Below are 55,214 nucleotides of genomic sequence, written 5' to 3' on the forward strand. Positions count from 1 at the left end.
ACTCTCCCGACGGGCGCACCCTGCGGGGGCCACAGCTCTCGCTCGCCTCGATCCGGGCCAGCCTGGCGGCGTCGTGGTCACACCCCGGGACGCGGCTGGGGTTCTGGATGCACTTCACGACCCAGTTCAGCGCGACCGCGCTCTCCTTGCTGTGGGGCTACCCGTTCCTGGTGCGCGGGGAGGGAAGGTCGCCGAACGAGGCTGGGTTGCTGCTCTCGCTGATGATCGTGGCAGTCATGGCCAGCGGTCCGGTGCTGGGCTGGCTGATCGGGCGCCACCCCTGGCACCGCTCCAGCCTGGTGATCGGCATCGTCTGGTCGATCGTCGCGGTCTGGACGGCCGTGCTCCTGTGGCCGGGTCCGGCGCCGCTGTGGCTGCTGGTGGGTCTCGTGCTCGTGGCGGGGGTCGGTGGCCCGGCCTCGATGATCGGCTTCGACCTGGGCCGCACCTCCAACCCGGTCGAGCGGCTGGCGAGCGCCAGCGGGATCATCAACCAGGCCGGCTTCACCGCGTCCCTGGTCCTCGTGGTCGCCATCGGCGTGATCCTCGACTGGCAGACGCCGGGCGACAGCACGGCCTACACGCCGGAGGCCTTCCGCTGGGCGATGAGCGCGCAGTACGTCCTGTGGGGCCTCGGCCTCGCCCAGATCTGGCGCTACCGGCGCCGGGCGCGGACGGTGATCGACCGGGCCGAGCTCGAGGCTCGCACGTTCTCCTGACGGACGCCGTCAGCGGGGCACGACCGAGAACAAGAACTCCCGCTTCACCATGACCCAGGCGAGCGCGATCTCGGTCAGGTGCACGAGCACGCCCTGCCATGGGCTCGTAGGGTCGAGGCCGGGGACGTTGTCGACCGCGATGACGAAGAACACGTGCATGACGAAGACGTAGAGCGACGCCTGGCCGAGTGGCACCAGCACCCGGCCCACGGCAGCGTTGACGGGCCGCCAGAAGGCCGACAGGAACGCGAACATCACTACGACGACCAGTGCCAGGTCCAACAGCCGGCCGGCCTGGAGGAAGACGCGCACGTAGTAGTCGTCGTAGAGCCTGGCGAAGAGGTCGGTCGGCCACGGGCCGTGCGGGACGTGACCGGCGTACGCCGCCCACAACCAGACGAGCAACAGGGAGTAGCCCACGACAACGGCAGAGACGCCGAGCTTGCCAGGACGGGTCGTCAGTGCCCGGACCACCTGGGCCCGGTGATAGCCGAGCACCATGCCGGTGACGAACACGACCTGCCAGATGAGCAGCGGGAAGACGTCGTCGAACTGCGAGGGCAGGACGTGCCCGTCGACCGCGGTGCCGTAGGCGTAGAGGCCCCAGGAGATCGCCAGCACCACCCACCAGAGCCGACGGCGCAGCAGGAGGAGAAGACCCGGCGCCAGGGCGATGAGTACCACGAACAGCCCCAGGACGTTGAGCACCCAAGGCCCCATCCGCAAGGTAAGCAGCTCGCGGACGGCGTACCACGGCGGCGGGTAGTCGAGGAGCCGCGGTGCGTTGTAGTAGAGGTCGTAGACGTGGCCGGCGGCGTCGGCTCCGTCGGCCCCGGTGCCGCGGTCGGTGAACGTCGTGACGACGCTCGCGGGGGATCCCGGAAGCAGGTCGAGGAGCCAGACCAGCAGCACCACGACGAGCGCGGTGACGTAGAGCTTGCGGGCCCGCTGCCAGCGCAGGACCGAGGCGGCCCAGTCACCGACCCGCTCCGCCTGGCTGCGATGGACCATGCCGAGCACCACACCCGACAGCGCGACGAAGGCTTCTGCGCCGCTGATTGCGCCGAAGGCGTTGAGCGCGAACCACGACAGCGCCCCGGCGACCTCGGTGTGGGTGACGATCACCGTGCAGATCAGGAAGCCACGGAAGAGGTCGACCCGCAAGTCGCGGGAGCTGCCAGGCAGGTCCCGGTACCCCCAGTCGGGGCGTAGCCGGGACACCAGCCCGCTGAGCAGGAAGAGCAGCGCGAGTGCGCCGACGCCGCCGGCGATCCAGCTCATGGAGTCCGACAGCTCGGCTCGCGTCGGCATGCGCCCCTGCGCGGTGGCCTCGTTGGCCGTCTCCTGGTCGAGTACGTCGGTCACGGGACCGAGGTCGAGGCCCGCGGCCGCGAGGTCGCGACGCAAGGCCGTCACCAGCTGCTCGGTGCGCGTCGCGCCCCAGGCGACCTCGAGGTCGTCCGCCTCAGCCTCGGGGCGGCTCGTCTCGAGCCAGCTGATGCCGGCGACGAGCGGGTACTCGTCGACCGCGGCGAAGACCTGCTCCCACCACTCCACCTTGATGTCGCGCTCGGAGTCTCCGCCCGCGTCGGGCGTCCACAGAGCGGCGGTCTCCATCAGCATGGGGCGGCCGTCGGCCTCGGCGAACCGCTCGTAGAAGGGGGTACGACGGCGCTCGTCGCCGTAGCCCCACGTCTCGTCGAGGCGCGACTGGAGCTCGTCGCTGCGTGGCGTGGTGTTGATGCTGAAGGCAGTCGGCTCCTGCTCCTCGTCGGGCCCCACCCCGTCGTCGGTGTCGAAGCTGGGCGCGTCGTACTCCGCGCCGAAGTGGTAGAGCGTGAGCCCCACCCAGTCGACCGACTCGTCGCCCGGGAAGTAGGGGCCGTAGGGGTCGTCGGTGATATCGACGTCGTCGTCGTCGTCGGTGTCGAGCGCGGCGGACTCCCGATCGGAGCGAAGGTCGACGGCGCCGTAGGCGCGACCGAACGGGTAGCCGGCGCCGTAGACCGGCGACCACACCATCGCGGCGTGCTCGGTGGCGTCGTGGACGGCGGCTGCGACGGTCCGGAACGCCTCGACGTAGGCGAGCGGCTGCTGGCCCCAGGAGACCCACGAGCCGTTCATCTCCGGCGCGAAGCGGACCAGGAAGTAGCTGCCGAGCTCGCCGTGGAGGTCAGCAAGGAGCTCGCCGAGCTCCTCGGCGTCCTCCGTGGTCAGGTCGCCGAGCGACTCCCGGGGCTCCAGCGTCAGGACCGCGACCGCCCCCTGGGTGGCGCTCTGCTGCGCGAACTGCTCCAGGTAGGTGGTGTCGTCGTCGGTGAGGGGGTAGCTCACGTGCTGGGAGTAGAGCGAGGGCGTCTCGCCCAGGCGACCGGCGTAGTCGGCGGGCAGGTCGTCCTCCCAGTCCAGCGCCGGCCCGAACCAGGGACTGCCGGGTACGGGCAGGTCGGGGACGGGGTCGTCGGTCTGCGCGGCGGCTCCCGGCGCGGCCACGCCGAAGCCTGCGAGGACGGCGAGGGTGACCAGCAGACCGACGGTCAGTCGGAGGACACGCGCAGGCACAGGAGGTCCCACAGGTTGCGGTCCTCGACCCGCTCGTAGGACAGCTCGTCCAATGCCGCGGTGGCCAGGGCCAGCCCTCGGCCCGACTCGGCGAGCTCGTCGGGCATGGCGACCCCGCTGAGGTCCAGTGCGGTCGGCAGCCCGTTGTCGGCGAGGTGCGCCATCAGGGCCTCGTCGGTGACACCCAGCACGATCTCGAACCGTCGCCCCTCATGACCGGGGACGTCGACGTTGTCGGCGGCGTACGCGTGCTCGACCACGTTGCCCAGGATCTCGATGACCGACATCTCGAACCGGACCCGGTCGCGGTCGGAGATCCCGGAGGCCGTGCCCCACAGGTGCTCGAGCATGACGTGCACGAGGTCCATGATCTCGGGCGTGGCGGGTGCGGAGAGCTCGAGACGGCTTTCGAGGGCGGTGACAGAACGCGCAGCAATGGGCTCAGTCATCGAAAGCGGCCTCGACCGACTCGCGGGCACGGAGTACGCGGTCGAGGTTGGTGAGCTCGAAGACCGTCATGACGGCGGGGGAGACCCGGGCGATCCGGAGGTCACCGCCGGCCTGCCGCGCGGACTTGAGCCCACCGACCAGGGCGCCCAGACCGGAGGAGTCCAGGAAGCTGGTCTCCCCGAGGTCGACCACGATTCGGGTGGTGCCGTTGGCGACCAGCTCGGAAAGGATCTCCTTGAGCCGTCGGGCCGAGACCATGTTCAGCCGCCCTTCTGGGGTGACGACCCCGATCCCGTCGTCGCGGGTGTCGACTCCGAACTCGATCATGGTGCTCCTTGCGTTGGGGGGCTGGGACTGGTGACGGCAACGTCGGGCTGGAAGCCCTGGTAACGCGCTGCCTTGATGATGACGGAGAAGATCAGCAGGTCGAAGGCGACCCAGACCATGTTGAAGAGGCTCCCGGGGATGTTGGCCTGACCAGCAACCATGCGGACGATTCCGACGACGACGGCCAGGGCGAGTACCCCCATCGCCACGAGCTGCGGGCGGATCAGGTGCCAGGCGGGTCCCGTCGGCTCGCGCTTCGTCTTCGGGGTGACCGCGAAGTCGAGGCTTCGCCCCAGGAACACGTTGCCGAAGGCAGTGGTGAACGACTTGATCCAGACCGGGAACAGCGCGAGGGAGTACTGCTGGCCACGCCAGGTCTTCCGGCCGTCCGCGACCACGAAGAACAGCAGCTGGTTGACGATCAGGAAGGGGATCAGCCGGATGAAGAAGTCGGTGCTCAAGGCGTCCACGGGCAGGATGCCGAGCGTCAGGTAGATCACCGGGGCGGCGATGTAGACGAGCGCGGCGAAGCCCGACAGGTAGCTCCACATCGTGGAGAAGTACATCAGCCGCTGGGCGACGGAGAGACCCTTCTGGACCAGCGGGTTCTCCTTGAACATCACCTGCACCGTGCCCTGGGCCCAGCGCAGGCGCTGCGTCAGCATCGTCTGAAGGTCCTCCGGTGCCAGACCCAGGGCCAGGACCTCGTCGTGGTACGCCGTCTTCCACCCGAGGGCGTGGATCCGCATGCAGGTCGCCATGTCCTCGGTGACCGAGATCGTGGCCATGGGCATCACCGCCTGAGCCTCGCCGCCGCGGTCGACGTCGATTGCGTTGACCAGTGCCTGGACAGTCTCGACAGCGCCCAGGGGCGACCAGTCGCGGTGGGCCATCTGCTCCAGCACGCCGTCGTCGATGGTCCCGAGGGCCAGGTCCGGGTCGTCCGAGATCCCCTCGAGCTCGGCGATGATCGCAAGGTCCGCCTGGAGGGCGTGCAGGTCGGAGGCGACCAGCTCCCGGCGGATGGCGCCGACCCGGGCCTGGAAGCGGTAGGTGACGTCGAAGAGCGCCACGCCTCGCGCCAGCTCGCGGCGGGCCCGGCCGATCTCGTGCAGGATGTTGTCGAGGGCGACGCGTACCTCGGGCTGGTCGGAGCCCAGGCGGCGCTTGGCCGAGCGCAGCACAGTGCGAGCAGTGCGTAGCGCCCGGTGGACGCCGATCTCGATCTCGCCGACGTAACGCGACACCCCGAGCTGCATGAGCGCCTCGCGGCGGATCACCGCGTTGGAGCCACAGAAGAAGGCGGAGTTCCAGCCGTCCTTGCCTTGCTGGATCGGTCCGTAGAACAGCGGAGCCTGGCTGCCGAGAGGATCGTCCTCCGGGACGTTGGTGAAGTACTGCGGGGTCTGGACCAGCGCCATCGACTCGTCGGAGAAGAACCCCAAGGTGTGGTCGAGCATCTCCGGCTTGGGGATCATGTCGGCGTCGAGGATGAGCAGGAACTCGCCCTCGGTCGACAGCAGGGCGTTGTTGAGGTTGCCGGCCTTGGCGTGGCGCGGCATTCCCGCCCAGTCGGCCGACCGGGTGATCCACCCGAGGCCCTCCGCCTCGGCTGCGGCCCGCATCTCGGGGCGGTTGCCGTCGTCGAGGATCCAGGTCTCGTGGGGGTAGGCAATCGCCTTGGCGGCCCGCGCCGTGGTCATGACGAGCTCGATGGGCTCGTTGTAGGTGGCGATGAAGACGTCCACGGTCAGGCCGGGCTCGGGGGGCGGCGGGGTGCCGCGCTCCTTCAGCCGCCACATGCCGAGCCCGAACAGCAGCGAGTCGATCAGGCTGTAGGTCTCGGCCAGGATGAGCGGAACGGCGATCCACCAGGCGTCCCAGTTCACCGAGACCAGCCAGCGCCACACGACGTAGTTGAGACCGAGGACCGAGGTGAGGACGACGATGACGCGAATCAGCAGGAGACGCCTCGTCACGGGACGCCCTCATGACGCCGGAACACCGCGACCGCGGTGACGTCGTCGAGCGGGGTGCGCTCCCGGGTCAGCCTGGCCACCGAGGCCAGCAGCGCGTCCGCGTCGGCGGCCTCGCGCATCAGCTCGCCGATCGGGACCCACCACTCCATCGGGTCGTCGATCAGGTCGAGCAGCCCGTCGCTGAACACCAGCATCCGGGCGCCGGGCTCGAGGGTCAGCTCGTGCTCGGACCAGTGGTCCTCGGGCAGGATGCCGAACGGGCGGTCGTCGCTGTCGAGACGGATCGTCTCGCCCTCCGGTGTCACCACCAGGCAGAGGCCGGAACCCGCGTCGACGTACCGGGTGTAGCCGTCGTCCAGGTCGATCGCGGTCTGGAAGAGCGTCACGAAGGACTCTGCGCGCTCGAGGTCGGCGAGCAGGCTGCGCGCGACCTGGGTGGCGGTCACGCCGAGGTCGACGCCGGCGGTGACGGCCGAGTTGGTGCCGCGGATGGCGGCGCGGGCGCCGGCGCCCACCAGGGCCGCCCCCGTGCCCTTGCCCATCACGTCGCCGAGAGCGAGGTGCACGACGCCGTTGAGGACGCCGTAGTCGTAGAAGTCGCCGCCCACCGCCAGGGCCGGCAGGCACAGCCCGTTGACGTCCCACTCGCCCACGCGGATGGGCTTGGACGGCAGCAGCGAGGCCTGCACCCGGCCGGCCTGCGACATCTCGGTCGAGGAGACGAGCTCCTGCTCGGCCCAGGCCGCCATGTCCCGGAAGGCGTCGAGCAGCTCGCCCTCGAGCGTGCGCGGCTTGGAGTCGTAGAGGCAGAACACCCCTACGACGTTGCCGATCGCGTCACGCAGCGGGTGCCCGGCATAGAACCGGACAGCACCGTCGCGTACCAGTTGCAGGTGCTTGAACCGCTCGTCCGCGGCAGTGTCCTCGACGACGAGCAGCCTCCCGAGATCGGTGGCCTGGTCACAGAAGCTCTCACTGCGAGGCACCTCGTCCACGTCGAAGCCCTGGGAGCTCGGGAACCACGCGCGCTCGCCGTCGAGGACCGTGATGGACGTCCTGGACACGTCGAACAAGAGGCGCGCCAGCCTGGTGATCCGTTCGTAGCGCTCGTCCTTGCCGGGCCCCAGGATCTGCAGGCTCTCCACCGCCCGCTGCCGGCGCTCCTCCACGTCGGGATCACGAAGGCTCTCGACGTGGGACGTCATGCCACACCCTTTCGCTGGTCCTGCTGTGAGTGGTGTCGTACGTCAGCGCCCCCACGCTGCGGCCACAATATGCGCATCAGGCGCTACGTAGACACAGGTACCCGAACGGGGTCGCCCGACCGGCTCGCCGGGCGTTCGCTAGGTTGGGCATCGGACTCGGGGCTGGAGGTTGGGACATGGAAGCCACGCATCGCGTGCTGGTCGTCGATGACGACGCCGACATCCGCGACCTGCTCGTGTTCGTACTCGAGCAGGCCGGGCTCGAGGTCTCCTGGGCGGAGACCGGCGAGGACGCCCTGGCGAAGGTCCGTGAGCACCAGCCCGACCTGGTGACGCTCGACCTGACCCTGCCCGACATGGACGGCACCGAGGTGTGCCGCCGGCTGCGCGAGTTCAGTGACGCGTACGTCGTCATGATCACCGGCCGAGCCTCGGAGACCGACCGGCTGGTCGGCCTCGAGGTCGGGGCCGACGACTACATGAACAAGCCGTTCTCGCCGCGCGAGGTGCTGGCCCGGGTCTCGGCGCTCCTGCGGCGTCCCCGCCTCGGCGCGCCGTCCGAGCCGGCCTCCTCGGTGGAGGAACCGGCGCCGGTCGCGGGACCGGCCGACGCGGAGCTCGACGTGGGCGGCGGCCTGGTGCTCGACTCCGCGCGTCACGTGGCCACCCTCGACGGTGAGCGGGTGATGCTGACCCCCGCTGAGTTCGACCTCCTGCGCGCTCTCGCCACCCGGCCCGGCGAGGCCTGGGAGCGCGAGGAACTGGTCCGCGAGGTCTGGCAGGGGGAGTTCATCGAGTCCGACTTCCTGGTCGACGTGCACATCGCCAACCTGCGCCGCAAGCTGCGCCGCGCGGGCAGCCGCACGACGTGGATCCGCACCGTAGGCGGGGCCAGCTACCTCTACGACCCGAGCTGAGCGCGTTCGGTCACCTGGACGGCAGCTTCTTCAGCGCGCTCTGCGCCTGCGCGCGCTGCCACGGGGACTCGCCCGGGTCCATCGCGACGGACTTCCGGAGATGCGCTCGTGCCGGGTCGGTCAGGCCCAGGGCGGACTCGATGATGCCGCGGTGCGCCCAGAGCGATGGCTCCTGGGTGTCGAGACGGGTCGCCAGGCGGGCAAAGCGCAGTGCCTCTCGGTCACGCCCGTTGACGTGCAGGGCCCAAGCCATGCCGTCGGCGGCATGGATGCCCTTGCTGCGCGCCCACTCGGCCTCGGCGAGCGGCAGCGCCTCGGCGGCGGAGCCGTGGTCGGCCAGGAACAGGGCCAGCTCGAGGTCGATGTTGCCGCCGCCCTCCTCGAGGGTGCGTACGGCAGCCAGCGAGTCGTCGTAGGCCCGCTGCGCCTCTTCGGCGCGACCAAGTGCTTCGAGAGTCTCGCCCAGCTCGATGTAGAGCTCGGGGAGCGGGGTCGCGGCGACGACCTTCTGCCACCGAGCAACGGCAGACTCGAGATCACCGCGAGCAGTGTCGAGCAGGGCGAGGCCCACCAGCGTGTTCCTGTCGTCGGGGACGGCCTTCAGCGCCCGGTCGAGCTTGACCTCCGCGGCCTCCAAGCGACCCTGACGACGGTCCAGGTCGGCGGCGTGGCTCAGCAGGTGCGCCAGGTCGGTGCGGTTTGTCGAGTCCGTGCCGCTCATGAGCAGGGCGCGCGCCCGGTCGAGGTCGCCACGCAGCTCGACGGCGTAGGAGTACCGCGACGCGGTGCCGACCCCCGGCTGGCGACGGTCGGCGGTGCGCACGGCGACCAGCTGCTGGCGGTACTTCCCGAGCTGGGTCAGGGCGTCTACCCGGATCCCCAGGGCGATCGGGTCGTAGGGCGCAATGGCGAGTGCGGCGTCGGCCTGCTCGAGAGCGGCGACGAAGTCGTGGTGCGAGGCGCTGATCGCGGAGCCGTTGGCCAGGGCGGCGACGTTGCCCTGCGGAAGTATCTCCAGGGAGCGCTCGATGGCGGCATCCGCCTTGGCGTAGAGGTCCTGCTCGAAGGTGACGCCGGCCCGGTTGAAGTAGGCGAGTCCGAGGTCGGCCCAGGCGCGGTGGTCAGCGGGGACACGGCGTACCTGCTCCTCGAGGGCGGCAACGGCCTCTGCGCCGGTGGCGTTGGCTCCGGGCACGACCGCGAGCGGCGACGATGCGGCGGTGTCGGCGTCCCTGCTCAGGCCGAGGGCTCCGGAGACGCTCAGCACCAGGGCAAGGGAGACGAGCACGACGTACTTGAGCATCAGCAGAGCCTTTCGGGGTGGAGCCCGGCCGCGCGACGACAGCTTGGCCGCGCGGCCGGGCGAAGGGGGTGGATCAGTTCTCGCGGCGGGTGCGTCGGGCGAAGCCGGCGCCACCCATCAGGAGCGCGAGCATTCCCACGCCGAGTGCCGACGCCGAGACGGTCTCGTTCTGCAGGAGCTCGGTCACGCCCTTGGCCGAGGCCGGCTGGTTGACCGGGTCGGTCGGGTGCGGGTCCGGCTCACTGCCGCTCACGGGGAGCGCCAGGTAGGGGAACGAGTCGCCGAACTCGACGTCGTTGGCGTCCACGCCGTCTCCCAGGTCGTTCGGGTTGCCGACCAGCTCGCCTTCGACGACCTGCAGGGCGATGTCCACGACATCGTCGGCGAGCCGACGGCCGTTGGGGAAGCCCTGCGTGTCGCCGCCGATGACGCCGAGACGGTTCGGCTCGGCCGTGATCGGAGTCCGCAGGTTCAGCCGCAGCTGCTCGCTGGGCGTGATCTTGCCCTTGGGCTTGTTGACGCCCTCGACGCCGGTGAGGAACACCGAGACCAGGTCGTTGCGGGGAGTCTTCGGCGCCTTGATGCCGTAGACCGCCTCGATGAGCCTGGGCAGCTCGGGGTTGGTCACGTACTTGAGGGCGGCCACGTCCTGCGTCGGATCGGACGCGTTGAACGCGTCCTTGACAGCGAGCGGGAGGACGACCTCGTTGACCAGCGGGCTGCCCAGTCGTGAGACCTGGCGGTAGCCGCCGCCGACCGACTTCTTCGAGGTCGTCGACCAGGTGCCGATGACGGGGTTCTGCTGGGAGTTGCCGTTCTTCGCGATCCAGCGCCGCGGCACCTGGAGGGCGACGGAGTTGACGTTGAAGCCGTCCAGGGTGTCGTCGCCGACCTCCGAGAGGTCACCTCCGTAGAGCAGGTCGAAGACGCGCAGGTCCAAGAAGAACGGGTCCTCGGCCTGGCCGACGAAGGACTGCACGTTCGTTCCGATGTTGGTGGTCGCCTGGTTGCGCAGCTTCGCGTAGTCGGGCATCGACGCCTCGCCGATGTTGGACGGCGCGACCTTGCGGCTCTTGACCAGCACCTTGGTGGACTTCCCCTTGATCCGGACGAGCCGGTAGGTCTGGTAGAAGTTCAGGTTCGTGTCGTCCAGTGACGTCACCGGGCCGTTGGCGTAGAGGAAGGTGTTCTTGGACCGGTAGTGGTCCTTGAACGTCCACCGGAACGTCACGTCCGGCTTGGCGTCCGCGTCGTTGTCGATGTGGATGTCGTAGCGGGCATCGGTGGCGAAGCTGTAGAAGTTCGGCCCACCAGCGGGCTCCTCGAACGGAATCCAGTTGGCCGCGAGCGTGACGGTGTTCGGGCGCTCGGGGCTACGGAACGCGTAGAGGTCCGTGTTGTCGTACTGCGGAAGGCCCGCGATGAGTGGCGCCTCGCGGTGGCTGGAGGCCGTGGCGGACAGCGGGCCGAGACCGGCGAGACCGGCCGTGGCGAGCAGCCCGCCGGCAGCCATGAGGGCTACACCCGCGCGCCGCTGGTTGAGTCGTGATTGAGACATCGACGATTACTCCTTGGGTCGGCACGGATGGGGCGCCTCGGTGCGTGCACGCCATGGGTGCGCCCCGGGCTCGTCCATTGAGCCGGGTTGTGAGGGTGTTCGGCGTCACAGGCGAACCGGATTGGTCAGATCGTCGACAGATGTGACCAGGCCCGCGGTCACCCCTCGTGTCGGCCCAGGGTCCGTTGCCGGTGACTGGCCATGCGGTTCCAGACCAGGTGCTGCACCGCCAGCGTCGCCCAACCGGCCAGGATCATGCCGGAGATGTTCAGTGCCAGCTGGATCGCGCTCCCCGAGACCTCGTCCCACGCGCCGAAGGCGACACCGAGGGCGACGTTGCCTGCGGCGGGGACGGTGGTCACGGAGATGAACACCCCGGACAGCCCGCCCACCTTCGCGCTGGTCAGGGAGAGCACCCCCGCGGCGGCGGCGATGAGAGCGACGATGAAGGACCACTTGTCGGGTGAGTAGATGAAGTCGGTGCCTGGCCGGTCACCCGTCACGTCCTCACTCACCACCCATCCGAGTGCCCGGGCGACAAGGGCCGCGACGGTGGTGGCGGCGATGGCGACGCCGAAGCCGACGAGCAGGGTGCGGCCGGCCAGTGCGAACAGGTTGCCGCGTCGACGCACGAGGGCGAGCCCTAGTGCGGCGATGGCCACGAACTCCGGTCCCAGGACCATCGCGCCGATGACGAGGACCTGAGAGTCCACCACGACGGCGATGCCAGCCAGCAGGGTCGCCATGGTCATGAACGACAGGTAGGTCCAGTTGAGCTCGGTCTCCTCGTAGGCGCGTTGGGTGACGTCGGCCCAGACGACCGCGTCGGCGCTGGACCCGGGGGTGTGGCGTTCGGCGCGGAAGCCGGCCCTCGAGACCCACGTGGTGACCGGCTCGATGTGGATGGTCCCGCATTCTGGGATACCCAGGGCGATCAGCTGGTCCAGGATCTCGTTGGTGGCCTCGCGGGCCACGTCCGCCATCACGATGTCTCCGACGGGCTCCAGGGATGCCCCGCGCAGCACGGCCAGCTGGCTGACGGCGGGGTCGTCGGTGAACACGGCCAGCACCTGGTCGGTCAGGTGCTGGGGAGAGGTGATCTGGAGGTGTTGCACGGCCGGGTCAGCCTCCGACGTGGACGACAGGCCGCTTGGCGGCGTCCGGGACCGCGCGACGCAGGATCTCGTGCGTGAGTGGCGGGACGTCGCCCTCACCCGCGAACAGGAACCTGAGTGCGTTCTGGCCGGGTCCCCTCTCGGACCACTCGAAGTAGATGTGGGAGCGCATGTCGTCCTGGTCGCTCACTGCCAGCAGGACTGCGGCCAGCACGTTGGGCACGCTGGGTCCGACGGCGCGGAGCACACGGTGGTGCCCGACCCGTGCGGCGGTGACCTCGACCTGCGTGGAGAAGTCGCTCGCGTCGTTGACCTCGACCTCCAGGAACACAGCCGTCTCGCTGATGTCGAGGTGGTTGTCGAGTCGCACGTCGAGGGACTTCTCGTGGTACTCCTCGTGGTCCCCGGCTTGGGTCTTGTTCGCTATGAACCGCACCGGGGCGTTCTTCACCAGGACCTCGTCGAGCAGCTCCTGAGCGCCGTCGTCGAAGGTGACCTTCTGCACGCGCAGCTCGGTGGAGCGGCTGATCCGGGAGACCAGCGAGATGACCACGATCATCGCGATGAAGATCAGCGCGATGAGCAGACCCTCGGGGCGGTCCAGGATGGTGACCGAGATCGTGTAGATGAAGACGGCCGCCACCACCCCGAAGAAGGCTGCGGCGCCGCGGTGCCCTCGCCGCCACTCGGTCAGGGTGACCGCGACCGCCGCGGAGGTCATCAGGGCGAGTACGCCGGTGGCGTAGGCGCCCGCCTGGGCGTCCACGTCGGCCCGGAAGGCGACGGTGACGACCGCAGAGATCAGCGTGAAGACCAGAACCAGCGGACGGGTGGCGCGGGCCCAGTCGGGCGCCATCCCGTAGCGGGGCAGGTAGCGGGGGACGATGTTGAGCAGCCCGGCCATGGCCGACGATCCGGCGAACCACAAGATGGCGATGGTCGCGACGTCGTAGACGGTGCCGAACCCGTCGCCGAGGTTCTCATGTGCCAAGAACGCCAGTGCGCGCCCGTTGGCCTCACCCCCGGGTTCGAACTCGGCCGCAGGAATGAGGAACGTGGTGACGATGGCCGAGCCCATCAGCATCACCGACATGATCAGTGCGGCGGTGGTGAGCAGCTTCTTGGCGTTGCGGATGCGGCCCACCGGCTCGGCGACCGTGTCGGTCGGGTCGCCCTTGACGAGTGGCATGACCACGACGCCGGTCTCGAACCCCGACAGGCCCAGTGCCAGCGCCGGGAAGACCAGCAGGGAGGCGCCGAGGACGGCCAGCGGCGAGGCGTGAGCGTCGCTCACGGCGTTGGTCCAGTCGGTGAAGGTGCCGGGGTTCTCGATGATGTGCCAGAAGCCGTTGGCGACGACGACGGCGCTCAGGCCGATGTAGGCGACCACCAGCACCACTGCGATGCCGATCGCCTCACCGAAGCCCTTGAGGAAGACCGCCGCCAGCATCACCAGGAGGGCCAACGTCAGCCACACCTTTCGGCCGTGCAGCGCGTCGGTGAGGAACGGGTTCTCCACCAGGTGGGCAGAGGCGTCGGCCGCCGAGAGGGTGATGGTGATGATGAAGCCCGTGGCGACGAACCCGATGAGCGACAGGACCAGGACCTTGCTCGGCCAGTACGACAGGAGCCGCTCGAGCATCGACAGGCTGCCGTCGCCGTGAGGGCTCTCCTTGGCGACCCGTCGGTACATGGGCAACGCACCGAACAGCGTGACCAGCACGAGGACGAGCGTGGCGATCGGCGCGAGGGCGCCGGCGGCCAGAGCGGCGATGCCGGGCTGGTAGCCAAGCGTGGAGAAGTAGTCCACGCCGGTCAGGCACATGACCTTCCACCACGGCTTCACGTGCTGGTGAGCGGTCGCCTCCTGCTCACCTTCGTAGAAGCCGCTGGGGTCGGGCTGCTGCTCGCTCGCGAGCAGCCATGTCCTGAAGCGACTCCGGTCAGGTACCTCATTGGTCACGCCCTGGAGACTAGGTGACGGTGGCATGCGACCTCACCTGCCCACGGCCGTGCAGGCCCACCAGCCTGGCCGGCGCGGGACTAGGTTGGACCCGTGGAGGTGGAGCAGATGCAGGCGCTCACCCCCACCGCGTCGGAGCCACACCGCCAGCGGGCCGACATCCAGGGCCTCCGGGCGATCGCCGTGCTCGTCGTCATCGCGTCGCACTACGGCCTGCCGGGGCTGGGCGGCGGCTACGTCGGTGTCGACGTGTTCTTCGTGATCTCGGGCTTCCTGATCACCCAGCTGCTGCTCCGCGAGGCCGACAGGTCGGGGACCCTCTCCCTGCCCCGCTTCTACGCCCGGCGAGCCCGACGGATCCTGCCGGCCGCCACGCTGGTCCTGGTCGCGACGGTGGCGGTGTCGCTGGTCCTCCTCCCCGCGAACGAGCTGCTCGACGTCAGCGGAGACGCCGTCTGGGCCACGTTCTTCGCGGCCAACATCCACTTCGCCGCGGTCGGGACCGACTACTTCGACCAGGACCGGGTGCTCTCCCCGCTGCAGCACTTCTGGTCGCTGTCGGTCGAGGAGCAGTTCTACCTGGCCTGGCCCCTGATCCTGCTCGGCTGCGTCCTGCTGACCCGGTGGCGCCGACCCGACAGGACCGACCAGGGTCCGCGCGGACTCTCGCGGGCTGTCGCCGTCCCGATCCTGCTGGCCGTCGTCGCGGCGTCGTTCGGGTACGGCGCCGTGGCCGCCGGCACCGATGCCACGAACGCGTACTTCTCGACGTTCGCGCGCGCCTGGGAGCTCGGGGTCGGCGCCGCGGTCGCGCTCGTGCTTCCCGTCGTTCGGACTCGGCTGCGACCCGCAGCGCGCACGGCCCTGGCCGTCGCCGGCCTGGCGGCCATCGCTTTCGCGTGCGTCAGCTTCGGTGGCCACGTGCAGGTGTCGCCGAGCGCCATGGCCCTCCCCGTCCTGGGTGCCGGGGCGCTGCTGCTGGCTGGAGCCGAGGTCGTCGGCCGCGAGCCGGTCTCCTCGCGGCTGCTCGGCGTGCCGCCGATGCGGGTCGTGGGTGACTGGTCCTACTCGCTCTACCTCTGGCACTGGCCGCTGCTGGTCCTGGCCGAGCGAGATGGCGAGGTCAGCGCTCCAGTGCGCCTTGGACTGGTCGGGGCGACCTTCCTGCTGTCGTACCTGACCTACCGCTTCGTCGAGACGCCGTTCCGCAACCCCCGCAACCCCCGCAACCGGTCGGTACGCCGCGGCCTCCTGCTCTACCCGGCGACAGCGGTGGGCGTGGTGCTCGTCTGGGGGACGGCGTCCGTCTACGCCCACTACCTCGTGGGCGGATTCGGCGACGACCCGGCGATCACGGTCGGCAACTCGGGGATCCGGCAGGACACTTCGGTCGACCTCAGCAAGGACCGGGCCGTGGCGCTGGTGCAGGCGTCGCTCTACGCGGCGGATCAGGGGGCTGCCATCCCGAGCTCGCTGCGGCCCAGCCCGCTGGAGCTCGACGAGGCCGTGGCCGGGGTCGGCGACTGCGACTACAGCCCACCCGACGCGCGCCAGGTCTGCCCGCGCGGGGACCCGACCGGCGAGCGGACGCTGGTCCTCTGGGGCGACTCCCACGCCCAGATGTGGATCTCGGCCTTCGACGAGCTCGCCCGCGAGCACGGCTACCGGGCCTACTATTTCGTCAAGCCCTTGTGTGGTCCGGCCGACCTGAGCATCGGTCACGAGAACGCGCCGGACGCCGGACCGTGGGACGGCTGCCCGGACTTCCGCGAGTGGGTGGTGGATCGCGTCGCGGAGCTCAGCCCCGACCTGACGGTGCTCGCCGGCGCCGGGCCCAACGTGCCCATCTACGGCCCGGACGGCCAGGTCACCGCGAGCCAGGATCGCGGCGACCTCCTTCAGGCCGGCTGGGAGCGCAGCTTCGACGCCGTCGCGCCGTACAGCGACTCGGTCGCGCTCCTGCGCGACGTGCCGTGGGCGAACCGCAACGCGGCGGGCTGCCTCACGCGCCGCGGTGCCGACCTGAGCGACTGCACGTTCACGCCCGACCGCGGCCACGAGCGTGACGCCTATGCCTCCCTGCGCGCGGCGGAGTCGCGCGACGTTCGCGTCGTACGTCCCGAGCCCTGGCTGTGTTGGCGTGACCGGTGCACGTTCGTCGTCGGCGACATGGTCACCTACACGGACAACAACCATGTGACCGCCGTGTATGCGGAAAGCCTGGCCGAGGAGCTGGGCCGCGCCCTCGGCGTACCTCTTGACCTGGGGCGTTCATAAGTCCTAACTTCTATTCGTCATGACTTATGAAGCGGACGAGGCCTGGTCGGCCCTGGCGGACCGCACGCGCCGCGCCATCGTGCTCGAGCTGGCCGAGGGTGAGCGCACGGTGGGCGAGCTGACCGACGCGTTGCCGGTCAGTCAGCCGGCGGTCTCACAGCACCTGAAGGTGCTCAAGCACGTGGGCATGGTGAGCGACCGGGCCGAGGGCACCAGGCGGAGGTACCGCCTCAACGAGCACGGAGTCGCCGCCCTGCGTGACCAGCTCGACACGTTCTGGCGCCGAACCCTCGAGAGCTTCGAGGAGAACATGTTCGAGGAGGAACGATGACGCAGGACCCCTGGTGCGACGCCACATCGTCGTGAACGGCACTCCCGAACGGGCCTTCGAGGTCTTCACGCAGCGGTTCGACGCGGTCAAGCCGCGCGAGCACAACCTGCTCGGCGTACCGATCGTGGAGACGGTCCTCGAGCCCCGGGTCGGTGGGCGCATCGTCGACCGCGGGGACCTGAGCGATCAGCCCCTGCCGGCTCAGATGGCCGAGCGCGGGGCGTACATGATCCCTGCGACGCCCACCAGGCAGATGAGTGCGCCGACCACGTCGTAGCGGTCCGGCTTGAAGCCGTCGATCACCATGCCCCACGCGAGCGAACCCGCGACGAACACACCGCCGTACGCCGCCAAGATGCGCCCGAAGTTCGCGTCGGGCTGGAGCGTGGCGACGAAGCCGTAGATGCTGAGGGCGATCATGCCGAGGCCGATCCAGACCCACCCTCGGTGCTCGCGTACGCCTTGCCAGACGAGCCAGGCGCCCCCGATCTCGGCCACGGCCGCCGCGATGAAAAGTCCGATGCTGCGCCAGGTGTCCATGGGGAAAACCTACGATGGAGGCGCGCCGCCGATCTCGACGGTCGCTGCGCACGCGCAGGCGGCCGCGTGTTGCTGCCGGTTCCTCTGCGCCGTCACCGCGGCGGCCAGCGTGAGCAGGGCGACCACGACGGCGAAGGTCACGCCCGCGAAGGCCACAGAGGCGGCCGTCGCGGCCGCGCCGGTCACGCCGATCCCGATCCCGATCGCTGTCAGCAGGAGCGGGGCGCAGCAGACCGCGCACGCGGCCGCGGCGGCACCGACGGCGTGCCTTCCTTGAAACGTCATCGGGGGACCTCCGGTGAGTGGGGGCGGACGGTGAGTGCGGTGAAGGGGATCGGGCAGCAGGCGTTGCCGGCACAGGCGTGCAGGTCGTCGCAGCCAGCGTCGATGGCGGCGAGCAACGACGCCTTGATGGTCTGGAGGTCTGCGAGGCGGGCCTCGACCTCGACCAGCTTCTCCCGTGCTCGCACGTGGAGGCCGATGTCCCGGCCGCGGTTGCGGCCGACTTCTAGAAGATCGGCCACTTCGTCGAGGGTGAAGCCCAACCGCTGGGCGGCCTTGATGACACGCAGCGTGGTGACCGTCGCGTCGTCGTAGAGGCGATGACCGCCGGCGCTGCGGTCGGGTGTCTCCAACAGCCCACGGCGCTCGTAGTAGCGCAGGGTCTCGCGGTTGACGCCTGCCGCGTCGGCCACCTGGCCGGCTCGCAGGCTCATGCGTTGGCCTGCTGGGCGCGGGTCACCAGGGCCGTGAGCACGTCGGCCCTCTCGGGCGTGACCGTGATCCGGAGGGCGAGGTCGTCGTCCGTGCCCTCGACCTCGAAGCCGAAGAAGGTGCAGCAGTCGGCCTCTCGGTCGGTGAGGTCGTGTATCCGGGTGACCAGACCCGGCCGGCCGGTGAGGTGGAGCACGGCCACGTCTCCGTGCTGCTCCACTGAGGTCAGTGACTCCCGGAACAGCGCATCGAACTCGGAGAGGCGCAGCGGTCTCTCGAGCGTCGGAAGGGTGCAGGCGTCGATGTTCAACAGGTCCATGCCCATGACGGTAAACCTGGACCTGAGTACCGGATGCAAGTGGCTGGAACCGTGCCTACGATCTCGGAATGGATGCGGACAGGATGCTTGCCCCCTGCCTGGCCAAGCCGGGTGCCTGGGAGGACTGGCCGTGGGGAGGCGACCCGGAGGCTGATCACGGACAAGACAACATGAGCGACCACGGTCTGTTCAGCCGCGAGCTCATGCTGTGACGGCCGACGCGTGCACCGCTCAACCCGCCCGGTCACAGTCGCTCCTGCTGGCCGCGGCGTCCGGGGGGGCCATTGGCTTGCTCGGCGGCATGATCGGCCTCGGCGGCGCTGAGTTCCGGCTGCCGCTGCTCATCGGAGTATTCGGGTTCGTTGCGCTCCAGGCGGTGATCCTCAACAAGGCGATGAGCCTGGTGGTGGTGACCGCGGCCCTGCCGGCTCGGCTGCTGGGTGTTTCCTACGACCAGGTGACGGCGGAGTGGCTGGTCGTGGTCAACCTCCTGGTCGGCAGCCTGGTCGGAGCGTGGGCGGGCGCGACCTGGGCGACTCGGATGGCGTCCGCAACCCTCTACCGGGTCCTCGCGGTCCTGTTGGTGCTGATCGCTGGGGTGCTGCTAGTCACCCACCTCGGCGACTTTGCGCCGCTGGCTCTCGACGGGTCGGCGCTGTTCGCCGCCGGCGTCGTCGCAGGTGCCGGCATCGGCGTGGTGGCGGCCCTGATGGGGGTGGCTGGCGGCGAGCTCCTCATCCCCACCATCGTGCTGCTGTACGCCGTTGACGTTAAGGTCGCGGGAAGCCTGTCCCTCGCTGTCTCGCTGCCGACCATGCTCGTGGCCTTCGCGCGCTACAGCCGCGATCAGTCCTTCGCAATCCTCGCCGCCAGCAAGACGTTCCTCGTGGCGATGGCGCTGGGCTCGGTCCTGGGGACAGTCGCCGGCGGCCTACTCCTGGGCGTAGTGCCCGAGGTGGTGTTGGTGCCACTCCTTGCCGCGTTGCTGGTGATCTCGTCAGTAAAGGTCTGGCAGCACTGATTGTCACGGGTCCTACCGTGGGTCCATGAACGCCGACGAGATGCGCGAGCACTGCCTGGCGAAGCCCGGCGCCTGGGAGCACTGGCCGTGGGGAGGCGGCCCGGAGGCTGATCACGGACAAGACAACACGAGCGACCACGAGCACCCGGTGATCAAGGTCGGTGAGGGTGAGCGCGGCAAGATCTTCGCGTTCCTCGGCAGTGGGGGAGTCGGGATCAAGGGCGGACCCAGCCGCGAGGCGGCCGACGAGTGGCTGGACCGGTTCCCCGGCGAGGCCACCGTGATGGCCTACATCGGGCGGTCCGGCTGGAACGACCTGTCGTTCAGCGGCGCGATCCCCGACGAGGACCTCCTCGACGCGGTCGACGAGTCCTACCGGCTGGTCGTGGCCAAGCTGCCGAAGAAGCACCGCCCCGACGGCTGGGACGACGCCTAGCCAGGGGGGTTCGAGTGGCGGATCGCGTTGAGGCCCACGAGACGCGCGACGACGAGCGCGACGTAGAACACGCCGGCGATCTGCTGGATCATCACCAGCGAACGGGCGTGGTCCTGGATCGGGACGATGTCGGAGAGGCCCACGCTGGTCAGGGTCGTGAACGACAGGTAGAGCAGCTCGAACCACGCCCGGTCGCCGGTGCCGTCCAGGCCGACGAAGGAGCCCGGCCAGATGACCTGGGCGGCGGCGTAGACGTAGGCGAAGCCCCAGGCCACGACCGTGAACGCGGCTCCCGTGGCGTAGAGCTCGTCCCGGGTGACGCGGTCGTCGTGGAAGAGGTAGCGGACCATCCCGTAGGAGATGAAGAAGTAGAAGGGCACGTGGAACAGTGCCGACACCAGCACCACCCAGCTGGTGTCCGGCTGAACGGCCTCGAAGATCGTAAAGAGCATCGCCGGACCCCCCAGCAGCACCGCGACCCAGCTGAGGGCTGGGGTGCGCCGGACTGCCCAGACGGCGATCAGCACCACCCCCATCTGACCGACTCCCACCACTGCCCGGCCGGGCGCGGAGTCGGACAGGAAGGGGTAGGCCAGGACCGCGACCAGCTGGGCCGCGAGCAGCACGGCTGACGGGTGGTCCCGGGCGGCCGCGAGCTTGCTCACGTCGGATCCTCCGCGTCGTCCGTCGGGGGCTTGGCCTCGGGCTGCCCTTCGAGCTGCCGGACCTGCTTGGCCTGCTTCTTCTCCAACCGGCGCACGTGGCCCTCGACGATGTCTTGGCGCCGGACCAGCGTCCGGATCAGGTTGATCCCGGTGCCGGCGATCACGAAGCCCGGCCAGAAGAACCCGCCGTACATCACGACGGCCCAGACGACGACGCAGATCAGGCTCGGGCCGAGGAAACCGAGGAGTGCCTCGCGGCGGTCGCTCTCGTAGCGCCGCTGCGCACGCGCGGCCACGTCGGCCCGGTCGGCCAGGGGGACGCAAGACAGCGACCTGCCGGTCGCCGGGGTGACCGGTACGAGGTCGTCGACGATCGCCGGCACGTCTCCCAGGAGCCGCGCTGCGGCGACCCTGTCGCTGCGCTCGTCGAACTCCTCGCGGTCCAGGCGGCCGTCGGCGTACGCCGTGGCGAGCAGGCCGCGGACCACCTCGCGGTCCTGGTCGGAAGCCCGGAGACCGCCGTTGGCAGGGTCACGCGGGTCCAGCGCGAAGGCGCCCCAGAGATCCTCACCCGACAATTCCACAATCGGCATCCTAGGGAGCGGGCCGGAGTTAGCCTGTTTCGGCCGGGTAACAGCCTCGGCGGGGGATGCTGGTCGCCACTAAAGACGTGTCTCGTTGTCCCTGAACGAGAACACGTTCTATTGTGGCGGTCGTCGCATTTATGGGGAGGTGACCGACCGATGGCGTTCAGCGCTGTGTCGGTCCTCCGTGGACCCGGTGAGCTGTCGGCGATGACCGTCGAGGTCGTCAAGCGGATGTTCACCCGGCCCTTCCAGTTCCGCGAGTTCGTGGAGCAGGCCTGGTTCATCACCAGCGTCACTCTGATGCCGACGATCCTGGTCTCCATCCCGTTCGGCGCCGTGATCTCGCTCCAGGTCGGCAACCTGACCGGTCAGCTGGGCGCCCAGTCGTTCGCCGGCGCCACCGCGGTGCTGGCCGTCGTACGTGAGGCGGCACCGATCGCGGCGGCGCTGATCATCGCCGGCGCGGCCGGTTCGGCGATCTGTTCCGACATGGGGGCGCGCAAGATCCGCGAGGAGATCGACGCCATGGAGGTCCTGGGTGTCGACCCCATCGAGCGGCTCGTGGTCCCGCGGGTGGTCGCCACCATGTTCGTGGCGCTGATGATCATCGGGATCGTGATCGGTGCCGGCATCGGCGGCGGCTACTTCTTCACCGTGATCATCCAGGGCGGTTCCGCCGGCGCGTTCCTGTCGTCGTTCACCGCGCTCGCGTCGCTGACCGACCTCTACATCGCGATCATCAAGGCCGTCGTGTTCGGTGGGATGGCCGCCATCGTCGGCGCCTACAAGGGCCTTAACGCCGGTGGCGGGCCGAGCGGCGTGGGCCGCGCGGTCAACGAGTCCGTGATCGTGGCGTTCATGCTGCTGTTCTTCATCAACGCGGTCATCACGGCCATCTACTTCCAAGTCGTCCCACCCCCGGGGCTCTGACATGGCGAGCATCGGATCCATCGCGGGAGCGGTCGTCGACGGACGCCGTAGGTCCTTGGAGGCCTACGGCGACCAGCTGATGTTCTACGTCAAGGCGCTCGCCTGGACGCCCCGCGCGATCAAGCGCTACCCGCGCGAGATCAAGAACACCCTCGCCGAGGTGGCCTTCGGTGCGGGCGGCCTGACCCTCATCGCCGGCACGGTCGGTGTCATCGCGTTCCTGGCGTTCTTCGCCGGCACCGAGGTCGGCATCCAGGGCTACGCGTCGCTCAGCCAGCTCGGGGTCGCGAAGTTCAGCGCGTTCATCTCGGCCTACTTCAACACCCGCGAGGTCGCGCCGCTGATCTCCTCGATCGCCTTGGCAGCGACCGTCGGCTGCGGCTACACCGCCCGGCTCGGTGCCATGCGCATCTCGGAGGAGATCGACGCCCTCGAGGTCATGGGCATCCCGTCGCTTCCGTTCCTGGTCACGACCCGGATGATCGCCGCGTTCATCGCGGTCATCCCGCTGTACGTCGTGGCGCTGAGCGCGTCCTACCTCTCGCCGCGGCTGATCACGGTCTACGTCTACGGGCAGTCGTCCGGCACCTACGACCACTACTTCCTACAGTTCCTGCCACCGATCGACATCCTGTGGTCGTTCTTCAAGCTGCTTTTCCTCGCGGCCGCGATCATCCTGATCCACTGCTACTACGGCTACACCGCCTCCGGCGGACCGGCCGGCGTGGGCATGGCGGTCGGCCGCGCGATCCGCACCAGCATCGTGTTCACGGTGGTCGCCGACTTCTTCCTCAGCTTCGCCATCTGGGGCTCCACCACCACTGTGCGGATCACGGGGTAGCCGGGCATGGGCATGTTGGTCAACATCCACCACGACAGTCCGGCGGAGCACCGCCGGTTGCTGGTCGCCGGCGTCGTCTTCATCGCCGTCATGTCCACGCTCGTGTGGTTCTCGATCGCGATCTACCAGAAGAAGTTCGACACGGTCACGACCGTCACGATCAAGGCCGACCGGGCCGGCCTCCAGCTGGCGAAGTTCGGTGACGTGCGGCTCAACGGAGCCCTGGTCGGCCAGGTCCGCAGCGTCGAGCAGGACGGCGAGGAGGCCTCGATCGAGGTCGCCCTCGAGCCCGCCGCCGCCAAGGAGATCCCGGACAACGTGCTGGTCGAGATCCTCCCGACCACGCTGTTCGGCCAGAAGTACATCGCGTTCGTCCGGCCCGACGCTCCGTCGTCGCAGAGCCTCGAGGACGGCGCGGAGATCCCCTCCGACCGGGTCGAGACCAACGTCGAGCTGAGCCGGATCCTGGCCAACCTCTTCCCCCTGCTGCGTGCGGTCAGCCCGGCCGACCTCAACATGACCCTCAACGCGCTCGCCACCGCCTTCGAGGGTCGCGGCGAGGAGCTCGGCGAGACCCTCGACCAGCTCGACGGCTACCTCACCGCCATCGAGGGCAGCCTGCCGACGCTGCGCCAGGACCTGATCACGCTCGCCGACGTCGCCGACACCTACGACCTGGCCGCCCCCGACCTGATCGGCGTGCTGCGCAACCTGACCGTGACCAGCCAGACCGTGCTCGACAACCGTAAGCAGCTCGACGTGTTCTTCACCGACGTCGCCGGCCTCGCGACCACCACCACCCGGATCCTGGCCGACAACGAGTCCGACATGATCCGTCTCGGCCAGGTCACCGAGCCGGTACTGCGGCTCCTCGACGTCTACTCGCCCGAGTTCCCCTGCCTGCTCCGGGGCGCGGCCCGCTACCGGCCGGTGCTCGCCAGCACCTTCGAGGGCAACCAGGTCAAGCAGTACATCGAGTTCGGCACCGCGCAGTACCGCGCCTACGACCAGCGCGACCTACCGGAGTACGGCGAGGTCGGCCACGGGCCGTGGTGCTCCGGGCTGCCGTTCCCGCCGGTGCCGATCGGGCCCAACTCCTTCAAGGACGGCACCGACATCGACGACAACCCGCCCTCGAGCGACTTCCCGGCGATCCCGCTCCCCGGCCTCTCCCGCGTCGAGGCGGACGCCGCAGCCCAGCGCGGCTTCGGTGCCGGCATGTCCAGCGGCTACGCCGGCAGCGAGGCCGAGCAGACCATCGTCAACGCGCTGCTGGCCGGCGAGTCCGGTGAGCCCGCCGACAGCTACGGCTCGCTCGGCTCGCTGCTCTACGGCCCGGTCGTCCAGGGAGGTGGCCGCTGATGTCGCGCAACTCCGTCACCATGGCCGCCGGCATCAAGCTCGGCATCTTCACGGTCATCTCGATCCTCGTGACCGGCCTGCTCGCCGCGATCATGGGCAACGTCGGCTTCGGGGCGGGCAAGGAGTACAAGGCGATCTTCAGCACCGCCTCCATGCTCCAGAAGGGCGACGACGTCCGAGTCGCCGGAGTCAGCGTCGGTGAGGTCAAGGACGTCGAGCACTACGACCGCAACAACGCGATCGTGACCTTCCGGGTCAAGGCCGACGTCCCGATGACCACTGCCTCGCGCGCCGAGATCCGCTTCCTCAACCTGGTGGGCGACCGCTACCTCGCCCTCGAGGAAGGCGCCTCCGCGCAGGCCGAGCCGCTCGACGACGGCGACACGCTGCCGATCGAGCAGACCAGCCCGGCCCTCGACCTGACCACCCTGTTCAACGGGTTCAAGCCGCTCTTCCAGGCGCTCCAGCCCGACCAGGTCAACGACTTGTCCCTCAACCTCATCCAGGTCCTGCAGGGCGAGGGCGGCACCGTCCGCGGCCTGCTCGAGCACACCGCGTCGCTGACCAACGCCCTCGCCGACCGCGACCAGCTGATCGGCGAGGTCATCACCAACCTGAGCAGCACCCTCTCGACCGTCGACAGCCGGCGCCGCCAGCTCTCCAGCCTCGTGGTCGAGCTCAAGGGCTGGATGGGCGACCTGGCCCGCGACCGCGGCACGATCGGGTCGTCCCTGAGCAACATCAGCGACCTGACCGTCGTACTCGCCGACCTGCTGCGCGAGAGCCGGCCGGTGCTCAAGGCCGACATCGCCGAGCTGCGCCAGCTCGCCGCGCTGCTCAACAAGAAGGCCAACCGCGACCAGATCGTCGAGCTGCTCGACCGGCTGCCGGAGTCGATGACCGACCAGACCCGGACCGGCACTTACGGCTCCTGGTACAGCTACTACATCTGCGGCTTCTCCGGCACGATCACGCTCCCCGAGATGGACATCCCGGGCATCCCCCCGGCGCTGCTCAACCAGCTGCTCGAGGGCCTCACCGACATCGAGTTCCACTCCTCCGCAGAGAGGTGCAACCGATGAGGCGCTACAGCGAGGCCCAGATCCTCCGCCTGGGCGCGATGGCGCTCGTCGTGATGCTCGTGATCATGGCGGCGGCCTTCAACCTCTCGAAGTTCCCCGGCTTCGGCGGCACCTCGTACGTCGCGGAGTTCAGCGACGCCAGCGGCATCCACCGCGGCAACATGGTCCAGGTCGGCGGCATGCGCGTCGGTCGTGTCCAGGACGTCAGCCTCGAGGACGGCCTGGTCGTCGTGAAGTTCGAGGTCGACAACGGCGTCGAGTTCGGCAACGAGAGCGAGGCGTCGATCGAGGTCCTCAACCTGCTCGGCGAGAAGTACCTCGAGCTCACGCCGGCCGGTGACGGACAGCTCTCCGAGGACACCCGGATCCCCGTCGAGCGCACCGAGTCGGCCTACGACATCGTGGGCGTCTTCGGTGACCTGACGACCACCACCGAGGAGATCGACAAGGACCAGCTCGTCGAGGCGCTCGGGGTCGTGTCCGACACCGTCGTCGCCGCGGCGCCCGAGATCGAGGCCAGCTTCGACGGGATCTCGCGGCTCTCGCGCACCGTCGCCTCGCGCGACGAGCAGATCCAGGGGCTGCTCGCGAGCTCCAAGAACGTCAGCGCCCTGCTGGCCGAGCGCAGCGAAGACATCGTCGACCTGATGAAGAGCAGCGACCTGGTCTTCCAGGAGGTGCAGCGACGCAAGCAGGCGATCCACCAGCTGCTCGTCAACGCGCGCAGCCTCGCCGTCGAGCTGCGCGGCGTCGCGACCGACAACCAGGCCCAGATCGGGCCCGCGCTGCGCGAGCTCGACGACCTGCTCACCCTGCTCAACGGCAAGGAGAAGCAGCTCAAGGCGACGCTCAAGGCGCTCGGCCCCTACGTCTCGATCCTGGGCAACATCATCGGCACCGGTCCCTGGTTCGACGCCTACGCCGTGAACCTGGCCGCGATCCCCACGGGCGAGTTCCTGCCCGGGTTCCCGGGGGAGTGACCACGTGATCAAACGAGTCAACACCAAGGTGGCCGCGCTGGTAGCGGTCGTGGCCGTCCTGCTCGCGTGGTTCCTCGTGCGCGGGGACGAGACGGAGACCCGCAGCGTCACGGCCCACTTCCCGCGCGCCGTCAGCGTCTACACCGGCACCGACGTGCGGATCCTCGGCGTCAACGTCGGCGAGGTCACCGCCGTCGTGCCCGAGGGCGAGTCGGTGCGTGTCGAGATCGAGTACGACGCCCAGTACGACGTACCCGCCGACGCCCAGGCCGTGATCGTGACCCCGACCCTGGTCGCCGACCGCTTCGTGCAGCTGACGCCGGTCTACACCAAGGGCGAGGTGATGGCCGACGGCGCCGACATCGCGTTGCCCGACACCGGGGTGCCCGTCGAGCTCGACCGGATCTACGCCGCCCTGCGCGACCTGACCCAGACGCTCGGCCCCAACGGCGTCAACGCCGACGGCACCCTCAACCACCTGCTCGAGGCCGGGGCTACGACGCTCGACGGTCAGGGGAAGCGCGCCAACCAGATGATCCGCGACCTGTCCGACGCGGCCGCGACCTTCGGCGCCGGCAGCGGCGACCTCTTCGACACCGTCACCGCGCTGGCCGAGTTCACCACCACCCTGGCCCAGAACGACAAGCTCGTGCGCGCCTTCATCCGCGACCTGGCCGGCGTCTCCGAGCAGCTCGCGGCCGAGCGCGGCGAGCTCCAGGCTGCCCTCGCGTCGGTCGCCGACGCGGTGGGCACCGTCGAGAAGTTCGTCCGCGGCAACCGCAAGGCGCTCGTCGAGGACGTCGAGCGGCTGACCAGCATCGTGCGCACGATCAACTCCGAGAAGGGCAACCTCGACGACGCCCTGCGGATCGCGCCGGTCGCCATCGGCAACCTGGTGCTGGCCTACAACTCCGAGTCCGGAACGATCGGCTCACGGATCGGTGTCAGCGGCAACGTGTGGGACGCCGACGGCTTCCTCTGCTCGGTCGTGCAGCAGTCCGAGCTGCCCGACATCAGCAAGAACCTCGCCTGCCAGATCTTCGAGACCCTCCTCGAGGAGATCACGAAGAACGTGCCCATGATCCCGCCCGGCCAGCGGGGCACCTCCGCCCGCACGCCCGCGGCACCCCCGGCCGACACGTCAGGCACGTCCGGCACGTCCGACCCGAGCCTGTCCTCACTGCTGGGAGGCACACCGTGATGCGCCGTCGCTGGGTCGGGCTCGCCGCCGTGTTCGCCGTGCTCACCTCCGGGCTCACCTCGGGCTGCGAGTTCGAGGGCGCCTACGACCTGCCGCTGCCCGGCTCGCCCGTCGACGAGGACCACTCCTACGAGGTGACCGCCGAGTTCGCCGACATCCTCAACATCGTGCCGCGCTCGCCGGTCATGGTCGACGACGTCACGGTCGGCGAGGTGATCGAGGTCGACCGGGTCGGCTGGCACGCCAAGGTCACGCTGCGCATCCGCGACGACGTCGTACTCCCCGACAACGCGATCGCCGACATCCGCCAGGTGAGCCTGCTCGGCGAGAAGTACGTCGCGCTCGAGCCGCCGTCCGAAGGGGCGTCCGAGGAGCGGCTCGACGACGGCGACAACCTGTCGCTCGAGGCCACCGGGCGCAACCCCGAGGTCGAAGAGGTCCTCGGGGCACTCTCGTTCCTGCTCAGCGGTGGTGGCGTGGCCCAGCTCGGCACGATCACCGAGGAGCTGAACAACGTGATGGGCGGGCGCACCGAGCGGATGCGCCACCTCCTCGGGTCGCTGGAGAGCGTGGTCGGCACCCTCGACGCGCAGAAGGACGACATCATCAGCGCGCTGGAGTCGCTCAACAGCCTCACGGCCACGCTCAACCGCGAGCGCGAGACCATCCAGGGCGCCCTCGACGTGGCCGGCCCGGCGATCGCGGTGCTCGCCGACCAGCACGACGAGCTGGTCGCGATGCTGCGCTCGCTCGACCGCCTCGGCGTTGTCGGCACCCGCGTGATCACCGCCAGCAAGGACGACATCATCGCCTCGCTCCGCCACCTGCAGCCCGTGGTCAACCGGCTCCGCGCCGCCGGCGACAAGCTGGCCCCGGGCCTCAACCTGCTGGTCAGCTTCCCGTTCCCGCAGGAGGCCTCGGAGATCGTGCTCGGCGACTACGCCAACACCTCGATCAAGGCCGACTTCAACTTCTCCAACTTCTTCTCCGCCGGCGGCGGTGGACCACTGCCCGACCTGCCGGACCTGCCGCTGCCCGGGCTGCCGCCCGAGCTCCTCAACCAGGTGCTCGACTGCATCGCCAGCGGCAACCTCGGGAGCAAGAAGTGCGCCAAGGTGCTCGCCAACCTCAACCTGCTCGCCAAGCTGGTCGAGGTCTGCGAGCGCCCGCGCTACGAGGACCGGCCGGTGTGCGTCGCCCTCGCCCTGCTCCAGGCCGGCGAGATCGAGCTCCCCGACCTGCCCGGCCTGCCGCTGCCCGAGCTCGAGCTTCCCGGCCTGGCCCGGCTCGGCCAGTCGTTGACCTCGACCGGACCCAGCGACCGACCCTCGACCGCGGCACTCCTCGGAGGTGACGGCTGATGACCCGTGGTGGCATCAAGGCCAGACTCGTGGCGTTCGCCGTGCTGAGCGCGGTCGGCATCGTCTACATCGCCGCGACCTACCTCGGTCTCGTCGACCGGGCGCTGGGGCGCGGTCTCACCGTCGAGGCGACCCTGCCCACCTCGGGCGGACTGTTCGAGGGCAGCGAGGTGACCTACCGCGGCGTCAAGATCGGCAAGGTGTCGCGGATGACCGCCACCGAGAAGGGCGTCACCGTCCAGCTCAAGCTCGAGGACGGCACCAAGCTCCCCGTGGACTCGCCCATGTACGTGCACAACCTGTCGGCGGTCGGGGAGCAGTACCTCGACTTCGAGCCCCCCGACGACGACGGCCCCTACGCCGAGAACGGCACCACCCTGGAGGGCTCCGTGGAGTCGCTCCCGGTCGACGAGGCCGACCTGCTCGTCGAGCTGGACGCCTTCGTCAACTCCGTCGACAAGGAGAACCTCCAGGTCCTGATCCGCGAGCTCGGTGACATGTTCGAGGGGACCGGCAAGTCGCTGGAGGTGCTGCTCGACAGCGGTGGCCAGTTCGTCGACGAGGCGTCGGCCAACACCGACGCCACCATCCGGCTTCTGGAGACCGGGCTCACCGTGCTGCGCACCCAGCGTGACGAGGGCGAGAACATCAAGGCGTTCTCCCGCGACCTGCGGCTGCTGACCGATGCGCTGCGCGAGTCCGACCCCGACCTGCGCGCCACCCTCCAGGGCACCCCGGGTGCCGCGCGCGAGGTGCAGGCGCTCCTCGAGGACCTCGAGCCGACGCTTCCGGTGCTCCTCGGCAACGCGGTCAGCGTCAACCAGGTCGTGGTGTCGCACCTGGCCGGCCTCGAGCAGCTGCTGGTGACGTTCCCGCGCACGATCGCGGGTGGCTTCACCGGCACCGACCCCAACGGCTACGGCCACGTCAGCCTCCAGTTCGACAGCACACCACCGTGCACCGAGGGTTACAAGCCGCCCAGCCAGTGGCGTCAGCCCAACGACCTCACCGACGCGCCGATCTACCCGGCGGAGTGCAAGAGCGGGCCGCCGTACGTCATGCGTGGCCCCAAGTACGTCCCCGGCGCACGCAAGACGGCCTCGCCGCCGCGCGCGTACGGTGGCTCCTACGACCCGGTCTCGGGCCTGGTCTACGGTGCGGTTGACCGCAACGGTGGGCCCGTCCGCTTCGTCGACCCGGGCGACCTGTCCATCCTGGGAGACGACGCGTGGAAATGGCTGCTGATGGGACCGGTGTCCGGCCGGTGACCCCCGCGTCCCCGGCTCCACGGCGTCACGTCGTGCTCTACCTCTTCGCGCTCGTGCTCGCGTGCGTCTGCGTCGCCGGCGGCGTCGCCGCCTACCGCACCTACGACAACCGCGAGGCCACGTTGGTCGAGCAGGAGCGGTACGGCGACGTGGTCGCCGCCGCCTCCCAGGAGGCGCTGGCCCTGGTCAACATCGACTACCGCGACCTCGAGACCACCTACGACACGGTCCGGGCCGGCGCGACCGGTCAGTTCCTCAAGGAGTACACCGACTCGTGGGACGAACAGGTCGACCTCTTCAAGCAGAGCAAGTCGGTCTCCACCGGCGAGATCCGGGCGGCCGCGGTGTCCACGATCGATGACGACAGCGCGACGGTGATGGTCGTCGTCGAGGGCACCGCCCAGAACACCGCCACCGGCAACGAGCCGCAGCAGCGGCGCTACCGCTGGCGTCTCGACGTCGTCAACGTCGACGGCGACTGGCTGACCAGCAAGTTGGAGTTCGTCGGATGAGCACCTCAGGGACCGGCCCCCGCCAGCCGCGACGACCCAAGATCGGGGCGCGCACGCCCACCGCGCGCCCGCGCAAGGTGGCCGGCCGCCCGGCCGGCGCCGACCCGGAGCCGACCGAGGTCGACGAGCCGGTCCAGCCCGTCGAGCCGGCCCAGGTCGACCAGGTCGACCAGGTGGACGATGTCGACGACGAGCCGGCCGAGGAGCACGAGCACCACCTGCAGGAGTGGCCCAACGAGGCGCCGCCGACCGTCGACCACCCCCGCCGCCGGACCGCGATCCTGGTGGCGGTGGTCGTGCTGCTGGCGGGGCTCGCCGCCGCCGAAGGCTGGTACCTCTGGGGGAGCGACGACCCCGTGGTCTCGACGCAGCGACCCGTCGTCATCGGCCAGGTGAGCGTGGCCTCGGCGGTCGACGTCGCGGCCAAGTCGGCGGCCAACGTCACCGCGTGGTCCTACGAGACCTATGACGAGGACGTCGAGGCCGACGCCGCGCTGCTGACCGACGAGTTCGCGAAGGAGTTCCGCGACACGAAGGAAGCCTCCCGCGAGAAGGTGCTCAGCCAGAAGCTCGCGGTCACCGCCGAGGTCGCGATGCAGGGCGTCGTACGCGCGTCCGCCGAGCAGGTCGTCGCGCTGGTCTACCTCGACCAGAGCGCCACCAAGGCCGGAGCGGAGCTCGAGGTGCGGCAGTACACGATCCTGGTGACCGTGCTCCGGACCGACTCTGGATGGCTCATCTCCAAGATGGAGCCTTTCTGATAGCGTGCGCTCGAACTAGAACACGTTCCAGTAATTGTCCCGGCCGTCCTCGCGGGGCGTGTCGGTTGAGACCGGGTGTCGAGCAGGGGAGGATCGCGACGTGACCATCGTCGAGACCGACCTCCTGATCATCGGCGCCGGCCCCACGGGCCTCTTCGCCGCCTACTACGCCGGCTTCCGCGGTCACCGGGTCGCCGTGGTCGACTCGCTGCCCGAGCTGGGCGGCCAGATCACTGCGATGTACCCGGAGAAGCAGATCCTCGACGTGGCGGGCTTCCCGAGCGTCAAGGGCCGCGACCTCGTCGAGGGGCTGGTCGTCCAAGCCGCCACCGCCGACCCGAACTACCTGCTCGACCGGACCGCCGTGACGCTGGCCGAGGACGCCGACGGGGTCACCGTCGGCCTCGACGACGGGACCGACGTGCGCGCCGGGGCGGTCATCATCACCGCTGGCATCGGGAAGTTCAGCCCGCGCCCGCTGCCCGCCCAGGGTGACTGGCTCGGCCGCGGCCTGGAGTTCTTCGTGCCCAGCTTCGCGCCCTACACCGACAAGGACGTCGTCATCGTCGGTGGCGGCGACAGCGCGTTCGACTGGGCCGTCCACCTCGAGCCGATGGCCCGCTCCGTGACACTGGTCCACCGCCGCGACGCGTTCCGGGCGCACGAGCGCACCGTCCAGCAGGTGCGTGACTCGTCGGTGCGGATCATCACCAAGGCCGAGGTCAGCGCGATCAACGGCGGCAGCACCGTCGAATCCGTCGACGTGACCGTCGACGGCGAGACCACGACGTGCCCCGCGCAGGCCGTGGTCGCCGCGCTCGGCTTCATCGCCGACCTAGGCCCGCTCCAGCACTGGGGCATCGACGTGCACAAGCGGCACGTGGTGGTCGACCCCTCGATGCGCACCAACCTCGCGCGCGTGTTCGCGGCCGGTGACATCACCGACTACCCCGGCAAGGTGCGCCTGATCGCCGTCGGCTTCGGCGAGGCCGCCACGGCGGTCAACAACGCGACCGTTGCCATCGACCCCACGGCCAAGGTCTTCCCTGGCCACTCGTCCGAGGCCTGACCCGAGGTCCAGAAGATCGCCCGCGAAGAAAGCACAGAAGGAGGCACCATGAAGATCAAGGTCGACTTCGACCTCTGCGAGTCCAACGCGCTGTGCGAGGCGATGGCCCCCGAGGTGTTCGAGCTGGACGACGACGACTTCCTCCAGCTCAAGACCGACGAGACGACCGACGAGAACATCGAGAACGTCAAGCGCGCCGTGGCTGCCTGCCCGCGTGCGGCGATCTCGCTCGTCGAGTGACCACCGCCCTTCCGAAATAGGAGTTCCATGTCTGCGAACGACCTGTCCCTGGACGGCCGTGTCGCCGTCGTCACCGGAGCCGGCGCCGGGCTCGGCCGCGCCGAGGCCCTGGCCCTGGCCGACGCCGGCGCCCGGATCGTGCTCAACGACCTGCCCGGCGCGGCCGACGAGGCCGCCGAGGAGATCCGCTCGCGCGGCGCCGAGGTCACGGTCGTCCAGGGCGACGTGGGGGAGCGGTCGACCGCCGACGCCATGCTGGCGGCCGCGGTCGACGGGTTCGGCTCGCTCGACATCGTCGTCAACAACGCGGGGATGACCCGCGACCGGATGCTCTTCAACATGAGCGACGACGAGTGGGACGCGGTGATCCGGGTCCACCTGCGCGGACACTTCCTGCTCTCGCGCAACGCCGCGTCGTACTGGCGGGAGAAGTCGAAGGCCGCCGACGCACCGATCTACGGGCGCGTCATCAACACCGCCTCCGAGGCGTTCCTCGGCGGCTCGCCCGGCCAGGCCAACTACGCCGCCGCCAAGGCCGGCATCACCGCGCTCACGCTGTCGACCGCGCGTGGGCTCGGCAAGGTCGGCGTGCGCGCCAACGCGATCTGCCCGCGGGCCCGCACCGCTATGACCGCCCAGGTCTTCGGCGAGGACCAGTCCGGGCTCGAGATCGACCCCTACTCACCCGAGCACGTCGCCCCGCTCGTGGCCTACCTCGCGTCGCCGGCCGCCGAGACCATCACCGGCCAGGTCTTCGTCGTCTACGGCGGGATGGTGGCGCTGGTCGCCGCGCCCGTCGTCGAGCAGCGCTTCGACAAGGCCGGCGCCACCTGGACGCTGGACGACCTCGACCAGCAGCTCGGCGGCTTCTTCGACGGCCGCGACCCGGCCCAGGGCTTCGCGGCCGACTCGGTCATGCAGCTCACCATCTAGTCCGCCACTCCCGCTCACTCACCAGGAGAACCAGCATGGGTCGTCTCGACGGCAAGGTCGCGATCGTCACCGGCGGCGCGCAGGGCCAGGGCGCCGGTATCGTCCGGTCGTTCTTGGCCGAGGGCGCGAAGGTCGTCATCGCCGACATCGCCAAGGAGGAGGGCCAGGCCCTGGCCGACGAGCTCGGAGCGAACACCCACTTCATGGCGCATGACGTCAGCGACGAGGCGTCGTGGACCGCGCTGGTCGAGGACACCAACACCCGCTTCGGCCCGGTCAACGTGCTCGCCAACAACGCCGGCATCCTCCGCTTCGGCGACATCGAGCGCATGGGCACTGATGAGGTCGAGCTGCTCTGGCGGATCAACCAGCTCGGCTGCTTCCTCGGCATGCAGGCGGTCACCCGCACCATGCGCAAGAACGGCGGCGGCTCGATCATCAACGCCTCGTCGGTCGAGGGGCTGGCCGGCATGGCCGGCTGCACGGCGTACGCCGCCACGAAGTGGGCGATCCGGGGCATGACCAAGTGCGCGGCGATGGAGCTCGGCCCCAAGGGGATCCGGGTCAACTCCGTTCACCCCGGCATGATCGACACCCCGATGACCCGAGTGCACGGCGGCGACGCTGCCATGGAGTACGGCGCCTCGCGGGTGCCGCTGCGCCGGGTCGGGTACCCCGAGGACGTCGCGCCGCTCTACGTCTTCCTGGCCTCCGACGAGTCCGGCTACATCAACGGTGCCGAGATCGCGATCGACGGCGGCGTCACCTCGACCCACGCGTTCGGCGGCTGAGCGCCGACATGGCAGGCAACCAGCGCGCACAGATCGTGATGTCGCCCGACGAGGTCGACAGCTTCCTCACCCAGCGGCGCAACGCCACCATCGCGACCCTCGGCCCCCAGGGCCGTCCGCACCTCGTCGCCATGTGGTACGCCTACCTCGACGGCCACGTGTGGATCGAGACCAAGGTGAAGTCGCAGAAGGTCGTCAACCTGCGCCGCGACCCGACGATGTCGTTCCTCGTCGAGCACGGCAACACCTACGACCAGCTCCGCGGCGTGGCGCTGGAGGGCACCGGCACCGTCATCGAGGACACCGCCGTCGTGTGGGACGTGTGCGTCAACGTCTTCGAGCGCTACAACGCGCCGTACACCGAGGAGCTGCGTCCCTTCGTCGAGCTGATGGCCCGCAACCGGGTCGTCGTCCGCCTCGACGTCGCCCGCACCCGCTCGTGGGACCACCGCAAGCTCGGCATGGACCCCATGGAACTCGGTGGCTCCACCGCCGCCTTCCTGGACCAGTAGCCGGCGCCCGTCACGTACGCTCGCGGTCTTCTAGCCGGAGGAACCGATGCACTCGTTCGGAGCGCCCACGCCTGCCGTCCCCTTGCCCGACGGCATCGTCCGCGAGGCCGCAGGACCCGAGCAGGTCGTGCTCGTGTGGGGATCGGGTGGTCTCGACCGGCTGATGGGCGACCTGCTCGAGTCCGGGCACCTGCCGCTGCTGCTGACGCCCGCGGAGACGCCGGAGATGATCGAGATGTCGGGCGCCCCGGCTCTGCTCCTGGTCGACGCGGAGGTCCTGGATGGGAGCACCGTGGAGATCCTCGCTGCGGTGCGGGAGCTTGCCCCCCAGACCCGGGTCTGCGTGCTCGCTGGGGCCAGCTCGGGTGCTGACGGGCTGCTGCGGGCCTTGCGAGCCGGGCTCTCCGAGGTCGTGGACCCGGCTGACGAGAGGGCGTTGGAGCAGCTCCTCGACCGGCAGGAAGGGCGGGACGGCGAGCGGGTGCTGGCCGTCGGTGCCCACCCGGACGACGTCGAGATCGGCGCCGGGGCGACTTTGCTCAGGCACCGTGCTCTAGGTCATCCCCTGAGCATCCTGACGCTCAGCCGGGGGGCTGTGGGCGGGGACCGGGATGCTCGTCGGCGCGAGGCGGTCGGCGCTGCGGTCGCGTTGTCGGCCGAGCTGTTGATGGGCGACCTTCCCGACACGCGCATGGAGGACGAGCCCGGAATGATCACCCTGATCGAGGGTGTGATCGCAGCGGTACGTCCGACGACGGTCTACGTGCACTCCGCCGCCGACAACCACCAGGACCACCGGGCGGTGCACCACGCGACGGTGATCGCCGCCCGCCGGGTGCCGCAGCTGTTCTGCTACCAGTCCCCGTCGTCGCGCAACGAGTTCGCCCCGACCAAGTTCGTGGCCGTCGACACGACCATCCACGAGAAGGTCGAGGTCCTGGCCCACTACCGGTCGCAGTCGACCCGGCACTACCTCGAGCCGGACCTCGTCGTGGCGAGTGCGCGCTACTGGGCCCGCCAGCTGACGCACACCCGCTACGCCGAACCCTTCGAGGTGATGCGCGCCAGCGAGCGCGCCACTGTTTAGCGACCCGACGCGCCTCTGCACGATGATGGGGGCATGGACACGCGCCCGATCGAGACCTGGCTGACCGACATGGACGGGGTCCTGGTGCACGAGGACGTGCCGATCCCGGGGGCGCAGGAGTTCGTGGAGGCGCTCAAGGCGTCGGGGCTGCCGTTCCAGGTGCTCACCAACAACTCGATCTTCACGCCGCGCGACCTGCGCGCCCGGCTGCTCGGCAGCGGCATGGACGTGCCCGAGGAGTCGATCTGGACCTCGGCGCTCGCGACCGCGCAGTTCCTGCACGACCAGCGTCCCGGCGGTACGGCGTACGTCGTGGGGGAGGCGGGGCTGACCACCGCGATGCACGACATCGGCTACGTGATGACCGACCGCGACCCCGACTACGTCGTGCTGGGCGAGACCCGCACCTACTCCTTTGAGGCGATCACCCGGGCGATCCGGCTGGTCGACGGCGGCGCCCGCTTCATCGCGACCAACCCCGACGTGAGCGGCCCCAGCCAGCACGGGATGCTGCCGGCGACCGGCTCGGTCGCCGCCCTGATCAGTACGGCGACCGGTCGCCGGCCCTACTTCATCGGCAAGCCCAACCCGCTGATGATGCGTACGGCGCTCAACCGCGTCAACGCGCACTCGGAGACCACCGTGATGATCGGCGACCGGATGGACACCGACATCATCAGCGGCCTGGAGGCCGGCCTGCGCACGGTGCTGGTCGCGACCGGGTCGACCCGTCCGGACGAGGTCGAGCGGTTCCCCTACCGTCCGACCATGGTGTGCGACTCGATCGCCGACCTCGTGGGCCTGGTCGGCAAGGGCCTCTGAACCACCTCACACGGTGACCCGTCGCAAACTTTGTGACGAGTCAATGGCAAGGACGAAGTCCTTCCACGGTCAGCGTCAGTCGCGCAGGAGCAGGCGGACGGCGTTCTCCATGTGGGCGCCGGTCTCGGCGGCCGTGGAGCGCCCGGTGACCCAGGCGACCAGCGCGGAGAGCCAGACGTCGCCGATCACGCGGGCGGTGGCGACGTCGTCGTCGGTGAGCTCGGTGGCGCCGGGGTGCATGGCCCGGGTGAGCATGGAGGTCAGCAGCATGCCGACGGCGTGGATCTCGTTGGCGACCGACGCGTCCGCGAACATGAACGCGCGGGTCAGTGCCTCGGTCAGGTGCGGGTCGCCCTGCAGGCCGCGGGTGGTCTTCTTGAGCACGAAGATGACCCGCTCGGAGGGAGTGTCTCCGGGGATCGGCTTCTCGCGCAGCACGCTCTCGGCCACCTCGAACTCGCGACCCAGCGCGGACACGAGGAGGTGGATCTTGGAGGGGAAGTAGCGGTAGAGCGTCCCGAGCGCCACGTCGGCCTTGTCGGCGACGGCACGCATCTGCACGGCGTCGAAGCCGCCCTCCTTCGCGAGCTCGTACGTCGCGTCGAGGATGCGCTTGCGTCGGTCGCGCTGGGCGGCAGATCCGAGATCGTCCACCGTCAAGGAGTTGGTGCTGCTCACTGGGACTCCCCAAGATCGTGGTGTGTCTCTCAGCACGTTGCGACGGTGGAATGTGCTGTGGACTGGTGACGGTTGATTGACTAGCGTCATCAGGCTATCAACTCGTGGGACATAATAGGAACACGTTCCACTTCGTCCGGCCCGGCGTGTCAGTCATCCGGCAAGTGTCCGGATGCCGAAGCAGTCCCTCGGGACCGCACCAGAGAGAGGGTCGTGACGCGTGCGCATCGCCATGCTGTCCTACCGAAGCAAGCCCCATTGCGGGGGCCAGGGGATCTACCTGCGCCACCTCAGCCGGGAGCTGACCAACTTGGGTCACACCGTCGAGGTGTTCTCGGGCCAGCCCTATCCCGAGCTCGACCCCGGGGTCACCCTCACCAAGGTGCCGAGCCTGGACCTCTACCGCGAACCCGACCCGTTCCGGGTCCCCAAGCTGCGTGAGTTCCGCGACCGCATCGACGTCGAGGAGTTCGCCACCATGTGCGCGGCCGGCTTCCCCGAGCCCAAGACCTACAGCTTGCGCGTCGCCCGGCTGCTGGCCGAGCGGAAGGGCGAGTTCGACATCGCCCACGACAACCAGGTGCTCGGCTACGGCATGCTCGACATCGAGAAGCTCGGGCTGCCGCTGATCACCACGGTGCACCACCCGATTACCTTCGACCGGCGTATCGACCTGAGCCAGACCCGCAACCCGTGGCGCAAGGTCACGCTGCGCCGCTGGTACGGCTTCCTGCGGATGCAGGGCAAGGTCGCCCGCCGCGCGCGCAAGATCCTCACGCCGTCCGAGACCTCCAAGCGCGACATCGCGAAGGACTTCGGGGTCGACCCCGCACGGATGCAGGTGATCCTGCTGGGCGTGGAGGACGGCTTCAAGCCGCCCACCGCGCCACGCGTGCCTGGCCGGATCATGGCCATGGCCAGCGCCGACGCCCCGATGAAGGGCATCGCCACCCTCCTGGAGGCGTTCGCCAAGCTCCGCACCGAGCGCGACGTCGAGTTGATCCTGGTCACCAAGCCGCAAGCCGGTGGCAAGACCGAGAAGCTCATCGAGCGGCTCTCCATCGGTGACTCCGTCCGCTTCGTGCACGGCATGAGCGACGTCGAGCTGGTCGACCTGATGGGTTCGGCGGAGGTGGCCTGTGTGCCGTCGCTCTACGAGGGCTTCTCGCTGCCGACCGCCGAGCTGATGGCCTGCGCCACCCCGCTGGTCGTGTCCCGCGCCGGCGCGATCCCCGAGGTCGTCGGCCCCGAGGGCCTCTGCGCCGAGGTGGTCACCCCCGGCGACGTGGGCGAGCTCAAGGCGGCCATCGAGGGCCTGCTCGACGACCCCGAGCGCCGCGCCGCCATGGGCGCCGCCGGCCGCCGGCGGGTCGAGGAGCTGTTCAGCTGGCGAGCCGTGGCCGCGACCGTCGCCACGGCGTACGAGGAAGTCATCGCCGACTTCGAGAAGGAGAAGCACGTTGCTCACCGTTGACTTCGAGCGCCTGGGACTCCGGGCCGGGGACCGCGTCCTCGACATGGGCTGCGGCGGCGGACGCCACGCCTTCGAGATGTACCGCCGCGGTGGTGACGTCGTCGCCTTCGACATGGACGCCGACGAGCTCGCCGGCGTGCTGGAGCTCTTCTCCGCGATGAAGGAGGCCGGCGAGGTGCCCCTGGGCGCCGAGGCCGACATCAAGCAGGGCGACGCGCTCCAGCTCCCGTTCGCCGACGGCGAGTTCGACCGGATCGTCGCCGCCGAGGTGCTCGAGCACATCCACGCCGACGTCGACGCGATCAAGGAGCTGGTCCGGGTGCTGCGGCCCGGCGGCACCATGGCCATCTCGGTGCCGCGGTGGCTGCCCGAGGTCGTCAACTGGAAGCTCTCCGACGACTACCACAACGCCGAGGGCGGCCACATCCGGATCTACACCGACCACGAGCTGGTCGACAAGGTCACCAAGGCCGGCCGCTTCAACGACGGCACGCCGGGCGACGCGATGATCTACGAGGGCAAGGACTACGCCCACGGCCTGCACGCGCCGTACTGGTGGATCAAGTGCGCCGTCGGCGTCAACAACGACGAGCACCCGCTCGCCAAGGCCTACCACAGGCTCCTGGTCTGGGAGATCATGAAGCAGCCCAAGACCCTGAAGCTCGCCGGCAAGGTGCTCGACCCGCTGATCGGCAAGAGCATGGTGCTCTACTTCCGCAAGCCCGAGCAGTCTCTGGCGGGCGATGTGGCGAGCGATGTCTGACCCGCTCGCGCGCATCCCGTACGTCGACGGCATCATCACCGCGTCGCAGGTCGCCGACTCGGCCGCCTCGATCGCGGCGATGCAGGAGCCGTCGGGCGCGATCCCGTGGACCGTCGGGGAGCACGTCGACATCTGGAACCACGTCGAGGGCGCCATGGCTCTTCTGGTGGGCGGACAGGTCGAGGCCGCCGAGGCGGCGTACGCCTGGATCCCCACGATGCAGCGCGAGGACGGCTCCTGGCCGATGAAGATCGTCAACGGCGTCGTCGACGACCCCCGCGGCGAGGTCAACATGTCGGCCTACTTCGCGGTCGGCCTCTGGCACCACTGGCTCGTACGCCGCGACATCGCGTTCGTGCAGCGCTTCTGGCCGTCGGTGCGGGCCGGCCTCGACTGGGTGGTCTCGCAGCAGGTGGCCTTCGGTGGCATCAACTGGACGCCCACGGAGTCGTTCTCGCTGCTCACCGGCTGCTCCAGCATCTACCACTCGCTGCGGGCCGGGGTGGCCCTCGCCGACCTGCTCGACGACCCGCAGCCGGAGTGGGAGCTGGCCGGCGGCCGGCTGGGCCACGCGCTGCGCGAGCACCCCGACCTGTTCGAGGACAAGTCGACCTACTCCATGGACTGGTACTACCCGGTCCTCGGCGGTGCCGTGCGCGGGCGCAACGCCTTCGAGCTCATCGAGACCCGCTGGGACGACTTCGTCGTGCCCGGCATGGGCATCCGCTGCGTCGACACCAACCCCTGGGTGACCGGGGCCGAGACCTGCGAGCTCGCGATGGCGCTCGACACCCTGGGCGACCACCGGCGTGCGCTCAAGCTGCTCAGCGACATGCAGTTCCTGCGCGGCGAGGACGGCAAGTACTGGACCGGCTGGGTCTTCGGTGACGACGTCCACTGGCCGCACGAGCACACGACCTACACCGCGGCCGCGGTGATCCTCGCCGTCGACGCGCTCGGGGAGACCCACGGGCACAGCACTGCCGGCTCCGGGATCATGCGCGGCACGTCGCTGGCGCCGCACTTCGCCGAGCTGATGCTCGAGTGTGAGTGCGCCGTGGGCGAGTCGGTGTAGCGACCGGGAGTACGAGCGCAGCGAGTACTCCCAATGGACTGACGAAGTCAGTCCACGGCGCCGCTGACCCGGCGCAGCACCCGCATCGAGCCGAGTGCCTCGGACTCGGCGAAGGCGCCGCTCTCGAGCGCGCGCTGGAAGACGTGGTACGGCGCCTGGCCGCCGTCGGCGGGGTCCGCGAAGACGTCGTGGATGACCAGGCTGCCCCCGAGCATCAGCCAGGGCGCCCAGCCCGCGTAGTCGTTCTGCGCGTGGATCTCGGCGTGCCCGCCGTCGATGAACAGCATCGACAGCGGGGTGCGCCAGTGTGCGGAGACGGTGGTGCTGCGGCCGAGGATCGCGACCACCTGGTCCTCCAGCCCGGCGCGGGCGATCGTCTTGCGGAAGACGGGGGAGGTGTCCATCAAACCGAACTCGTCGTCGACCAGGCTGGCGTCGTGGTGCTCCCAGCCGGCCTGGTTCTCCTCGGAGCCGCGGTGGTGGTCGACCGTGAAGACCGTCCCGCCCACCTCGCGGGCGGCCGCGCCGAGGTAGATCGCCGACTTGCCGCAGTAGGTGCCCACCTCGAGGGCCGGGCCGTGAGGGAGGCGCTCGCGCGCGACACGGTGCAGCAGGTCACCCTCGTCCTCGGGCATGAACCCCTTGGCGGCGAGGGCGTGGGCGAGCAGGTCGGGAGGCATGCTGGTGTCGGACACGACCCGCAGCCTAGAATATGGAACACGTTCTAGTTTCTTCCCTCTCCGAAAGGGCGGTCGCATGTCGATCGGGATCTCCGACGAGCACGTCGAGCTGGCCGCCAGCCTGCGCAAGTGGGCCGCGTCGCTCGACGGGGTCGCGGCCGTCCGCGCGTCCGACACCGACGCCGAGGCGACGTTCGCCGACGCCTGGAAGGCGGTCGGGGAGATGGGCGTCGCGACGATCGGGCTGCCCGAGGCGGCCGGGGGTGGCGGGGGCACGGTGCTCGACGTCGCCGTCGCGCTCGAGGCCTGCGCGCACGAGCTGGTGCCGGGCCCGCTGCTCGGCACCGTGGTCGCCGCGTCGCTGCTGGGCGAGACCGACGGCATCGCGGCGGCGATCGGCGACGGTGCCTCGGTCGCCCTGTCGCTCGACCCCACGCTCGAGGTCGTCTGGGACGCGCCGGGCGCCGACCATCTCCTGGTGAGCGACGCCGACGGCGCCTGGTCCGTCGTACCTGCTGCCGCAGCGACAGTGACGCCCACCCTGAGCCTCGACCTGAGCCGGCGCTTCGGCTCGGTGACCCTGGCGCCGGACGCCGAGGGGGTCGTCCCCGTGCCCGGTCTCACCACCGAGCTCGTACGGCGGGCCACGGTGACGTTCGCGGCTGCCGAGGCGGCGGGGATCGCGCGCTGGTGCCTGCGGACCGCCGTCGACTACGCCAAGGTGCGCGAGCAGTTCGGCAAGCCGATCGGGAGCTTCCAGGCGGTCAAGCACCTGTGTGCCGAGATGCTGGAGACCGCCGAGGCCGTCACCGCCGTGGCCTGGGACGTCGCGTCCGTGGCGTTCACCGACGACGAGCAGTGGGCCTACGCGGCCGACGTGGCCGCGGCGGTGGCGTTCGACGGCGCCGTCGAGGTCGCCAAGTCGTGCATCCAGGTCCTCGGCGGGATCGGGTTCACCTATGAGCACCACGCGCACCTCTACCTCCGCCGCGCGCTCACGCTGCGCGGCCTGCTGGGTGACGCCGACACCGCGGCCGAGTCGCTGACCGCCCGCGCCGTGGACGGCGTACGCCGCCGCGTCCAGGTCGACCTCGACGGGCGCGACGAGCCGATCCGTGCCGAGATCGCCGCCAACGCCGACCGCGTGGCGGCGGCGGACGACCAGCGCGCGGCCCTCGTCGAGACCGGCTACCTGACCCCGCACTGGCCGACGCCCTACGGGCTGGCGGCCGACCCGGTCACCCAGGTCGTGATCGACCAGGAGCTGGCCCGCGCGGGCGTGACCCGCCCCGACATCGTCATCGCAGGCTGGGCGCTCCCCACGATCCTGGAGCACGGCACCGACGAGCAGCGCGAGAAGCTCGTCCGGCCCTCGCTGCTGGGTGAGCTGGTCTGGTGCCAGCTGTTCTCCGAGCCCGGCTCCGGCTCCGACCTCGCGTCGCTGCGCACCCGCGCGGTGAAGGTCGACGGCGGCTGGCGGCTCAGCGGCCAGAAGGTCTGGACCTCGGTTGCCCAGAAGGCCGACTGGGGCATCTGCCTGGCCCGTACCGACCCGGACGCGCCGCCCCACAAGGGCATCAGCTACTTCCTCGTCGACATGTTGAGCGAGGGCCTCGACATCCGGCCCCTGCGCGAGATCACCGGCGAGGCGCTCTTCAACGAGGTGTTCCTCGACGAGGTGTTCGTGCCCGAGGACTGCCTGGTCGCGGGGGAGGGCGACGGTTGGAAGCTGGCCCGCACCACCCTGGCCAACGAGCGGGTCGCGATGGCCACCAGCCGGCTGGACCGAAGCGCCGAGCGGGCCGTCACCCTTGCCGCGGCAGGCCTCAACGCCGCCCAGCGCGTGCGTGTCGGCCACGCGGTCGCGCTGTCGACCGTCTGCTCCCTGCTCGGGATGAGATCGACGCTGCGCTCCCTGGCCGGCCAGGGCCCGGGCGCGGAGTCGAGCGTCGCCAAGCTGCTCGGCGTACGCAACCGTCAGGACAGCGCCGAGCTGGTCGTCGAGCTGTACGGCGACCGCCTGGTCGCCCCCGACGCCGACGTCCAGGCCGCCGTCTGGGAGATGCTCAACACCCGCTGCCTGTCCATCGCCGGCGGCACCACCCAGATCCTGCGCAACGTGGTCGGCGAACGGATCCTGGGTCTGCCGCGCTAGCCCTGGTCGAGCAACGGCAACGAGATCCGTACGACGGTCCCCTCGTCGAGGCGTGAGGTCACCGTGACCTCGCCCCGGTGGGCCTCCACGATGGAGCGCACGATCGCCAGCCCGAGGCCGCTGCCGGGGATCGAGGCCTGGACCGCGCTGCTGGCCCGGAAGAACCGCTCGAACAGATGGCTCTGCTCGTCGGCCGGGATCCCGATGCCGGAGTCCTCGACCGTGACGACGGCTCGACCGGGCTCGTCGGGCGGGTCCCCCTGGAGGGTGACCCGGACGACGCCTCCGCCCAGCGTGAACTTGAGCGCGTTGGCGACGACGTTGACGAGGGCTCGCTCGAGCTGGTTGGCGTCTCCCATGACGCGGGCCGTGGGTCCGTCCGGCTGGTCCACCACCATCGACACCCCCAGTGGGCACAGCGGCTCGGTGGTCTCGACGGTGCGGACGACGATGTCGCGCAGGTCGACCACGGTGTGGTGGGTGTCGTCGGTCAGCGACTCCACCCGGGAGAGCGTGAGGGTGTTCTCGATCAGGCCCAGGAGCCGCTGCCCGGCGCGGCTGCCCCGCCGCAGCAGCTCACGCTGCCGGTCGTTGACCGGACCGACCACCTCGGTGGACAGCAATTCGTTGACGCCCATGATGCTCGTCATCGGCGTGCGCAGCTCGTGGCTCACGGTCGCGAGGAACTCCGACTTCGACCGGTCGAGCCGCTCGAGCTCGTCGACGGCCTGGCGCTCCTTGTCGAGTGCCGCCCGCAGCGCCTCCTGGGCCTGGGTGCGCTCGGTGACGTCCTCGCTCACCTGGAGGTAGCCCAGCAGTCGTCCGCCGGCGTCGCGCATCGGCGTGACGTTGACACTCATCCGCAGCCGGCGGCCGTCGGCGCCGACGTGGGTCCAGTCGCCCGAGGTGGGGGCGTCGTGCTCCATCTCGTCGGCTCGCGCCCGCAGCTCGTCGGCGTCGTACAGGTCGACCAGGTGGCGGCGACCTACCAGGGCGGCGGGCTGGTAGCCCAATAGCTGCTCGGCTCCCTTGTTGACGTAGGCGATGAGGCCGTCACGGTCGGTCGCGATGATCGAGGTGCCGGTGGTGGCGGACAGGAGAGCCGCGTTGAAGTCCCGCTCCTGCTCGAGATCGCGCTGCGCCGCCCGGTGCTCGGTCAGGTCGACCAGCTGGGCCACGATCAGGTCGCCGGACGAGGTGTCGGGCACCCAGGACAGGGCGATCCGCACGCAGCGCGCGGGCTCGGCCTCGACCGTCAGCTCGCGCTCCCAGCTGGTGCTCCGGCCGTCGATCATCTCGCGGGCGGCGTCGACCACGGTGGTCCCGTGCGGACCAAGTGCCTCGGCCCAATGCCGGCCCAGGAGGTCGTCGCGCCCGATGCCGAGGAGGTCGCCCGCGGGCTCGTTGAGGTCGAGCACCCGCAGACCGTCGTCTGCAGGGCTCAGGAGCAGGGTGCCGATGACCGACTCCGTGAGGCTGCGCCGGTAGGTTTCGCCCACGGCGACGGCCTCGCGGAGGGCGGCTCGTCGTTGGCTCACGTTGAGGGCCAGCGGCAAGGACACGAGCGCGATGACCACGAGGTCGAGCTGGATGAGGGCGGCCTGGGCCGAGTTCGTCAGGTCCGCCCCGGTGCCGAACGGGCCGCCGCCCTGGGCCGTGAGCACGGTGACCAGCAGGCCGGCTGCCAGGGCTTCGGCCGCGAGAGCCCGCGGCGAGAGCACCTGAGCGCCCCACACCAGCAGCGGCAGGGGCAGGAACGAGAGCGGGAGCGACTGGCTGGTGTGGTGGATGGCTGCGAACGCCACGAGGGTGGAGACGACCTGGATCACCTGGATGGCCCGCGTGCCCTCGGTCAGGCTGGCCCTGGGGTCGCCCACGAACAGCGCCAGCGGCACGATGAGCAGGCTCGCGGCGCCGTGGGCGGCAGTGACGCTGGTCCACGTCTCGACGAAGTCGCCGTCAAGCCTGACGGCGACCAACGTGCCGGCGCACGTGCCGGAGGACGCCGCTCCGGCCGCGATGGCCAGCAGCAGCCGGGGCAGGTCTTCGGGCGCACGCAGCAGGGGGCGCCCATGACGTCGTACCCCGAGCAGGGCGACCAGCACCAGGCTCTCGGAGGCGTTGGAGACGCCGAAGAGAAGCCCGACGTCGAGGTCGCGGCCGGCCACGACGTTGGCCATCCCGGTCACCACGACGATCCCTGCGAGGAGCGCCACCCAGTAGCGCGGCGGGCTCAGGAGAACCATCGCCGACCCGAGCCCACCGGCGGGCCACCAGACCGCCACGTCGGAGCCCTCGGGGGCGAAGTACACCGTGAGGACGCACAACCAGAAGATCACGACGTAGCAGAGCGCGATCAGAACCAGCCGACGCGCGAAAGCCGGGTCGTGGGTCACGAAGCGCGTCCGCGCAGCAGGGTGTCGACCGCCCGCGTGAGGGACTTGATGTTGAACGGCTTGGTGGCGTAGGTGTCGGCACCCGCGGCGAGGCCGGCCGCGATGTCGTCGGGGTCGCCCATGGCCGAGAGCATCAGGATCAGCGGCTCGGGCGCCGGGGGAGTCGCACGGACGCGCCGGGCGACCTCGAGCCCCGACATCTGCGGCATCGAGACGTCGAGGACCATCAGGTCGACCGGCTCCGCCGCGAGTACGTCGAGCGCCTCCGGACCGTCGGAGGCGGTGAGGATCTCGTGGCCGGCGACGCCGAGGGCGATCGACAGGAGCTCTCGGATGTCTTCGTCGTCGTCGACGACCAGCAGACGTGCCATGTGCTCCTCCTCACGTCTTCCGCCCGAGCGTAGACCAGTGCCTCCCTCGGGCCCACGACCTAGGAGGGCGAGTGCTCGCGGCGGTACTGGTTCCAGTGCCAGTGGAGGTAGCGGTCGATCGCGCGGACGATGTGGGACGAGCGGATCGAGGGGAAGACGTCGAAGGCGTGCTGCGCGCCGGGGAGCTCGGCGTAGACGACGGTGCGCTTGGACACCTGGCGCAGCTTCTCGACGAAGAGCCGGGCCTGCTCGACGTGGACCAGCGTGTCGTGGGCGCCGTGGAGCACGAAGAAGTCGGGGGCGTCCGGCGTGATGCGCAGGATCGGCGAGGCGGCCTCGAACGCCTCGGGGTGGTCGTCCCACCTCGTCTTCAGGACCCGCTTGGACAGGAAGTGGTCGCGCATCATCGCGGCGCTCTTGATCCCCGTGGAGCCGGCGAAGTCGTAGACGCCGTAGTGGGGCACGGCGCACTGCACGCTGGTGTCGGCGTCCTCGAAGCCCGGCTGCCAGTCGCGGTCGCCGGCGGTGAGCGCGGCGAGGGCGGTCAGGTGCCCGCCCGCGGAGCCACCGGTGATCGCGATGTAGTCGGGGTTGCCGCCGTACGACGCGATGTGCTCGCGGATCCACGCGATCGACTGCTTCACGTCGATCACGTGGGCAGGGAACGGGTCGCGCGGCGCGAGGCGGTAGTTGATCGCCACGCACACCCAGCCCTTGGCTGCCATGTGCTGCATCAGGGGGATGCCCTGCTGGTCCTTGTTGCCGATCGTCCAGCCGCCCCCGTGGACCTGCAGCAGCACCGGGGCTCCCTCGACCGGGCGCCCCGCCGGGAGGTAGACGTCGAGCAGCCCGCGCTTCCCGTGCTCGTTGAAGGCGATGTTGCGCTCGACGCGGACCTCCTTGCTGCGCATCCGGAACGGGTAGACGAGCTTGCGCCACGGCACGGCCAGGTCGGCGGGCGTGGGAGCCGCGTCGAGCTGCTCGACGTAGTCGACGCCGAGCGCGTCGGTCAGGGCGCTCTCCGCCTCGTGCTGTACGTCACGTGCCTGCTTGATCAGGTAGGCCAGGCCGGCGGCGCTGGCGCCGGCCAGGGCGAGAGCTAGCGGGTCCCGGGGCTGACGGCGGGTGTGGGTCGCCGTGTCGGCGACCGTGAGCGCGAGCACCTGCGGGGCGAGCTCGCCGGTCAGCCACCCGGCGAAGAACGCCGGGATGCCGACCCGGAACCCGGGCAGCGGACGGATGGCGTTGGCGGTGAGGGCGGCGATGACGGCCTGCCGGCGGAGGAAGCCCATAACACCAGGCTAGTCGAGTCGTTTAGAACACGTTCCACTAGAACCTGTTTCCTCGGTCAACCCTAGGATGCCCCCATGGACCGCCTGTCCGGACTCGACGCCAGCTTCCTCTACCTGGAGACGCCGGCCCAGCTCATGCACGTGTGCGGCCTGATCGTCCTCGATCCCAGCACCATGCCGACGCCGTACTCCTTCGAGGGGATGCAGCAGGCGATCGACCAGCAGGTGCGCGACGTCCCGGCGTTCACCCGCAAGCTGCGCCGGGTGCCGCTGGGCCTCGACCACCCGATCTGGGTGAAGGACAAGCAGTACGACATCGAGCGCCACGTGCACCGGCTCGCACTGCCGCAGCCGGGCGGCTACAAGGAGCTCGTCTCGCTCGCCTCGCACCTGGCGGCGCTGCCGCTCGACCGGTCGCGGCCGCTGTGGGAGATGTGGGTCATCGAGGGCTACGAGGGTGGCGACAAGGTCGTGATCTTCTCGAAGATGCACCACGCCACGGTCGACGGCGTCTCCGGCTCCAACCTGATCTCGCATCTGTGCGCCCTCGAGCCCGACGCGGCTCCGCTCGCGCTCGGTCCCAAGGAGGAGTACGGCCGCGAGCCCGGCGCCCGAGAGCTCCTCGGACGCGCGCTGGTCAGCAACGTCACCCGGCCGATCAACGCCGTCAGGATCGTGGCCCCGACCGCCCAGACCCTGGCCAAGACGATCAGCCGCGCCCGCGCCGGTACGGCGATGGCCGCACCGCTGACCGCGCCCCGCACGTCGTTCAACGGCACCATCACCAGCCACCGCACGATCGGCGTGGTTGACCTCGACCTCGAGGACATCCGCGCGGTCAAGACCGCCACCGGGACGACCGTCAACGACGTCCTGCTCGCCATCTCCGGGGGTGCGCTGCGCGCCTACCTCGAGGAGCGCGGTGAGCTGCCCGAGAGCTCGCTGCTGGCCTCCGTGCCCGTGAGCGTGCGCGAGCAGTCGCGCCGCAACACCGGCGCCAACAAGGTGTCGTCGCTGTTCGCCAAGCTCGGCACCGACGTCGAGGACCCGCTCGAGCGGCTCGAGGAGATGGCTGACTCCAACCGCAACGCCAAGGAGCACCACAACGCGATCAGTGCCGACTCGCTCCAGGACTGGGCGGAGTTCGCGGCACCCCGCACGTTCGGCCTCGCCGTACGCGCCTATGCCGGGCTGCGGCTGGCCGAGAAGCACCCGGTCGTGCACAACCTGGTCATCTCCAACGTGCCCGGGCCGCCGATCCCGCTCTACTTCATGGGCGCCCAGATCGTCGGGCTCTACCCGCTGGGCCCGGTCTTCCACGGCGCCGGCGTCAACATCACCGTGATGTCCAACAACGGCCGGATCCACGTCGGGGTGATCGCGTGTCGTGAGTCGATGCCCGACGTCGAGGCGCTCGTACGCCACTTCCCGACCGAGCTGGCCAAGCTCAACGAAGGCATCCGCGCCCGCGAGGCTGCCACCCCCATCACCAAGAACACCAGGAAGGCTCGCGCCAAGAGCTAGCGGGAGTACGAGCGCAGCGAGTACTCCCAATGGAGTGACGAAGCAACTCCACGTTGACCCGCCCGAAACTGACCGCAAAACACGTTGACCCGCCCGAAAGTTTCGGGCGGGTCAACGTGTTATTGGCTCAATTGGCGATGGGGCGGCGGAAGTCGCGCCGGCGGGCGTTGACGGTGTTGGCCGCCTCGACGAGCACGGGGACGAACTTCTCCGCCTCCATGACGCACATGGCGTGACCGCTGTCGACCTCGTGGACCGTCGCGCCGGGGATGGCGCGGGCCAGGGCGATCTGGCGCTGGGGTGGGATCACGCGGTCCTTGGTGCCGACCACGACGGCGGTGGGTACGTCGATCTTGCCGAGCCAGGGGCGTGAGTGGTGACGGCCCAGCGCGGCAAGCGCCTGCCCGACCGCCCAGGGGCTGGTGCTGCGGAACTCCCGCATCGCCCACTCGTGGATGTCGGACGGCGCGAGGTCGAGGGCGCGGGCGGTGGCCCGCGCGGCGTTGACGGCGGTGCGGGAGCGCGAGAAGCCGCGGGCGCCCAGCATGGTGGTCTCCATGCCGGCGAAGAAGAAGCGCTCGGCGACGTTGAGCCGGAACCGGTCGGTCGTGGCGCAGAGCACGAGCCCCTGGATCTTCTCGGGGTGCTGGCGCCAGACCCGCTGCGCCACGATCGAGCCCATGGAGAAGCCGCCGACGATGACGTCCTCCAGCTCGAGTACGTCGATCAGCGCACCCACGTCGTCGGCACAGTCGTAGAGGGAGAACTCCGGGCTCTGGATGCCCTGGCCGTGCCAGCGCTGGTCCATCGTGACGACGCGGAAGCGGCGTGAGAGCGGCTCGATCGCGGGGAACCACGTGAGCAGGCCGGTGCAGCCGAGGGCGTGCAGCAGCACGATCGTGGGGGACTCGGGCGACGGCCCCGGGGTGTCGGTGACGTACGTCGACCCACCGCGCCCGGGCAGCTCCACCATACGGCCGGCGGGGATCCGGGCCCACGGCATGTAGAACCGGCTACGGACCAGTGATCGTGGTGACAGCGCGTTCATCCTCGTCCCTTTTCCCCAGGCCAGGTCTGCCAGACTAGACTAGAACAGGTTACAGTTTCGCTCGGCAGCGACCCCGACACAGCAGGAGAATCGACGTGGGTTCGGACGGTTTCACCCAGGCGGCCCAGGACCAGGAGTCCATCGCCGCGGTGCGCTCGGTCATCGGCCAGGCGCTCGACCGCGACGCGGACTGGTCGGCGCTCGCGTCGGCCGGGTTGCTCGGCCTCGCGGTCCCGGAGGCTCAGGGCGGCGAGGGACTCGGCCTCGCCGAGGTCGGCGTGCTCCTGCGGGAGACCGGCGCCCGCGCCGTCCACCTGCCCGTGTGGGAGACGCTCTGCTGCGGCACCCTCACCCTGGCCGCCACCGGCACCGAGGAGCAGCAGGCGCTGCTCGCCGGTGTCGCGAGCGGCGACACGCTGCTCACTCCCGCCCTGCGCGAGGTCGGCGTCGGCATCCTCGACCGCCCCGCGGCGACCTACGCCGGCGGCCGGGTCACCGGGCGCAAGGTCGGCGTCACCTACGCCGACTCGGCCTCCCGGCTGCTCGTCACCGCGCTCGACGGTGACGACGTGGTCGTGGCGCTCGTCGACCCCTCCGACCCGGGCGTGACGCTGCTCGAGTCGGGCTCCTCTGCCCGGCGCGCCACCCACACCGTCGTGCTGGACGGCGCCGCGGCCGAGCTGCTCGGGCCCGACGCCGCCCGCGTGCTGACCGAGCACGCCGTGGCCGGCCTGGCGATCACCGCGGCCGGACTGGTCGCCGGTGCCCGCGACCTGACCGCCGCCTACATCAAGGGCCGCACCCAGTTCGGCCGTGTGCTCGCGGAGTTCCAGGCGGTCGCGATGCAGATCGCCGACGTCTACATCGCCTCGCGCACCCTCGACCTCGCCGCCGACAACGCCGCCTGGCGGATCGGGGCCGGCCTCGACGTCGCCGACGACCTCGCTGTCGCCGCTTACTGGGTCTGCGCGGAGGGACCGAAGGCGCTGCGCACCTGCCACCACCTGCACGGCGGCATGGGCGTCGACGAGACCTACCCGCTGCACCACTACTTCTCGTGGGTCACCGACATCGTCGCCGCGCTCGGCGCGCTCCCGACCGACGTACCCATCGAGGACCCGACCACCAAGAACCTCGAGCTCTCCGCCGAGCAGCGTGCGCTCAAGGCCGAGCTGCGCGCCTACTTCACCGGCCTGGCCGACCACGACGCGCACCTGGACATGGGCAAGGACCGGCACGGCCCGACCTACCAGCGCGTGGTGCGGCAGATGGGCACCGACGGCTGGATGGGCATCGGCTGGCCGAAGGAGTACGGCGGCCACGGGCTCGGCGAGATCGAGCAGACGGTCTTCGCCAACGAGGCCCAGCGCGCCGACGTGCATCTGCCGGCGGTGACGCTGCAGACCGTCGGGCCGACGCTGATCCGCTACGGCACGGAGAAGCAGAAGGAGATGTTCCTCGAGCGGATCCTGAAGGGCGACGTGCACTTCGCGATCGGCTACAGCGAGCCCGACGCCGGCACCGACCTCGCGTCGCTGCGCACCACGGCCAAGCGCGACGGCGACCACTACGTCGTCAACGGCCAGAAGATGTGGACCACCGGCGGCCACCAGGCCGACTACGTGTGGCTCGCCGTGCGCACCGACTCCGACGCGCCCAAGCACAAGGGCATCTCGATCCTGATCGTGGACACCAAGGACCCCGGCTACTCCTTCACGCCGATTATCACCGCCGACGGGTCGCACCACGTCAACGCGACCTACTACAACGACGTGCGCGTCCCGGTCGACATGCTGGTCGGCGAGGAGAACCAGGGCTGGAAGCTGATCACCACCCAGCTCAACCACGAGCGGGTCATGCTCGGCCCCGCCGGCCGGATCGAGGGGCTGCGCGACCGGGTCGCCGACTGGGCGACCAAGGCCGGCGTCATCGACCGGACCGACGTACGAGACGTCATGGGGCGGGTCACCGCGGTCTTCCGCGTCAACGAGCTGCTCAACTGGGAGGTCGCGCGCGCCGGTGAGTCGGGCGAGATCTCGGTCGGCGACGCATCGTCGTCCAAGGTCTTCGCCGCCGACCAGGTGCAGCACCTGGCGGCCGACCTGGCCGGCATCGTCAACCGCTACGGCGACCCTGCCGAGGAGGAGACCAAGCACCTGCTCGACTACCTGGACGGCCAGGCCAAGCGCAACCTGGTCCTCACCTTCGGTGGTGGCGTGCAGGAGGTCCAGCGCGAGCTGATCGCGATGTTCGGCCTCGGGCTGCCGCGGGTGCCTCGATGAACCACCCCGCGAGCGACGACCGCGCGGACGACATCCGCGCCGAGGCCGACCGGATCATCGGCCTCGGCGAGTGCTCGGAGATGGTGGCGCCGTACGACGTGCACCCGTCGACGATCGGCACCTGGCTGGACGCGATGGACTACCAGAACCCACGGTTCCGTGACGGCGACGAGGCACCACCGTCGATGTACCAGGTGTGGACGATGCCCGGCCTCGGGCGCAAGCGGGCGCCCGAGGACCCGCTGAGCCAGATGACCGACTTCCTGACCGCCGCGGGCTACACCGCCGTGCTCGGCACCAACTGCGAGCAGACCTACGAGCGCTACCTGAGGGTCGGCGAGCGGCCGCGTGTCACCAACGCGCTCGAGTCCCTCGCGGGGCCGAAGAACACCGCGATGGGCGAGGGCTACTTCGTGACCTCCAAGAACGTCTGGTACATCGACCACCCCGACGGCAGCTCGGAGAAGGTCGCCGAGATGTTGTTCCGGCTGCTCAAGTTCATCCCCAAGGAGCGCTGATGAGCACCGGTGTGCGGCCCATGATCGGCCGCGACTCCCGTTTCTTCTGGGACGGTACGGCGGAGCGCGAGCTGCGCATCCAGAAGTGCAACGCCTGCGGTGAGCTGCGCTTCCCGCCCGGGCCGGCCTGCCCCGACTGCGGCGCCCTCGACCGGGGGCACGTCGCCGCGGCCGGCAACGGCACCGTCTTCTCGTACGTCGTGCACCGGCACCCGCCGGTCCCCGGCAAGGAGCTGCCGATCGTGCTCGCGCTGATCGACCTCGACGAGGGCGTGCGGATGGTCGGTGAGGTCATCGACGTGGCTGACGACGAGATCGAGATCGGGATGCGCCTGCGCGTCGACTTCAACCGCGTCGACGACGAGCTGACGCTGCCCGTGTGGAGGAAAGCATGAGGACGTTGAGCGTCGGGGACCAGATCCCCGAGTGGAGCCTGCCGATGACCCCGACCACGATCGTGAGCACCGCGATCGCCACCCGCGACTGGCAGGACGTCCACCACGACCGCGACATCGCCCAGGCGGCCGGGTCGAAGGACATCTTCATGAACATCCTGACCAGCAACGGGCTGGTCGAGAAGTACGTCGTCGACTGGTTGGGGCACGACGCAGAGCTCAAGGGCATCGCGATCCGTCTCGGCGCGCCCGCGCACCCCTACGACACGCTGACGTTCCGCGGCAGCGTCGAGTCGGTCGAGGACGGTGTCGCCACCATCGCGGTGGTCGGCTCGGTGTCCCTGGGCGACCACGTCACCGGCACCGTGCGGGTGCTCGCATGAGCGGCCTGTCCGGCAAGGCGGCGATCGCCGGCATCGGCGCGACGGAGTTCTCCAAGGAGTCCGGCCGCTCCGAGCTCCAGCTGTCGGTGGAGGCGGTCCAGCACGCGCTGGCCGACTGCGGCCTGACGCCCGCCGACGTCGACGGCCTGACGACGTTCACGATGGACACGTCCTCCGAGATCGCCGTCGCGCGCGAGCTCGGGATCAAGGAGCTGCGCTTCTTCAGCCGGATCAACTACGGCGGCGGCGCGGCCTGCGCGACCGTCCAGCAGGCGGCGATGGCGGTCGCGACCGGCGTCGCCGACGTGGTGGTCTGCTACCGCGGCTTCAACGAGCGCTCGGAGAGCCGCTTCGGGCAGTTCTCGCTGGCCGCGGCCACGCAGGTCAACACCAACGGCCTCGACAACGCCTGGACCTACCCGATGGGTCTCGGCACGCCGGCGGCCACGGTGGCCATGCAGGCGCGCCGCTACATGCACGAGTACGGCGCCACGTCGCGCGACTTCGGCGCCGTCGCGGTGGCCGACCGACGGCACGCCGCCACCAACCCCGACGCCTTCTTCTACGGCAAGCCGATCACCATCGAGGACCACCAGGCGTCGCGGATGATCGCCGACCCGCTGCACCTGCTCGACTGCTGCCAGGAGAGCGACGGCGCGGTGGCGCTGGTCGTGGTCTCGGCCGAGCGGGCCCGTGACCTGAAGCAGACGCCGGCCGTGATCGCGGCGGCGGCTCAGGGGAGCGGCGCCGACCAGTACGTCATGACGTCCTACTACCGCGACGACATCGGCATCCCCGAGATGGGCGTCGTCGGCCGCGAGCTGTGGCGCCAGTCGGGGCTCACCCCCGACGACATGCCGATGGCGATCCTCTACGACCACTTCACGCCGTACGTCCTGATGCAGCTCGAGGAGCTCGGGTTCTGCGGTCGCGGAGAGGCGCCCGGCTTCGTCGCCGATGGCGCCATCGAGATCGGCGGCCGGCTGCCGCTCAACACCCACGGCGGCCAGCTCGGCGAGGCCTACATCCACGGCATGAACGGCATCGCCGAGGGCGTGCGCCAGATCCGGGGTACGTCGGTCAACCCGGTCGCCGACGCGGCCCACGTGCTGGTGACCGCCGGCACCGGCGTACCGACGAGCGGGCTTATCCTCTCGGCGTGAGCTCTGGCAGCGGTGGGCCCGTCGTCGCGGCCCTCCACGTCGCGAAGGGCAGGCGGCTCCCGACCCGCACGGTCGGGAGCGTCGAGATCGTGAAGGCCAGCGGGATCGTGGGTGACCGCTACGAGGGGTCGAAGCACCGGCAGGTCAGCATCCAGAGCCTCGACGCGCTGCGGGAGGCCGAGGAGGTCTTCGGGTCGCCGATCGGCCCGGGGCTGACCCGCCGCAACATCACGATCTCCTCGGGGGTCGTGCCGCGCGACCCGGGGAGCCTGATCCG

General features: G+C 70.0%; 56 protein-coding genes (2 of these 56 cut by a window edge). 35 read left to right on the top strand and 21 right to left on the bottom strand.

Annotated elements, in window-relative coordinates:
• On the top strand, positions 1-719 hold the 3' portion of the coding sequence (locus BLR90_RS02945; protein ID WP_245715122.1) for an MFS transporter. The gene continues 469 nt to the left of window position 1, outside the view; only the last 719 of its 1,188 coding nucleotides appear in the window; the start codon falls outside the window, past its left edge; it ends in the stop codon at positions 717-719.
• A 9-nt stretch (positions 720-728) separates the two neighbouring features.
• On the opposite strand, the gene opgC is transcribed toward BLR90_RS02945, so the two are convergent.
• The 5 genes from opgC to BLR90_RS02970 are packed head-to-tail and all read right to left on the bottom strand — an operon-like array spanning position 729 to position 7,242.
• Positions 729-3,281: an OpgC domain-containing protein gene (gene opgC, locus BLR90_RS02950; protein ID WP_091022378.1), complete on the bottom strand. Its 2,553-nt coding sequence runs from the start codon at positions 3,279-3,281 to the stop codon at positions 729-731.
• Positions 3,257-3,730 (bottom strand): ATP-binding protein, encoded by a 474-nt coding sequence (locus BLR90_RS02955; RefSeq protein WP_091022380.1) that lies wholly within the window; start codon positions 3,728-3,730, stop codon positions 3,257-3,259. Before BLR90_RS02955 ends, opgC begins: the two co-directional genes overlap by 25 nt.
• Positions 3,723-4,058: an STAS domain-containing protein gene (locus tag BLR90_RS02960; RefSeq protein WP_091022382.1), complete on the bottom strand. Its 336-nt coding sequence runs from the start codon at positions 4,056-4,058 to the stop codon at positions 3,723-3,725. The genes BLR90_RS02955 and BLR90_RS02960 overlap by 8 nt, the downstream gene beginning before the upstream one ends.
• Entirely contained in the window at positions 4,055-6,037 is a 1,983-nt protein-coding gene (locus tag BLR90_RS02965; protein WP_091022384.1) for a glycosyltransferase, read from the bottom strand. Before BLR90_RS02965 ends, BLR90_RS02960 begins: the two co-directional genes overlap by 4 nt.
• Positions 6,034-7,242, bottom strand: a complete 1,209-nt coding sequence (locus BLR90_RS02970) for a PP2C family protein-serine/threonine phosphatase (protein ID WP_091022386.1) — start codon at positions 7,240-7,242, stop codon at positions 6,034-6,036. The genes BLR90_RS02965 and BLR90_RS02970 overlap by 4 nt, the downstream gene beginning before the upstream one ends.
• 176 nt (positions 7,243-7,418) lie before the next feature.
• Between BLR90_RS02970 and BLR90_RS02975 the strand changes: the two genes are divergently transcribed.
• Positions 7,419-8,159: a response regulator transcription factor gene (locus BLR90_RS02975; RefSeq protein ID WP_091022388.1), complete on the top strand. Its 741-nt coding sequence runs from the start codon at positions 7,419-7,421 to the stop codon at positions 8,157-8,159.
• Between the two features lie 10 nt (positions 8,160-8,169).
• Here BLR90_RS02975 and BLR90_RS02980 read toward each other — a convergent pair whose 3' ends face one another.
• From BLR90_RS02980 to BLR90_RS02995, 4 genes are all read right to left on the bottom strand, one after another.
• Positions 8,170-9,462: a tetratricopeptide repeat protein gene (locus tag BLR90_RS02980; RefSeq protein ID WP_091022390.1), complete on the bottom strand. Its 1,293-nt coding sequence runs from the start codon at positions 9,460-9,462 to the stop codon at positions 8,170-8,172.
• A 73-nt stretch (positions 9,463-9,535) separates the two neighbouring features.
• Complete coding sequence (locus BLR90_RS02985; protein ID WP_218029296.1) at positions 9,536-11,020, bottom strand: DUF4331 domain-containing protein; 1,485 nt, start codon at positions 11,018-11,020, stop codon at positions 9,536-9,538.
• A 158-nt stretch (positions 11,021-11,178) separates the two neighbouring features.
• On the bottom strand, positions 11,179-12,135 hold the full coding sequence (locus BLR90_RS02990) for a DUF389 domain-containing protein (protein ID WP_091022392.1): 957 nt from the start codon (positions 12,133-12,135) through the stop codon (positions 11,179-11,181).
• Between the two features lie 7 nt (positions 12,136-12,142).
• Entirely contained in the window at positions 12,143-14,098 is a 1,956-nt protein-coding gene (locus BLR90_RS02995; RefSeq protein ID WP_245715123.1) for an APC family permease, read from the bottom strand.
• A 93-nt stretch (positions 14,099-14,191) separates the two neighbouring features.
• Between BLR90_RS02995 and BLR90_RS03000 the strand changes: the two genes are divergently transcribed.
• Positions 14,192-16,375: an acyltransferase family protein gene (locus tag BLR90_RS03000; protein WP_091022394.1), complete on the top strand. Its 2,184-nt coding sequence runs from the start codon at positions 14,192-14,194 to the stop codon at positions 16,373-16,375.
• A 19-nt stretch (positions 16,376-16,394) separates the two neighbouring features.
• The gene (locus tag BLR90_RS03005) at positions 16,395-16,706 is read left to right on the top strand and encodes an ArsR/SmtB family transcription factor (protein WP_143016093.1); all 312 of its coding nucleotides are present in this window, start codon (positions 16,395-16,397) and stop codon (positions 16,704-16,706) included.
• Between the two features lie 201 nt (positions 16,707-16,907).
• On the opposite strand, the gene BLR90_RS03015 is transcribed toward BLR90_RS03005, so the two are convergent.
• The 4 genes from BLR90_RS03015 to BLR90_RS03030 are packed head-to-tail and all read right to left on the bottom strand — an operon-like array spanning position 16,908 to position 18,279.
• Positions 16,908-17,246, bottom strand: coding sequence for a YnfA family protein (locus BLR90_RS03015; RefSeq protein WP_091022401.1), 339 nt, complete (start codon positions 17,244-17,246; stop codon positions 16,908-16,910).
• A 9-nt stretch (positions 17,247-17,255) separates the two neighbouring features.
• A complete protein-coding gene (locus tag BLR90_RS03020) occupies positions 17,256-17,531 on the bottom strand; it encodes a hypothetical protein (RefSeq protein WP_091022403.1) in 276 nt (91 codons plus the stop codon).
• Complete coding sequence (locus BLR90_RS03025; protein WP_091022405.1) at positions 17,528-17,962, bottom strand: MerR family transcriptional regulator; 435 nt, start codon at positions 17,960-17,962, stop codon at positions 17,528-17,530. The genes BLR90_RS03020 and BLR90_RS03025 overlap by 4 nt, the downstream gene beginning before the upstream one ends.
• The gene (locus tag BLR90_RS03030; protein ID WP_091023212.1) at positions 17,959-18,279 is read right to left on the bottom strand and encodes a hypothetical protein; all 321 of its coding nucleotides are present in this window, start codon (positions 18,277-18,279) and stop codon (positions 17,959-17,961) included. The genes BLR90_RS03025 and BLR90_RS03030 overlap by 4 nt, the downstream gene beginning before the upstream one ends.
• A 68-nt stretch (positions 18,280-18,347) precedes the next feature.
• Between BLR90_RS03030 and BLR90_RS20860 the strand changes: the two genes are divergently transcribed.
• Genes BLR90_RS20860 through BLR90_RS03040 form a run of 3 tightly spaced genes read left to right on the top strand, consistent with a single transcriptional unit; the run spans position 18,348 to position 19,736 of the window.
• Positions 18,348-18,491, top strand: a complete 144-nt coding sequence (locus tag BLR90_RS20860) for an MmcQ/YjbR family DNA-binding protein (protein ID WP_170254195.1) — start codon at positions 18,348-18,350, stop codon at positions 18,489-18,491.
• Positions 18,488-19,300 carry a sulfite exporter TauE/SafE family protein gene (locus BLR90_RS03035; protein WP_281245366.1) on the top strand — a complete coding sequence of 271 codons (813 nt, stop codon included), beginning with the start codon at positions 18,488-18,490 and terminating at the stop codon, positions 19,298-19,300. Before BLR90_RS20860 ends, BLR90_RS03035 begins: the two co-directional genes overlap by 4 nt.
• A gap of 25 nt (positions 19,301-19,325) precedes the next feature.
• A complete protein-coding gene (locus BLR90_RS03040) occupies positions 19,326-19,736 on the top strand; it encodes an MmcQ/YjbR family DNA-binding protein (RefSeq protein WP_091022407.1) in 411 nt (136 codons plus the stop codon).
• Here the strand turns inward: BLR90_RS03040 and BLR90_RS03045 are convergent.
• Together BLR90_RS03045 and BLR90_RS03050 are read right to left on the bottom strand one after the other, a co-directional pair.
• Complete coding sequence (locus BLR90_RS03045) at positions 19,733-20,401, bottom strand: potassium channel family protein (protein ID WP_091022408.1); 669 nt, start codon at positions 20,399-20,401, stop codon at positions 19,733-19,735. The two genes, BLR90_RS03040 and BLR90_RS03045, sit on opposite strands and share 4 nt — an antisense overlap.
• On the bottom strand, positions 20,398-20,985 hold the full coding sequence (locus BLR90_RS03050) for a DUF1707 SHOCT-like domain-containing protein (protein ID WP_245715124.1): 588 nt from the start codon (positions 20,983-20,985) through the stop codon (positions 20,398-20,400). The genes BLR90_RS03045 and BLR90_RS03050 overlap by 4 nt, the downstream gene beginning before the upstream one ends.
• Positions 20,986-21,144: 159 nt before the next feature.
• On the opposite strand from BLR90_RS03050, the gene BLR90_RS03055 reads away from it, so the two are divergent.
• From BLR90_RS03055 to BLR90_RS03135, 17 genes are all read left to right on the top strand, one after another.
• Positions 21,145-21,918: an MlaE family ABC transporter permease gene (locus tag BLR90_RS03055; protein WP_091022412.1), complete on the top strand. Its 774-nt coding sequence runs from the start codon at positions 21,145-21,147 to the stop codon at positions 21,916-21,918.
• A gap of 1 nt (position 21,919) precedes the next feature.
• Positions 21,920-22,759: an MlaE family ABC transporter permease gene (locus BLR90_RS03060; RefSeq protein ID WP_091022414.1), complete on the top strand. Its 840-nt coding sequence runs from the start codon at positions 21,920-21,922 to the stop codon at positions 22,757-22,759.
• Between the two features lie 6 nt (positions 22,760-22,765).
• A complete protein-coding gene (locus BLR90_RS03065) occupies positions 22,766-24,121 on the top strand; it encodes an MCE family protein (protein ID WP_245715125.1) in 1,356 nt (451 codons plus the stop codon).
• Positions 24,121-25,203, top strand: coding sequence for an MCE family protein (locus tag BLR90_RS03070; protein WP_091022416.1), 1,083 nt, complete (start codon positions 24,121-24,123; stop codon positions 25,201-25,203). Before BLR90_RS03065 ends, BLR90_RS03070 begins: the two co-directional genes overlap by 1 nt.
• Entirely contained in the window at positions 25,200-26,183 is a 984-nt protein-coding gene (locus BLR90_RS03075) for an MCE family protein (RefSeq protein WP_091022418.1), read from the top strand. The genes BLR90_RS03070 and BLR90_RS03075 overlap by 4 nt, the downstream gene beginning before the upstream one ends.
• A gap of 4 nt (positions 26,184-26,187) precedes the next feature.
• Positions 26,188-27,384 carry an MCE family protein gene (locus BLR90_RS03080; protein ID WP_091022419.1) on the top strand — a complete coding sequence of 399 codons (1,197 nt, stop codon included), beginning with the start codon at positions 26,188-26,190 and terminating at the stop codon, positions 27,382-27,384.
• Positions 27,384-28,745: an MCE family protein gene (locus BLR90_RS03085; RefSeq protein ID WP_091022421.1), complete on the top strand. Its 1,362-nt coding sequence runs from the start codon at positions 27,384-27,386 to the stop codon at positions 28,743-28,745. The genes BLR90_RS03080 and BLR90_RS03085 overlap by 1 nt, the downstream gene beginning before the upstream one ends.
• Positions 28,745-30,013, top strand: a complete 1,269-nt coding sequence (locus tag BLR90_RS03090) for an MlaD family protein (protein WP_091022423.1) — start codon at positions 28,745-28,747, stop codon at positions 30,011-30,013. Before BLR90_RS03085 ends, BLR90_RS03090 begins: the two co-directional genes overlap by 1 nt.
• Complete coding sequence (locus BLR90_RS03095) at positions 30,010-30,525, top strand: hypothetical protein (RefSeq protein ID WP_143016094.1); 516 nt, start codon at positions 30,010-30,012, stop codon at positions 30,523-30,525. The genes BLR90_RS03090 and BLR90_RS03095 overlap by 4 nt, the downstream gene beginning before the upstream one ends.
• A complete protein-coding gene (locus tag BLR90_RS03100; RefSeq protein WP_091022427.1) occupies positions 30,522-31,286 on the top strand; it encodes a hypothetical protein in 765 nt (254 codons plus the stop codon). Before BLR90_RS03095 ends, BLR90_RS03100 begins: the two co-directional genes overlap by 4 nt.
• A gap of 100 nt (positions 31,287-31,386) precedes the next feature.
• Positions 31,387-32,355, top strand: a complete 969-nt coding sequence (locus BLR90_RS03105; protein ID WP_091022429.1) for an NAD(P)/FAD-dependent oxidoreductase — start codon at positions 31,387-31,389, stop codon at positions 32,353-32,355.
• A gap of 48 nt (positions 32,356-32,403) precedes the next feature.
• Positions 32,404-32,595, top strand: coding sequence for a ferredoxin (locus tag BLR90_RS03110; RefSeq protein WP_091022431.1), 192 nt, complete (start codon positions 32,404-32,406; stop codon positions 32,593-32,595).
• 27 nt (positions 32,596-32,622) lie between these two features.
• Complete coding sequence (locus BLR90_RS03115; protein ID WP_091022433.1) at positions 32,623-33,528, top strand: 3-oxoacyl-ACP reductase; 906 nt, start codon at positions 32,623-32,625, stop codon at positions 33,526-33,528.
• A 35-nt stretch (positions 33,529-33,563) separates the two neighbouring features.
• A complete protein-coding gene (locus BLR90_RS03120) occupies positions 33,564-34,319 on the top strand; it encodes a glucose 1-dehydrogenase (RefSeq protein WP_091022435.1) in 756 nt (251 codons plus the stop codon).
• 8 nt (positions 34,320-34,327) lie between these two features.
• A complete protein-coding gene (locus tag BLR90_RS03125) occupies positions 34,328-34,831 on the top strand; it encodes a pyridoxamine 5'-phosphate oxidase family protein (RefSeq protein ID WP_091022437.1) in 504 nt (167 codons plus the stop codon).
• A 46-nt stretch (positions 34,832-34,877) separates the two neighbouring features.
• The gene (locus BLR90_RS03130) at positions 34,878-35,918 is read left to right on the top strand and encodes a PIG-L deacetylase family protein (RefSeq protein ID WP_091022439.1); all 1,041 of its coding nucleotides are present in this window, start codon (positions 34,878-34,880) and stop codon (positions 35,916-35,918) included.
• A gap of 33 nt (positions 35,919-35,951) precedes the next feature.
• Complete coding sequence (locus BLR90_RS03135; RefSeq protein ID WP_091022441.1) at positions 35,952-36,740, top strand: HAD-IIA family hydrolase; 789 nt, start codon at positions 35,952-35,954, stop codon at positions 36,738-36,740.
• A 75-nt stretch (positions 36,741-36,815) separates the two neighbouring features.
• On the opposite strand, the gene BLR90_RS03140 is transcribed toward BLR90_RS03135, so the two are convergent.
• On the bottom strand, positions 36,816-37,418 hold the full coding sequence (locus BLR90_RS03140; protein WP_245715126.1) for a TetR family transcriptional regulator: 603 nt from the start codon (positions 37,416-37,418) through the stop codon (positions 36,816-36,818).
• Between the two features lie 220 nt (positions 37,419-37,638).
• Here BLR90_RS03140 and BLR90_RS03145 point away from each other — a divergent pair, with 220 nt between their 5' ends.
• Genes BLR90_RS03145 through BLR90_RS03155 form a run of 3 tightly spaced genes read left to right on the top strand, consistent with a single transcriptional unit; the run spans position 37,639 to position 40,730 of the window.
• A complete protein-coding gene (locus tag BLR90_RS03145; RefSeq protein WP_091022446.1) occupies positions 37,639-38,892 on the top strand; it encodes a glycosyltransferase family 4 protein in 1,254 nt (417 codons plus the stop codon).
• Positions 38,879-39,655 (top strand): class I SAM-dependent methyltransferase, encoded by a 777-nt coding sequence (locus tag BLR90_RS03150; RefSeq protein ID WP_091022448.1) that lies wholly within the window; start codon positions 38,879-38,881, stop codon positions 39,653-39,655. Before BLR90_RS03145 ends, BLR90_RS03150 begins: the two co-directional genes overlap by 14 nt.
• A complete protein-coding gene (locus BLR90_RS03155) occupies positions 39,648-40,730 on the top strand; it encodes a prenyltransferase/squalene oxidase repeat-containing protein (RefSeq protein WP_091022450.1) in 1,083 nt (360 codons plus the stop codon). Before BLR90_RS03150 ends, BLR90_RS03155 begins: the two co-directional genes overlap by 8 nt.
• 47 nt (positions 40,731-40,777) lie before the next feature.
• On the opposite strand, the gene BLR90_RS03160 is transcribed toward BLR90_RS03155, so the two are convergent.
• Positions 40,778-41,425 carry a class I SAM-dependent methyltransferase gene (locus tag BLR90_RS03160; RefSeq protein WP_245715127.1) on the bottom strand — a complete coding sequence of 216 codons (648 nt, stop codon included), beginning with the start codon at positions 41,423-41,425 and terminating at the stop codon, positions 40,778-40,780.
• Positions 41,426-41,486: 61 nt separating this feature from the next.
• Between BLR90_RS03160 and BLR90_RS03165 the strand changes: the two genes are divergently transcribed.
• Positions 41,487-43,565: an acyl-CoA dehydrogenase family protein gene (locus BLR90_RS03165; protein ID WP_091022452.1), complete on the top strand. Its 2,079-nt coding sequence runs from the start codon at positions 41,487-41,489 to the stop codon at positions 43,563-43,565.
• Here BLR90_RS03165 and BLR90_RS03170 read toward each other — a convergent pair.
• From BLR90_RS03170 to BLR90_RS03180, 3 genes are read right to left on the bottom strand one after another with little or no spacing between them, the layout of a single operon-like run.
• Complete coding sequence (locus BLR90_RS03170; protein WP_091022454.1) at positions 43,562-45,961, bottom strand: ATP-binding protein; 2,400 nt, start codon at positions 45,959-45,961, stop codon at positions 43,562-43,564. The two genes, BLR90_RS03165 and BLR90_RS03170, sit on opposite strands and share 4 nt — an antisense overlap.
• Positions 45,958-46,332, bottom strand: a complete 375-nt coding sequence (locus BLR90_RS03175) for a response regulator transcription factor (protein WP_091022456.1) — start codon at positions 46,330-46,332, stop codon at positions 45,958-45,960. Before BLR90_RS03175 ends, BLR90_RS03170 begins: the two co-directional genes overlap by 4 nt.
• Before the next feature lie 59 nt (positions 46,333-46,391).
• On the bottom strand, positions 46,392-47,624 hold the full coding sequence (locus BLR90_RS03180; RefSeq protein ID WP_091022458.1) for an alpha/beta hydrolase: 1,233 nt from the start codon (positions 47,622-47,624) through the stop codon (positions 46,392-46,394).
• Between the two features lie 75 nt (positions 47,625-47,699).
• Between BLR90_RS03180 and BLR90_RS03185 the strand changes: the two genes are divergently transcribed.
• Complete coding sequence (locus BLR90_RS03185) at positions 47,700-49,148, top strand: WS/DGAT/MGAT family O-acyltransferase (RefSeq protein ID WP_091022460.1); 1,449 nt, start codon at positions 47,700-47,702, stop codon at positions 49,146-49,148.
• A gap of 127 nt (positions 49,149-49,275) precedes the next feature.
• Here the strand turns inward: BLR90_RS03185 and BLR90_RS03190 are convergent, their stop codons facing one another.
• Positions 49,276-50,196: an alpha/beta fold hydrolase gene (locus BLR90_RS03190; RefSeq protein WP_091022461.1), complete on the bottom strand. Its 921-nt coding sequence runs from the start codon at positions 50,194-50,196 to the stop codon at positions 49,276-49,278.
• Between the two features lie 95 nt (positions 50,197-50,291).
• Between BLR90_RS03190 and BLR90_RS03195 the strand changes: the two genes are divergently transcribed.
• The 6 genes in view from BLR90_RS03195 to BLR90_RS03220 are tightly spaced (each overlapping or abutting the next) and all read left to right on the top strand, a layout consistent with a single transcriptional unit that may run on beyond the window.
• Positions 50,292-52,478, top strand: coding sequence for an acyl-CoA dehydrogenase family protein (locus BLR90_RS03195; RefSeq protein WP_245715128.1), 2,187 nt, complete (start codon positions 50,292-50,294; stop codon positions 52,476-52,478).
• Positions 52,475-52,996 carry a MaoC family dehydratase N-terminal domain-containing protein gene (locus tag BLR90_RS03200; RefSeq protein ID WP_091022465.1) on the top strand — a complete coding sequence of 174 codons (522 nt, stop codon included), beginning with the start codon at positions 52,475-52,477 and terminating at the stop codon, positions 52,994-52,996. The genes BLR90_RS03195 and BLR90_RS03200 overlap by 4 nt, the downstream gene beginning before the upstream one ends.
• Entirely contained in the window at positions 52,996-53,391 is a 396-nt protein-coding gene (locus BLR90_RS03205; protein ID WP_091022467.1) for a Zn-ribbon domain-containing OB-fold protein, read from the top strand. Before BLR90_RS03200 ends, BLR90_RS03205 begins: the two co-directional genes overlap by 1 nt.
• Positions 53,388-53,774, top strand: coding sequence for a MaoC family dehydratase (locus BLR90_RS03210; RefSeq protein WP_143016095.1), 387 nt, complete (start codon positions 53,388-53,390; stop codon positions 53,772-53,774). The genes BLR90_RS03205 and BLR90_RS03210 overlap by 4 nt, the downstream gene beginning before the upstream one ends.
• Positions 53,771-54,937 (top strand): lipid-transfer protein, encoded by a 1,167-nt coding sequence (locus BLR90_RS03215; RefSeq protein ID WP_091022471.1) that lies wholly within the window; start codon positions 53,771-53,773, stop codon positions 54,935-54,937. The genes BLR90_RS03210 and BLR90_RS03215 overlap by 4 nt, the downstream gene beginning before the upstream one ends.
• Positions 54,934-55,214 carry the 5' portion of an MOSC domain-containing protein gene (locus BLR90_RS03220; RefSeq protein WP_091022473.1) on the top strand. Its footprint extends 184 nt past the window's final position, so the window shows 281 of its 465 coding nt (coding positions 1-281); its start codon is at positions 54,934-54,936; the stop codon falls past the right edge of the window. The genes BLR90_RS03215 and BLR90_RS03220 overlap by 4 nt, the downstream gene beginning before the upstream one ends.

Source organism: Nocardioides szechwanensis, from assembly GCF_900103935.1.
GTDB classification, from domain to species: domain Bacteria; phylum Actinomycetota; class Actinomycetes; order Propionibacteriales; family Nocardioidaceae; genus Nocardioides; species Nocardioides szechwanensis.

What these genes read in the sequence shown, in the direction of transcription:
- BLR90_RS03190 (WP_091022461.1), bottom strand. Translation starts at nt 50,196, where the DNA reads ATGAACGCGCTGTCACCACGATCACTGGTCCGTAGCCGGTTCTACATG.
- BLR90_RS03135 (WP_091022441.1), top strand. Translation starts at nt 35,952, where the DNA reads ATGGACACGCGCCCGATCGAGACCTGGCTGACCGACATGGACGGGGTC.
- BLR90_RS03020 (WP_091022403.1), bottom strand. Translation starts at nt 17,531, where the DNA reads ATGACGTTTCAAGGAAGGCACGCCGTCGGTGCCGCCGCGGCCGCGTGC.
- BLR90_RS02975 (WP_091022388.1), top strand. Translation starts at nt 7,419, where the DNA reads ATGGAAGCCACGCATCGCGTGCTGGTCGTCGATGACGACGCCGACATC.
- BLR90_RS03200 (WP_091022465.1), top strand. Translation starts at nt 52,475, where the DNA reads ATGAACCACCCCGCGAGCGACGACCGCGCGGACGACATCCGCGCCGAG.
- BLR90_RS03215 (WP_091022471.1), top strand. Translation starts at nt 53,771, where the DNA reads ATGAGCGGCCTGTCCGGCAAGGCGGCGATCGCCGGCATCGGCGCGACG.
- BLR90_RS03025 (WP_091022405.1), bottom strand. Translation starts at nt 17,962, where the DNA reads ATGAGCCTGCGAGCCGGCCAGGTGGCCGACGCGGCAGGCGTCAACCGC.
- BLR90_RS03055 (WP_091022412.1), top strand. Translation starts at nt 21,145, where the DNA reads ATGGCGTTCAGCGCTGTGTCGGTCCTCCGTGGACCCGGTGAGCTGTCG.
- BLR90_RS02970 (WP_091022386.1), bottom strand. Translation starts at nt 7,242, where the DNA reads ATGACGTCCCACGTCGAGAGCCTTCGTGATCCCGACGTGGAGGAGCGC.
- BLR90_RS03090 (WP_091022423.1), top strand. Translation starts at nt 28,745, where the DNA reads ATGACCCGTGGTGGCATCAAGGCCAGACTCGTGGCGTTCGCCGTGCTG.
- BLR90_RS02955 (WP_091022380.1), bottom strand. Translation starts at nt 3,730, where the DNA reads ATGACTGAGCCCATTGCTGCGCGTTCTGTCACCGCCCTCGAAAGCCGT.
- BLR90_RS03165 (WP_091022452.1), top strand. Translation starts at nt 41,487, where the DNA reads ATGTCGATCGGGATCTCCGACGAGCACGTCGAGCTGGCCGCCAGCCTG.
- BLR90_RS20860 (WP_170254195.1), top strand. Translation starts at nt 18,348, where the DNA reads ATGGATGCGGACAGGATGCTTGCCCCCTGCCTGGCCAAGCCGGGTGCC.
- BLR90_RS03175 (WP_091022456.1), bottom strand. Translation starts at nt 46,332, where the DNA reads ATGGCACGTCTGCTGGTCGTCGACGACGACGAAGACATCCGAGAGCTC.
- BLR90_RS03070 (WP_091022416.1), top strand. Translation starts at nt 24,121, where the DNA reads ATGTCGCGCAACTCCGTCACCATGGCCGCCGGCATCAAGCTCGGCATC.
- BLR90_RS03110 (WP_091022431.1), top strand. Translation starts at nt 32,404, where the DNA reads ATGAAGATCAAGGTCGACTTCGACCTCTGCGAGTCCAACGCGCTGTGC.
- BLR90_RS02985 (WP_218029296.1), bottom strand. Translation starts at nt 11,020, where the DNA reads ATGTCTCAATCACGACTCAACCAGCGGCGCGCGGGTGTAGCCCTCATG.
- BLR90_RS03100 (WP_091022427.1), top strand. Translation starts at nt 30,522, where the DNA reads ATGAGCACCTCAGGGACCGGCCCCCGCCAGCCGCGACGACCCAAGATC.
- BLR90_RS03040 (WP_091022407.1), top strand. Translation starts at nt 19,326, where the DNA reads ATGAACGCCGACGAGATGCGCGAGCACTGCCTGGCGAAGCCCGGCGCC.
- BLR90_RS03185 (WP_091022460.1), top strand. Translation starts at nt 47,700, where the DNA reads ATGGACCGCCTGTCCGGACTCGACGCCAGCTTCCTCTACCTGGAGACG.
- BLR90_RS03015 (WP_091022401.1), bottom strand. Translation starts at nt 17,246, where the DNA reads ATGGACACCTGGCGCAGCATCGGACTTTTCATCGCGGCGGCCGTGGCC.
- BLR90_RS03120 (WP_091022435.1), top strand. Translation starts at nt 33,564, where the DNA reads ATGGGTCGTCTCGACGGCAAGGTCGCGATCGTCACCGGCGGCGCGCAG.
- BLR90_RS03030 (WP_091023212.1), bottom strand. Translation starts at nt 18,279, where the DNA reads ATGGACCTGTTGAACATCGACGCCTGCACCCTTCCGACGCTCGAGAGA.
- BLR90_RS03205 (WP_091022467.1), top strand. Translation starts at nt 52,996, where the DNA reads ATGAGCACCGGTGTGCGGCCCATGATCGGCCGCGACTCCCGTTTCTTC.
- BLR90_RS03060 (WP_091022414.1), top strand. Translation starts at nt 21,920, where the DNA reads ATGGCGAGCATCGGATCCATCGCGGGAGCGGTCGTCGACGGACGCCGT.
- BLR90_RS03115 (WP_091022433.1), top strand. Translation starts at nt 32,623, where the DNA reads ATGTCTGCGAACGACCTGTCCCTGGACGGCCGTGTCGCCGTCGTCACC.
- BLR90_RS03210 (WP_143016095.1), top strand. Translation starts at nt 53,388, where the DNA reads ATGAGGACGTTGAGCGTCGGGGACCAGATCCCCGAGTGGAGCCTGCCG.
- BLR90_RS02960 (WP_091022382.1), bottom strand. Translation starts at nt 4,058, where the DNA reads ATGATCGAGTTCGGAGTCGACACCCGCGACGACGGGATCGGGGTCGTC.
- BLR90_RS03125 (WP_091022437.1), top strand. Translation starts at nt 34,328, where the DNA reads ATGGCAGGCAACCAGCGCGCACAGATCGTGATGTCGCCCGACGAGGTC.
- BLR90_RS03130 (WP_091022439.1), top strand. Translation starts at nt 34,878, where the DNA reads ATGCACTCGTTCGGAGCGCCCACGCCTGCCGTCCCCTTGCCCGACGGC.
- BLR90_RS03085 (WP_091022421.1), top strand. Translation starts at nt 27,384, where the DNA reads ATGCGCCGTCGCTGGGTCGGGCTCGCCGCCGTGTTCGCCGTGCTCACC.
- BLR90_RS03155 (WP_091022450.1), top strand. Translation starts at nt 39,648, where the DNA reads ATGTCTGACCCGCTCGCGCGCATCCCGTACGTCGACGGCATCATCACC.
- BLR90_RS03005 (WP_143016093.1), top strand. Translation starts at nt 16,395, where the DNA reads ATGACTTATGAAGCGGACGAGGCCTGGTCGGCCCTGGCGGACCGCACG.
- BLR90_RS03180 (WP_091022458.1), bottom strand. Translation starts at nt 47,624, where the DNA reads ATGGGCTTCCTCCGCCGGCAGGCCGTCATCGCCGCCCTCACCGCCAAC.
- BLR90_RS02980 (WP_091022390.1), bottom strand. Translation starts at nt 9,462, where the DNA reads ATGCTCAAGTACGTCGTGCTCGTCTCCCTTGCCCTGGTGCTGAGCGTC.
- BLR90_RS03065 (WP_245715125.1), top strand. Translation starts at nt 22,766, where the DNA reads ATGGGCATGTTGGTCAACATCCACCACGACAGTCCGGCGGAGCACCGC.
- BLR90_RS03075 (WP_091022418.1), top strand. Translation starts at nt 25,200, where the DNA reads ATGAGGCGCTACAGCGAGGCCCAGATCCTCCGCCTGGGCGCGATGGCG.